Source organism: Mesorhizobium sp. M0571 (genome assembly GCF_040320985.1).
GTDB lineage: Bacteria > Pseudomonadota > Alphaproteobacteria > Rhizobiales > Rhizobiaceae > Mesorhizobium.
Genome location: NZ_JAMYQT010000011.1, coordinates 56,804 through 114,474 on the forward strand (window position 1 = coordinate 56,804; position 57,671 = coordinate 114,474).

The 57,671-nt window shown below is 61.3% G+C and carries 50 protein-coding genes (2 of these 50 running past the window's edge); 25 read left to right on the forward strand and 25 right to left on the reverse strand.

The features are described from left to right. The 3 genes from NKI85_RS15160 to rhaM form a co-directional block, all read left to right on the forward strand. On the forward strand, window positions 1–1,385 hold the 3' portion of the coding sequence (locus tag NKI85_RS15160; RefSeq protein WP_352524887.1) for an FAD-dependent oxidoreductase. Its footprint begins 307 nt before the window's first position; the window shows 1,385 of its 1,692 coding nt (coding positions 308–1,692); the start codon falls outside the window, past its left edge; it ends in the stop codon at window positions 1,383–1,385. Beyond that, window positions 1,382–1,693 carry a UBP-type zinc finger domain-containing protein gene (locus NKI85_RS15165; protein ID WP_352524886.1) on the forward strand — a complete coding sequence of 104 codons (312 nt, stop codon included), beginning with the start codon at window positions 1,382–1,384 and terminating at the stop codon, window positions 1,691–1,693. Before NKI85_RS15160 ends, NKI85_RS15165 begins: the two co-directional genes overlap by 4 nt. Window positions 1,694–1,948: 255 nt before the next feature. Then, window positions 1,949–2,266, forward strand: coding sequence for an L-rhamnose mutarotase (rhaM, locus tag NKI85_RS15170; RefSeq protein ID WP_352524885.1), 318 nt, complete (start codon window positions 1,949–1,951; stop codon window positions 2,264–2,266). A gap of 33 nt (window positions 2,267–2,299) precedes the next feature. Here the strand turns inward: rhaM and NKI85_RS15175 are convergent, their stop codons facing one another. From NKI85_RS15175 to NKI85_RS15185, 3 genes are all read right to left on the reverse strand, one after another. After that, the gene (locus NKI85_RS15175) at window positions 2,300–3,469 is read right to left on the reverse strand and encodes a GNAT family N-acetyltransferase (protein ID WP_352776917.1); all 1,170 of its coding nucleotides are present in this window, start codon (window positions 3,467–3,469) and stop codon (window positions 2,300–2,302) included. Then, complete coding sequence (locus NKI85_RS15180; protein ID WP_352524883.1) at window positions 3,466–4,461, reverse strand: sterol desaturase family protein; 996 nt, start codon at window positions 4,459–4,461, stop codon at window positions 3,466–3,468. The genes NKI85_RS15175 and NKI85_RS15180 overlap by 4 nt, the downstream gene beginning before the upstream one ends. A 237-nt stretch (window positions 4,462–4,698) precedes the next feature. Beyond that, window positions 4,699–6,627, reverse strand: a complete 1,929-nt coding sequence (locus NKI85_RS15185) for a heparinase II/III family protein (protein WP_352776918.1) — start codon at window positions 6,625–6,627, stop codon at window positions 4,699–4,701. Between the two features lie 116 nt (window positions 6,628–6,743). Here NKI85_RS15185 and NKI85_RS15190 point away from each other — a divergent pair, with 116 nt between their 5' ends. Both NKI85_RS15190 and asnB read left to right on the forward strand, forming a co-directional pair. After that, entirely contained in the window at window positions 6,744–7,985 is a 1,242-nt protein-coding gene (locus NKI85_RS15190) for a glycoside hydrolase family 5 protein (RefSeq protein ID WP_352524881.1), read from the forward strand. Window positions 7,986–8,159: 174 nt separating this feature from the next. Beyond that, window positions 8,160–10,085, forward strand: a complete 1,926-nt coding sequence (gene asnB, locus NKI85_RS15195) for an asparagine synthase (glutamine-hydrolyzing) (protein ID WP_352776919.1) — start codon at window positions 8,160–8,162, stop codon at window positions 10,083–10,085. Here asnB and NKI85_RS15200 read toward each other — a convergent pair. Continuing rightward, complete coding sequence (locus tag NKI85_RS15200) at window positions 10,059–11,177, reverse strand: glycosyltransferase family 4 protein (protein ID WP_352524879.1); 1,119 nt, start codon at window positions 11,175–11,177, stop codon at window positions 10,059–10,061. The two genes, asnB and NKI85_RS15200, sit on opposite strands and share 27 nt — an antisense overlap. A gap of 169 nt (window positions 11,178–11,346) precedes the next feature. Here NKI85_RS15200 and NKI85_RS15205 point away from each other — a divergent pair, with 169 nt between their 5' ends. Together NKI85_RS15205 and NKI85_RS15210 are read left to right on the forward strand one after the other, a co-directional pair. Continuing rightward, window positions 11,347–12,786, forward strand: coding sequence for a lipopolysaccharide biosynthesis protein (locus NKI85_RS15205; RefSeq protein ID WP_352524878.1), 1,440 nt, complete (start codon window positions 11,347–11,349; stop codon window positions 12,784–12,786). Window positions 12,787–13,177: 391 nt separating this feature from the next. Beyond that, the gene (locus tag NKI85_RS15210; RefSeq protein WP_352776939.1) at window positions 13,178–13,873 is read left to right on the forward strand and encodes an isocitrate lyase/PEP mutase family protein; all 696 of its coding nucleotides are present in this window, start codon (window positions 13,178–13,180) and stop codon (window positions 13,871–13,873) included. Between the two features lie 71 nt (window positions 13,874–13,944). Here the strand turns inward: NKI85_RS15210 and NKI85_RS15215 are convergent, their stop codons facing one another. From NKI85_RS15215 to wecB, 3 genes are read right to left on the reverse strand one after another with little or no spacing between them, the layout of a single operon-like run. Next, entirely contained in the window at window positions 13,945–14,748 is an 804-nt protein-coding gene (locus NKI85_RS15215) for a WecB/TagA/CpsF family glycosyltransferase (RefSeq protein ID WP_352524875.1), read from the reverse strand. Next, window positions 14,745–16,076 (reverse strand): UDP-N-acetyl-D-mannosamine dehydrogenase, encoded by a 1,332-nt coding sequence (wecC, locus tag NKI85_RS15220; RefSeq protein ID WP_352524873.1) that lies wholly within the window; start codon window positions 16,074–16,076, stop codon window positions 14,745–14,747. The genes NKI85_RS15215 and wecC overlap by 4 nt, the downstream gene beginning before the upstream one ends. Continuing rightward, window positions 16,069–17,223 (reverse strand): non-hydrolyzing UDP-N-acetylglucosamine 2-epimerase, encoded by a 1,155-nt coding sequence (gene wecB, locus NKI85_RS15225; RefSeq protein ID WP_352524871.1) that lies wholly within the window; start codon window positions 17,221–17,223, stop codon window positions 16,069–16,071. The genes wecC and wecB overlap by 8 nt, the downstream gene beginning before the upstream one ends. Window positions 17,224–17,424: 201 nt before the next feature. Between wecB and NKI85_RS15230 the strand changes: the two genes are divergently transcribed. Next, complete coding sequence (locus NKI85_RS15230) at window positions 17,425–18,867, forward strand: glucosamine inositolphosphorylceramide transferase family protein (RefSeq protein ID WP_352524869.1); 1,443 nt, start codon at window positions 17,425–17,427, stop codon at window positions 18,865–18,867. Between the two features lie 18 nt (window positions 18,868–18,885). On the opposite strand, the gene NKI85_RS15235 is transcribed toward NKI85_RS15230, so the two are convergent. Further along, entirely contained in the window at window positions 18,886–20,199 is a 1,314-nt protein-coding gene (locus tag NKI85_RS15235) for a VpsF family polysaccharide biosynthesis protein (RefSeq protein ID WP_352524867.1), read from the reverse strand. A gap of 167 nt (window positions 20,200–20,366) precedes the next feature. Between NKI85_RS15235 and NKI85_RS15240 the strand changes: the two genes are divergently transcribed. Both NKI85_RS15240 and NKI85_RS15245 read left to right on the forward strand, forming a co-directional pair. Further along, complete coding sequence (locus NKI85_RS15240) at window positions 20,367–21,926, forward strand: GumC family protein (RefSeq protein ID WP_352524865.1); 1,560 nt, start codon at window positions 20,367–20,369, stop codon at window positions 21,924–21,926. An 8-nt stretch (window positions 21,927–21,934) separates the two neighbouring features. Then, a complete protein-coding gene (locus NKI85_RS15245) occupies window positions 21,935–23,041 on the forward strand; it encodes a glycosyltransferase (protein ID WP_352776920.1) in 1,107 nt (368 codons plus the stop codon). 133 nt (window positions 23,042–23,174) lie between these two features. Here the strand turns inward: NKI85_RS15245 and NKI85_RS15250 are convergent, their stop codons facing one another. Further along, window positions 23,175–23,282, reverse strand: a complete 108-nt coding sequence (locus tag NKI85_RS15250; RefSeq protein ID WP_352776940.1) for a CocE/NonD family hydrolase C-terminal non-catalytic domain-containing protein — start codon at window positions 23,280–23,282, stop codon at window positions 23,175–23,177. A gap of 188 nt (window positions 23,283–23,470) precedes the next feature. Here NKI85_RS15250 and NKI85_RS15255 point away from each other — a divergent pair, with 188 nt between their 5' ends. The 7 genes from NKI85_RS15255 to minE all read left to right on the forward strand — a co-directional run bounded on the left by NKI85_RS15255 (window position 23,471) and on the right by minE (window position 30,199). Further along, complete coding sequence (locus NKI85_RS15255) at window positions 23,471–24,469, forward strand: LacI family DNA-binding transcriptional regulator (protein WP_352524965.1); 999 nt, start codon at window positions 23,471–23,473, stop codon at window positions 24,467–24,469. Beyond that, window positions 24,466–25,983 carry a sugar ABC transporter ATP-binding protein gene (locus NKI85_RS15260; protein ID WP_352524863.1) on the forward strand — a complete coding sequence of 506 codons (1,518 nt, stop codon included), beginning with the start codon at window positions 24,466–24,468 and terminating at the stop codon, window positions 25,981–25,983. Before NKI85_RS15255 ends, NKI85_RS15260 begins: the two co-directional genes overlap by 4 nt. Continuing rightward, a complete protein-coding gene (locus tag NKI85_RS15265; RefSeq protein ID WP_352524862.1) occupies window positions 25,983–27,035 on the forward strand; it encodes an ABC transporter permease in 1,053 nt (350 codons plus the stop codon). Before NKI85_RS15260 ends, NKI85_RS15265 begins: the two co-directional genes overlap by 1 nt. Window positions 27,036–27,142: 107 nt before the next feature. After that, on the forward strand, window positions 27,143–28,144 hold the full coding sequence (locus NKI85_RS15270; RefSeq protein ID WP_352524861.1) for a substrate-binding domain-containing protein: 1,002 nt from the start codon (window positions 27,143–27,145) through the stop codon (window positions 28,142–28,144). 229 nt (window positions 28,145–28,373) lie between these two features. Next, window positions 28,374–29,093: a septum site-determining protein MinC gene (gene minC, locus NKI85_RS15275; protein ID WP_352524860.1), complete on the forward strand. Its 720-nt coding sequence runs from the start codon at window positions 28,374–28,376 to the stop codon at window positions 29,091–29,093. A gap of 21 nt (window positions 29,094–29,114) precedes the next feature. After that, window positions 29,115–29,930, forward strand: a complete 816-nt coding sequence (gene minD / locus NKI85_RS15280) for a septum site-determining protein MinD (RefSeq protein ID WP_352472499.1) — start codon at window positions 29,115–29,117, stop codon at window positions 29,928–29,930. Next, window positions 29,927–30,199: a cell division topological specificity factor MinE gene (gene minE, locus NKI85_RS15285; protein WP_352524859.1), complete on the forward strand. Its 273-nt coding sequence runs from the start codon at window positions 29,927–29,929 to the stop codon at window positions 30,197–30,199. Before minD ends, minE begins: the two co-directional genes overlap by 4 nt. Before the next feature lie 211 nt (window positions 30,200–30,410). Here the strand turns inward: minE and NKI85_RS15290 are convergent, their stop codons facing one another. From NKI85_RS15290 to NKI85_RS15315, 6 genes are all read right to left on the reverse strand, one after another. After that, on the reverse strand, window positions 30,411–31,730 hold the full coding sequence (locus NKI85_RS15290; protein WP_352524857.1) for an ABC transporter substrate-binding protein: 1,320 nt from the start codon (window positions 31,728–31,730) through the stop codon (window positions 30,411–30,413). Between the two features lie 89 nt (window positions 31,731–31,819). Beyond that, window positions 31,820–32,668 (reverse strand): carbohydrate ABC transporter permease, encoded by an 849-nt coding sequence (locus NKI85_RS15295; RefSeq protein ID WP_352524856.1) that lies wholly within the window; start codon window positions 32,666–32,668, stop codon window positions 31,820–31,822. Next, window positions 32,665–33,582, reverse strand: coding sequence for a carbohydrate ABC transporter permease (locus NKI85_RS15300; RefSeq protein ID WP_352524963.1), 918 nt, complete (start codon window positions 33,580–33,582; stop codon window positions 32,665–32,667). Before NKI85_RS15300 ends, NKI85_RS15295 begins: the two co-directional genes overlap by 4 nt. A 19-nt stretch (window positions 33,583–33,601) precedes the next feature. Continuing rightward, the gene (locus tag NKI85_RS15305) at window positions 33,602–34,693 is read right to left on the reverse strand and encodes an ABC transporter ATP-binding protein (protein WP_352524855.1); all 1,092 of its coding nucleotides are present in this window, start codon (window positions 34,691–34,693) and stop codon (window positions 33,602–33,604) included. Window positions 34,694–34,743: 50 nt separating this feature from the next. Beyond that, the gene (gene arfA, locus NKI85_RS15310) at window positions 34,744–36,255 is read right to left on the reverse strand and encodes an arabinosylfuranosidase ArfA (protein WP_352524854.1); all 1,512 of its coding nucleotides are present in this window, start codon (window positions 36,253–36,255) and stop codon (window positions 34,744–34,746) included. Window positions 36,256–36,439: 184 nt separating this feature from the next. Then, complete coding sequence (locus tag NKI85_RS15315; protein ID WP_352524852.1) at window positions 36,440–37,366, reverse strand: ArsR/SmtB family transcription factor; 927 nt, start codon at window positions 37,364–37,366, stop codon at window positions 36,440–36,442. Between the two features lie 250 nt (window positions 37,367–37,616). Here NKI85_RS15315 and NKI85_RS15320 point away from each other — a divergent pair, with 250 nt between their 5' ends. Genes NKI85_RS15320 through NKI85_RS15335 form a run of 4 tightly spaced genes read left to right on the forward strand, consistent with a single transcriptional unit; the run spans window position 37,617 to window position 41,646 of the window. Continuing rightward, window positions 37,617–38,495, forward strand: coding sequence for an ABC transporter permease (locus tag NKI85_RS15320; protein ID WP_352524850.1), 879 nt, complete (start codon window positions 37,617–37,619; stop codon window positions 38,493–38,495). After that, window positions 38,492–39,313, forward strand: a complete 822-nt coding sequence (locus NKI85_RS15325) for an ABC transporter permease (protein ID WP_352524848.1) — start codon at window positions 38,492–38,494, stop codon at window positions 39,311–39,313. The genes NKI85_RS15320 and NKI85_RS15325 overlap by 4 nt, the downstream gene beginning before the upstream one ends. Before the next feature lie 22 nt (window positions 39,314–39,335). Beyond that, window positions 39,336–40,478: an extracellular solute-binding protein gene (locus NKI85_RS15330; RefSeq protein WP_352524847.1), complete on the forward strand. Its 1,143-nt coding sequence runs from the start codon at window positions 39,336–39,338 to the stop codon at window positions 40,476–40,478. Next, window positions 40,471–41,646, forward strand: a complete 1,176-nt coding sequence (locus tag NKI85_RS15335; RefSeq protein ID WP_352524845.1) for an ABC transporter ATP-binding protein — start codon at window positions 40,471–40,473, stop codon at window positions 41,644–41,646. The genes NKI85_RS15330 and NKI85_RS15335 overlap by 8 nt, the downstream gene beginning before the upstream one ends. A 25-nt stretch (window positions 41,647–41,671) precedes the next feature. Here the strand turns inward: NKI85_RS15335 and NKI85_RS15340 are convergent, their stop codons facing one another. The 10 genes from NKI85_RS15340 to NKI85_RS15385 form a co-directional block, all read right to left on the reverse strand. Further along, complete coding sequence (locus NKI85_RS15340) at window positions 41,672–42,649, reverse strand: branched-chain amino acid ABC transporter permease (protein ID WP_352776921.1); 978 nt, start codon at window positions 42,647–42,649, stop codon at window positions 41,672–41,674. A gap of 1 nt (window position 42,650) precedes the next feature. Beyond that, window positions 42,651–43,538 carry a branched-chain amino acid ABC transporter permease gene (locus NKI85_RS15345; protein ID WP_352524842.1) on the reverse strand — a complete coding sequence of 296 codons (888 nt, stop codon included), beginning with the start codon at window positions 43,536–43,538 and terminating at the stop codon, window positions 42,651–42,653. Window positions 43,539–43,545: 7 nt separating this feature from the next. Continuing rightward, window positions 43,546–44,256, reverse strand: coding sequence for an ABC transporter ATP-binding protein (locus tag NKI85_RS15350; protein ID WP_352524840.1), 711 nt, complete (start codon window positions 44,254–44,256; stop codon window positions 43,546–43,548). Beyond that, window positions 44,249–45,022, reverse strand: a complete 774-nt coding sequence (locus NKI85_RS15355; protein ID WP_352524838.1) for an ABC transporter ATP-binding protein — start codon at window positions 45,020–45,022, stop codon at window positions 44,249–44,251. Before NKI85_RS15355 ends, NKI85_RS15350 begins: the two co-directional genes overlap by 8 nt. An 11-nt stretch (window positions 45,023–45,033) precedes the next feature. Next, window positions 45,034–46,242, reverse strand: coding sequence for an ABC transporter substrate-binding protein (locus tag NKI85_RS15360; RefSeq protein ID WP_352524836.1), 1,209 nt, complete (start codon window positions 46,240–46,242; stop codon window positions 45,034–45,036). Between the two features lie 345 nt (window positions 46,243–46,587). Next, window positions 46,588–47,580, reverse strand: coding sequence for an ABC transporter ATP-binding protein (locus NKI85_RS15365; protein WP_352524834.1), 993 nt, complete (start codon window positions 47,578–47,580; stop codon window positions 46,588–46,590). Further along, window positions 47,577–48,599 carry an ABC transporter ATP-binding protein gene (locus NKI85_RS15370; protein WP_352524832.1) on the reverse strand — a complete coding sequence of 341 codons (1,023 nt, stop codon included), beginning with the start codon at window positions 48,597–48,599 and terminating at the stop codon, window positions 47,577–47,579. The genes NKI85_RS15365 and NKI85_RS15370 overlap by 4 nt, the downstream gene beginning before the upstream one ends. After that, the gene (locus NKI85_RS15375) at window positions 48,589–49,563 is read right to left on the reverse strand and encodes an ABC transporter permease (protein WP_352524830.1); all 975 of its coding nucleotides are present in this window, start codon (window positions 49,561–49,563) and stop codon (window positions 48,589–48,591) included. The genes NKI85_RS15370 and NKI85_RS15375 overlap by 11 nt, the downstream gene beginning before the upstream one ends. Continuing rightward, entirely contained in the window at window positions 49,563–50,591 is a 1,029-nt protein-coding gene (locus tag NKI85_RS15380) for an ABC transporter permease (RefSeq protein ID WP_352524828.1), read from the reverse strand. Before NKI85_RS15380 ends, NKI85_RS15375 begins: the two co-directional genes overlap by 1 nt. A gap of 108 nt (window positions 50,592–50,699) precedes the next feature. Then, a complete protein-coding gene (locus NKI85_RS15385; protein WP_352776922.1) occupies window positions 50,700–52,373 on the reverse strand; it encodes an ABC transporter substrate-binding protein in 1,674 nt (557 codons plus the stop codon). 304 nt (window positions 52,374–52,677) lie between these two features. On the opposite strand from NKI85_RS15385, the gene NKI85_RS15390 reads away from it, so the two are divergent. From NKI85_RS15390 to NKI85_RS15405, 4 genes are all read left to right on the forward strand, one after another. Then, entirely contained in the window at window positions 52,678–53,403 is a 726-nt protein-coding gene (locus NKI85_RS15390; RefSeq protein ID WP_352524824.1) for a LuxR family transcriptional regulator, read from the forward strand. Between the two features lie 171 nt (window positions 53,404–53,574). Continuing rightward, entirely contained in the window at window positions 53,575–54,474 is a 900-nt protein-coding gene (locus NKI85_RS15395; RefSeq protein WP_352524822.1) for a proline iminopeptidase-family hydrolase, read from the forward strand. 286 nt (window positions 54,475–54,760) lie between these two features. Continuing rightward, on the forward strand, window positions 54,761–55,009 hold the full coding sequence (locus NKI85_RS15400) for a hypothetical protein (RefSeq protein WP_352524820.1): 249 nt from the start codon (window positions 54,761–54,763) through the stop codon (window positions 55,007–55,009). A gap of 277 nt (window positions 55,010–55,286) precedes the next feature. Further along, on the forward strand, window positions 55,287–57,671 hold the 5' portion of the coding sequence (locus NKI85_RS15405) for an AMP-binding protein (RefSeq protein ID WP_352524818.1). 354 nt of this gene lie beyond the right edge of the window; 2,385 of the gene's 2,739 nt are visible here — the first part of the coding sequence; it begins with the start codon at window positions 55,287–55,289; its stop codon lies beyond the right edge, outside the window.

Genomic DNA, 57,671 nt, shown 5'->3' on the forward strand with positions numbered 1-57,671 from the left:
AGCCGGTCGAGGCGCTCGTCATCCCCTCGCAAAGGCTGCGCGACCTGATGGTGCAGGAGGCAAACCTCGGCGAGCGCATCATGCGGGCGCTGATCCTGCGCCGTGTCGGCCTGCTCGAGAGTGGCACAGCCGGACCGATCATTATCGGACCGGTCGACAGCGGCGACGTATTGCGGCTGCAAGGTTTTCTGGCCCGCAGCGGTCAGCCGCACCGGGTTCTCGATTCCGCTACCGATCCCTGCGCCAGGACCCTGATCGAACGCTTCCATGTCGATATCCACCATTTGCCGATCGTGCTCTGTCCGAACGGCAAGCTGCTGCTCAATCCCGGAGAGAACGAGCTTGCCCGCTGCATCGGGCTGGTACGGCCCATCGACGCCGACAAGCTGTACGACGTGGCCATTGTCGGCGCCGGACCGGCCGGCCTCGCAGCTGCCGTCTATGCGGCTTCCGAAGGGCTGTCGACGATCGTGCTCGATTGCCGTGCCTTTGGCGGACAGGCGGGTGCCTCCTCGCGCATCGAGAACTATCTCGGTTTCCCCACCGGCATTTCGGGGATGGCGCTGATGGCGCGCGCTTACAATCAGGCGCAGAAATTCGGCGTCGAGATGGTGATACCGGACGAGGCGAAGCTGCTGGGCAGTGCAAGCGACACGTCCGGCGCCCATTACACGCTCGCCGTCGGCGACGGGGAGACCGTGCGGGCGCGGTCGGTGGTGATAGCCAGCGGAGCGCGCTATCGCCGCCTCGATATGGCCAACCTTGCGCAATTCGAGGGAACGTCCGTGCATTATTGGGCTTCGCCGATCGAAGCGCGGCTTTGCGCCGGGCAAGAGGTAGCCTTGGTCGGCGCCGGCAATTCGGCTGGGCAGGCCGCTGTCTATCTGGCGGCGCATGTGAGGAAGGTATGGCTACTGGCGCGCGGCGGGAGCCTCGATGCGAGCATGTCGCGTTATCTAGTGGAGCGCGTCAGGGCACAGCCGAACATCGAGGTGCTGGCTGAGACGCAAATCACGGGGCTGGACGGCGACGACGGCAATCTTGGCAATGTGCGCTGGCGCAACCGCGACACGGAGACAACACGTCCGGTCCGCCACCTCTTCCTGTTCATCGGCGCCGATCCGAACACCAACTGGCTGGCGCAATGCGGCTTGGCGTTGGACGCGAAGGGCTTCGTTCGCACCGGGCCGGAAATTGGCCAGGAACGTGGTGCGCTGGAGACGAACCGCAGCGGCGTGTTCGCCATCGGCGACGTGCGCTCCGGCTCGATCAAGCGCGTCGCCGCTGCCGTCGGCGAAGGCGCCCAGGTGGTTGCGGCGCTGCATGCATATCTCGCGCAAAACGGCAGTCTCGCCGTGGCACCTCAACTGGTCAGGAGCGTATGATGGCAGAGGAATGCAAGCATGCCGGAGACATTCGCGACGTCACACCGAGCGCGCTCGGCTGCGAGGAATGCCTGAAGAGCGGTACGCAGTGGGTGCATTTGCGGCTTTGCCGCACATGCGGTCATGTCGGCTGCTGCGACGACTCGCCCAACCGTCATGCCACCAAGCATTTTCGGGCAACCGGCCATCCTGTCATCGAAGGCTACGATCCGCCGGAAGGCTGGGGATGGTGCTACATCGACGAGATCTTCCTCGACCTTGGCGACCGCACCACGCCGCAGAACGGTCCGATACCGCGCTTTCTTTGAGCCTGGCGCGGCCGGGGTCAGTTGCGCAGGCCGGTCCGTAGGTACCAGCCTTTTCGGCGGACGCGACTCGGTACGGGGAACTCTGCTGGCGGTGATGATCCTGGGCACAATAACGGCCTGACCTTGCTCAACGTATCGAGCTTCTGGCAGGACGTAACCAAGGGTGCGGTGCTGCTGCTCGCCGTTGGCCTTGACCAACTGCGCATTCGTTCGCAACGCTGAAACCGACCAAGCCTTCGTTCAAGGAGCGTTACCATGCCCGAGCGCATCGCCTTCCGCATGAACCTCAATCCCGGTCAGGCAGCCGAATACAAGAAGCGGCACGACGAGATCTGGCCGGAGCTCACACAGGCGCTGCGCGATGCTGGCGTATCCGACTATTCGATCTGGCTCGACGAGGAAACAAACCATCTGTTCGGCACGCTTGTTCGCACCGAAGATCACACCATGGATCGGCTGCCGCAGACTGAAGTCAACCGGCGCTGGTGGGATTTCATGGCCGATCTGATGGAGTACGACGCCAACAACGAGCCCGTTGTGGTGCCGCTGCGTAATGTCTTCCACATGGACTAGCCGGCTTGCCGCTCCAAGAACCGAATAAGTCCGCTAATCCAGGGCTGCTTCGGCTTGAGCGGGCGTACCGTGACCCTCAGGCGGTGCCAATGAGCGCTCGCGCATATGCCTGACCGTCTGACGGATACGATCGGCAAGAGATGCAATCGCGCCCTGTGCCGTGCGCGTCCCGATGACGGAGTCCAGGGTAACCGCCTGCGTTGAGAATTTGTGTTTGAACGACTCTGCGCCACAGAGGAAATCGACCATGCTCAAGCCGTGATCGATCGACCACTGTACGTAATCCATCAACAGGATCACACCCGGCGACGCCCGGCTGAAATCCGGATCGAAGGTGGTCACGAAAGCCATCATCACGCCGCGCTGGACGAAGTTGATCGACACCGCGACCATCACGCCATTGCATTCCAGGATGAAGATATGCAGCACGCCGGCGCGCGCCAGCGCATCGACGAGCGCGGCGAGTACCGGCACGCCCTCCTCGAAGAGATCGGACTCACGCATGCGCTCCGTCAGCCATTTGCGCTTCAGGGTCGCGAGGCGCTCCAGTACCGGTTGCAGCGGCTCGTCGGGCGCAAGCAGGCGAAATTTCACCTCTCCGGTTTCTTCCAGCGTTTTGATGCCGCGCCGATAGTTCTGGCGCGTCTTTTTCGACTGGTCCGCAAACCATACCGCTCCGCTTTCCCATTGTCCGGCAACGCGATAGCTGACTTCCGTTCGGTGAAAGGGACGAAGCCTGATGCCGCTGGAAGCTCCCGGCGTGAAAATTTTGCGGGCCGCCGCATCCGGCGAAAGACGACTGATCAAGGCAAGATCGAAGCCACCGGCATCGCAAAGTTGGGTCCATAGCTCCTGCAACGCCGACAACGAGCATTCCGGGGCAACGAGAATGTCCCCATAGTCGGTATAGCTGCCGGCCGCCCATTCGAGAAACCGCAGCCCCCTGCGTCTACCGATCGCCAGCGGAACGACGGCAACGAGTTTCTCGCCCTTCCAGATCAGGCCGATCCGCAACGCGCGCTGGTCACGGCGTTGTACGGTATTCCACCACGCCGAAATCCAGGCATGGCTTTGAAAGATGAGCCCATCGGTGCGATGCCAAAGCTCCGTCCAAGCGGCTTCGACCGTGGCCAGGCGATCCGCCGAACGGACGATTTCCAGGCGCTCCGCGCCCACAGCGTCGATGGAAACAACGGTGTTCATGAAGGGGAACTGTCCTGTGGCTGGGCGACCCCATTGGGCCGCCTGTGAAACAGTCGCATGACATGCCTTGCCATTTTCTTGAGCGGCATGATGTAGAGCCCAAACAGCGATTGATAATCGCGTACATCGCGGTCTATCAGACCAAATTTCAGGTCTTCATCCAGCTCCGGGACAAATTGCGTTCCGAACAGACGATCCCAGAACGAAAAAAGCAGGCCGAAATTCTTGTCATAGTGACGAGGGTCGATGCTGTGATGCACCTGGTGCCAGTGCGGACACAGGATGATGTTGTTCAACGGGCCGAACGAGATCTTGAGATGTGTGTGGCGGACAAAGTCCATCATCAGGATGTTGCGGATGACGTAGACGTTGATGCCGAAGATAGCGACCTCTACCGGATCGAGTGCGATCAGGCTCCAGATGCCGAAGCAGATGCCCGGGATGACGCCGTCCCACATACGGTTCATCAGATCGTCCAGCGGATGAACCCGGTCCTTGGTGATCCCGACCATCACCTCGGCCGAATGATGCACCTTGTGCAATTCCCACAAGAACGGGAAGCGGTGCTGGGCGACGTGGTAGAGGTAGTATGAAATATCGTAAGCGACCAGCATGGTTGCGGTGAAGATGACAATCGTCACCGGTCCGGCCGGGCCGCCGAGAAGCGGCGCGTGGATATTAAAGATCCAGCCGATTGCCTCGCGTGTGCCATAGCCGACCGCGACAACGAAGGTGACGCCGGCAGGAATGAGCAGGAAAGGCATTATCGCCCGTTTCGTGATCCAGAACAGGGCGTCGGCTCGCGCCGACGGGTGCAGGATGACTTCCGGCGGGAAGGCAAAGTCGAAAAAGTCCCTGAGCGATTTCTGTTCGGCAGTTCGCCAGTAGGCGATCACAGCGCTGCCCAGTGCGGTGAGGAAAAGCAGGCCGAGCGTGGTCAGATTGACGTTCGAAAGCTTTTCCACAATCGCTCTGACAAATTCGGAAAACATCGTTGCAGCGGCTCCTGAGTCGGAAGAAGGCAGTCCGGGGTCGTAAGAAGGCAATCGGCGAATTGCAAAGCATGAAATTCTCGCCAAACCCGCTGCGTCGCCTGCAACCAGTGGCTGTTGCGGGCGCAGCAGGCAAAGCAGGCTGGATGGCGCGAGACTAGCAGATCAACGGTAACGAAACCGCTAAATGTCCAAACGTAATTAATGTCGAATGCGGCCGGAACTCGCTCGGCAACTCTACGTTGGCGCCGGTCTTTGCCGTTGCGGCGGGTGAATTGGGTCAAGATGGATATCGATTCCGGCCTCGCCCACTTGACCATGCCAGGCGAGGCGTTCGGCTTGCTGCCTGGTGCCAAAACGCAGTGAAACCCAACCGCCCTGCCCCGGCATGTCACCGCCGGCGCGGATGTCGAGCGCAGCATCAGGAAAGCGGATGGCCAACAGCGGCTCGTCGCCGCGCAACACCGTAACCGTGTTTTCGTGCCGGTCGGCATGGAGGCCGGCCGCCAGTTGGAAGACGATCTCGGACTCTCGCCTGTCGCCGAGCAGTTGGTCGGTGATGAGGATGCCATCGGCCTGGTGCGCCAAAGTGCGCTGATGCACAACGCCGAAGCGGCTTTTATAGCCGTCATGCCGGGCGCTCAGCCTCCAGTGCGTTCCCGGCTCGCTCTCCACCAGCGCCGCGACGGCCTTGTGCGACCAGTTGAAATTCCCAGCGATAGTGCTTTGGCTCTTACCCTCGACATTCAGCGTGTTGTGCGCCGGCGTGGAGCGGAACCAGTCACGCCAGACGCCTCCCGAACCGTAGAGCCAGGTGCCAGGATCGACCAGCACCGGCTCGCCGTCGATGCACAGGGTGAGCGACAGCGCGTCGGCATGGCCGTGCGCCGCTATCGAGAGATAGCCGAGCGGTCCATGGTCGAACGTCAGTTCGACGCTGCGGCCATTCATTGCTCCGCGCCAGACGGAGAGCCCGCCTTGCGCGAATGTCTGCAAGCCATGCACCGCTGGCGCCGGGCCCGACGGCGCACCAAAGAAAAGCGAGCGAAAATCGTCAGGTTCCGGCGCATTGCCCGGCATTCCCAGCAAGCCATGGATGGCGGCCGCGACGGACCGGATGTAGTCCGGCTCGTCCCCCAGCTTCAGCGCGCGGCCCTCATCGTCGTCGCCGAAGCGGGCAGCTTTCTTAGGCAGCCAGCCCACGAAATTCGCGAAGGCCCCCAGACGCGCTTCGACAGCCGAGGGAAACGGCGTTCCTGCCTGGCGTGCCGCGGCGGCGCACAGCAAGATGAGTTCGGCGGTGAAGGCTGCATAGGTCGGCGTTTGCTCGGCACCGGCGCCATCGGCAAGTATCTGCTTGTGTGCCTCATTCAGGAGGGCGCTACGGGCAATTTCGGATTCGGCCCCAAGCGCCAGGCCAACCAGATATTCGCCGGCCAATTCTGCGACGAGATGGTTGTTGGCGGAGGAATATCGCGATGGAAACCGCGGCAGCCAATAGGCGCTTGCCGCGAGTATTTCACCAGCTTTCCGCAGTGTCGCCGGGTCAAGCCGGTCGCCGACGAGGTCCAGGGTGACGATCAGGCTGATGGCTCGCAGCGCTACTTCGATGCCGGAAGCCCAGCCAATGCCTCGGAACGGCGGATTCGCGGAATGCCAACTGCCGATCGCCGCCTCGATGGAAATCCGGGACCGATTGTCCTCGCTGAGGAGCAGGTGCGCGGCCAGTACCGGCAATTGCTGCAGCCGGTTGATCTCCCAGACATATTTTATATCGCCAAGGTCGCCGCCATGGCGAAAATCGATGTCGAAAGTATGAGCCTCGGGGCCAGGCCAAAGCCTGCCGGTCACTGGATCGAGACGCCAAAGCTCGGCAGGAAACAAAAGATCGGGCTCGCGCTTTGGCCATGTCCGCCCGAGTGCCGAAAACCGGCCCAGAAGCGTCTCTTGCGCGGCCGCCGCTATGGCTTCACGTTGAGCGTCGGTCGCGGCCAGCGCAGCATCGCGAAATCCAGGCAGCACCGGATGCAACTGCGGCGATGGATAGCGCTCCCACCCGTCATCGCGACGGCGCGATGCGATCCTTCGACGTTGCTCGCCCAGCCGGTGCAACACCTCGGCCGGTCCCATGCTGCGCAATCGGTTGATGTACCAGCCGATTCTCATGCAGGCTCCGTCCGGGTTTCGGTCCTTGTATACCATGCCGCCGAAAAGCTGCGCGCCGGCAATCTTTTTTCCCGTTCGTTGCGGTTAATATCTCCGGCGACCATGCGGAGAGAGCGATGAGAAAAGCGATGTGTGTTGTTGCCTGGGTGCTCGCCTTGGTTATGGCGGCCGAGGCAGCGCCGATCTCTCTCAAGCGCGGCGTTGGCGTGCATGAGTGGCTGAACTGGTCGCCGGTGGAGAAAGACGGAACCTACGTTTGGCCGCCCTATCGCAGCGAGCAGGAATGGCTTGCGGGAAGCAGGCCGCTCACCGATTGGCCGGCCGGGGAGGTGTTTGCCCACATCCGATCGATGGGCCTCGACTTCGTCCGGCTGAGCGTCGATCCCGGTCCTCTGCTTGCCAGCGAGGGCGCCAAGCGGCAGCAGGCGCTGGACATACTTGCCGCCGCCGTCGAGCGGATCACGTCGACCGGCCTCAAGGTGGTTTTCGATCTGCATGGCGTCACCCAGGTTCCGGCCTACAGCATGGAGATTATCTATGGCGGCGCCGATAGCGACGGCGTTGCCCGCTATCGTGAAATGGTTGTGGCGGTCGCCGCCATGCTGGTCAAGATCGGCACCGACAAGGTCGTCCTCGAACCTTACAACGAGCCGGCATACTATCCTTGCGATGCGAGCGGCAGCGATGACTGGCAGCGCATCATGGCAGGCACGATCCGCGACATTCGAGCGGTCAGCAACGACCTCACCATCGTTGCAACCGGCGCCTGTGGCGGCAGCATTGCCGGACTGGTCAATCTCGGCCCCGGCTTCGATGATCCAAAAATTTATTACAGCTTCCATATGTACGAGCCGCACAGTTTCACCCACCAGCGGCCCGATGACCCAAACAGCTTTGCTTCGGGACTTCCCTGGCCGGCTGACAGCAGTACACCCGAAGTGGTGACCGAAACCCTTAAGGCGCGGATGGAAGCTGCCGGCTTGAGCAGGGTCGAGCAGGTGATGAACATGGCCACCGCGCGCGATGCAATCGCGAGTTATTTCGAGCAGAACTGGGGCCAGAGCCAACTCGAGGCGAGCTTTCGTCAGGCCGTCGACTGGGCTGAAGGCCATGGCATTCCAAGCCGGCGGCTCTTCATGGGCGAATTCGGCGTTATCCTCATGTCCGCGGACGGCCGCATCGGCGCCTTCGAGGCCGACCGTTCGCGCTATCTCAAGGCGGTGCGCCGAGAGGCCGAACGCTTCGCGATCCCATGGTCTGTCTGGGAGTTCTCCAATCGCTATGGGATGAGCCTCATCCGGGCCGATGGCCCCGGCGTACCCGACCCGGAGATGCTGCAGGCATTGGGCCTGCCATAATTGCCGTCACTCCTCTTCGCCGGTGAGCAGCCGGCGGCAACGTCAACCCCTGACCGCCAGGCTTGATCGAGAACGGCCCGTGGCAGCTTTCCTCGCGGTTGGGTTGTGTTGGCCACGAAGTGTTTAATACATTTAGCGTAATGGAGCGAGGAATACGCGCGCTCAGGGGGAACAATGTGTGGAATTGCCGGATGGATCGGGCGAAGGGCCGAGAATCCACAAGAGCGGGCCGCCAGAATGTCAAACGCATTGCGGCACCGCGGTCCCGATGCCGAAGGCACCGAGATATTGGACTTGAATACCGGCGAGGAACAATTGGCATTGGTCCATCGCCGCCTGGCGATTATTGACTTAGCGCCCGAGTCAAATCAGCCGATGCATATTGAGGACGGTCGTCTCAGAATAATTTTCAACGGCGAGATATATAACTATATCGAGCTGCGCCAGGAACTGATCGGTCTTGGCCATCATTTTCGAACACGCTCCGATACCGAGGTGCTGCTCAGAGCTTACGATCAGTGGCACTTGTCGGTGTTCGACCGGCTGAGCGGCATGTTCGCCTTTGCACTCTGGGATGCTCAGAGGCAGGAATTGATCCTCGGCCGGGATCCCTTCGGCAAAAAGCCCCTTTACCTCATGCAAAGCGAAAAATTGCTGTCCTTTGCCTCAGAGATCAACGCGTTGTTGTCATCGCAGCCAAATGCGCAGCAACTCGATCTGGACGCTGTGCACGACTACCTGCGCTGGCGTTACGTGCCTGGACCGCGCACGCTTTTTAAACAGATCCGCAAACTCAACCCCGGAAGCTATGCCGTTTGGTCGCAAGGGACTGTGAGGGAAACGCGCTATTATACGCCTCCGGATCAAACGGACCTGACCGAGGACATCGACGACGAAACCGCCAAGCGACGATTTCTGGAACTGCTCGACCATTCCGTCGAGATCAGAATGCGCAGCGATGCACCTTTCGGCGCCTTTCTCTCCGGAGGCCTCGACTCGTCAGCAATCGTCGCCCTGATGACCAAGCACAGCGACAAACCCATTCGTACATTTTCGGTCGGTTTCAGCGAACCGGCCTATAGTGAACTTCCATTCGCCCGACGCGTCGCCGATCATTTCAAGACTGATCATTGCGAACTGGTCATTGAAGCGGACGACCTGATTGACCACCTGCCGAAGTTGATTCGCCATCTGGGGGCGCCTGTTTCACAAAGTTCGGACATTCCAATTTACCTGATGTCGGAGCGAGCCTCGCAGGACGTCAAGATGGTGCTCACAGGGGAAGGGGCAGACGAGGTTCTCGGCGGGTATCCCAAACATCGCGCAGAGTCACTGGCTGGAATCTACCGGTCCCTCGTTCCAGCCTTGCTCCACAACAACCTCTTCGCCCCTTTGATACGCGCCATGCCTGGCGCGTCGGCCAAGTTCGATACATTTGCCCGAAGCGCGGGTGAAAGGGACTTTGCCACCCGGATGATCTCCTGGTTTGGTGCCATGACAGCGCGGGAACACGGTCGCCTCATCGGTGCGCCGGCCAATTGCCGCAATGAACGTAACAACTTCCCGTTTTCCTCAAACGCGACGGCGTCCCATCTTCGCCGCGCGCTGTTTTTCGATCAGACATCGTGGTTGCCTGACAATCTCCTGGAACGAGGCGACCGGATGATGATGGCCGGTTCAATCGAAGGAAGAATGCCGTTCCTCGATCGCGATCTGGTTGCGTTCGTCAGCAAATTGCCCGATCGCTACAAGGTGGGTTGGCGTAAGGGTAAGCTGATCTTGCGCAAGAGCATGGCCAACATGCTTCCTGAGGAAATTCTCAACCGCCGCAAGATCGGGTTCAAGGTGCCGATCGCCGAATGGTTTCGGGGGTCGATGAGGAACTACGTGCATGACCATCTTTGCTCGCCTCACTCCGTCATTCGCAGCTATTTGAGCCCGAAACAGCTTGATCAAATCGTCTCGGAACACACCACGCGTGCCGCAGACCACGAAAAGCTGATATGGGCGCTGTTGAATTTGGAGATATTCCACCGCGAATTCAGGCTTGAAGCGCCGCCGCCATCATCGGCGTCAGCGCTTGACCGGTTGATGGCTTGACGCGGCCGACCTCCAGACATCGCAGATTGCGCCGACAAACGGGGCGAGCTCAAGCCGTTCCCGATGCACGGCTATGGCACCAGCACCAAGCCTTGCCCTCAATGCCGGGTCCTCCACGAGGCGGCTCAGTGCCTCGGTCAATGCGGTAACCTCGCCTGGCGGCACCAGCAGCCCGGATTGCCCGTCGGTGATGATGTCTTCGACCGCACCCACCGGGGTTGCCACCACCGCCAGACCGGCTGCCATGCCTTCGATCACCGACATCGGCAGGTTTTCGGCGAAGGAGGGAAGAACCAGAATATCGGCCGAAGAGATCAGCGATGCGACATCGTCAGGTCCCACCCAACCGGGAAGGGCGATCCGGTCTGCAATCCCCAGCACGGCCGATTTTGCCCCTGCCGCCGCCACTTCGCCATCGCCGGCAATCGTAGCGCGCCAGTTATTGATAGCGTTCATGCGGTGCAGCGCGTCCAACAATTGCGGTACGCCCTTGCGGTCGCCGATACGACCCAGGAACAGGATATGCACATGGTCGCCGCCGCCGATATGCGCCAGCGACGGGACTTCGGTCGCATTGGGCACAATCACGATATTGCCGGCAGCGCCCGGCGCCCGGCTGGCGACGAAATCGCGCCAAAGCCTGCCCAAAACGATCACCCGATCTGCATGCTCGAACAGAGCTTTGATACGGCGGCTTATGAACCCGCGATCGTCTTTCCAGAATGTCTGATACTGCGCCCCGTGCAAATGCAGGACATAGGGTATCGACAGCAGCCGTGCGCAGGCGGCGATCACCATCTTGCGGTAGGTGCTGCCGGAAACTGAGATGTTGATATGAATGACATCGGCGCGTCCAGCCAGACGCGCTTTAAGCATCCGTAAGCAAAAGCCGAGCATATAGAAGATCGAAAGTCCGACATGCCCCGGGCCACGACTGGCAAGGAAGCGCACATCGATGTCGGTGATTTCTTGCCGTTCGAACTCCTGCTTCAGCGCCCCCATGATGCGGTCGATGCCGCCCTGCCCCGAAACGCCCGACGGCGTCGCGACCAGGACATGTATTTTTCGATCGGATATGAGGCGCTGCAACATGATGGTACTCTAAATAACACAGACCGGGTAACTGCAAAGCAAACGTTCGCGATAAGGTTTACGGCAAATCTTTTAGTTCAAACTGAATCTGTTCACCCTTCGCTGTCATAGCGCTGGATTTTCCGCCAGTCGGCGGCTAGTCGAAGGTGAATTTTCCAGGGACACGCCTTTGCTGCTCCGTTCCACGCTCATTTATGCTCCGGCGATCCTGCTGACGCGAATTTCGGCGCTGCTCCTGCTGGTCGTGGTGACGCGTCTGATCGACCAGACCGAGTATGGCCTGCTCACGCTGGTGGTGACCGTCGGCGAAATGACCGACATTGCCGTCACCAACTGGCTGCGCATCGCCTTGCTCAGGCTTGGCGGCAAGGGCGAGGTCAGCCGCGGCAGCCTGATGCTGGCCGGGCAGGTGTTGCTTGCCACCACGGCACTGGCGCTGGTCATATCGGTAGGCGCGTCGGCGGTGGTCGTGCCGGAACGCTGGGTCGAGTTCGCGATCGCGGTCTGCGGCTATTTGGTCGCGGGATCCATCAGCCGCTTCGCGTTGACGGTGCTGCAGATGCAGCAGCGTCATTCGGTCTATTCGATGCTCGAAGCCTTGCGCGCCCTGCTGCAACTCGCGCTGCCGATCGGCGCCATCCTTATCTTCCAGGATACCTTTCTGACGGTATCGCTCGGCTCGAGCCTCGGCGCCTTAATTGCCGGCATCGTGGCGGGAATCATGGCATCCCGGCGGGTCGTTGCCGGTCCGCCGCGCTTCACCCACAGGGACTTCTTCGCGCTCGGTGTGCCGCTGATCATCATGGCGCTGGTAGGCTTCGGGCTCAACAGCGCGGAGCGTGTGTTCCTCAAGATCTATTACGATGCCAGCGCTGTGGCGATCTTCGCCGCCGCCTATGCACTGGCCCGCCAACCGATCGACATGGTCGCCAACGCCATCAACATGGGCGCCTTTCCCGAGGTGGTCAGCCGGTTTGACGAGGACGGGCCCGCGGCATCGGGTCGGCTGCTGTCACAGCTGATGGCATTGATGATGCGGCTTTGCCTGCCGATTGCAGCGATGCTGGTCGCGCTCAGCAGCGATATCACTGAGCTCATGCTGCCCTCGCAATATCACGGCCGCTTCGGCCTGCTGTTTCCGATCATTGCCTTCAGCGTGCTTTGTGCCAATCTCACGAGCTTCGTCTATGGCGTCGTGGTGCACGCACACAAGCGGCCGTGGCTGCTGATCATCGCCAATCTCTTCGGCTCGGTGGCGACAATCGCATTGTCCCTGCTGTTGATCCCTCCGATGGCGGAGATCGGCGCCGCTTTGGCGCTGGCGGGCGGATCGGTGGTGGGCTCCATAACCTGCATCATCATCAGCGAGCGGCTCACGCCGGTGCCGGTGCCGTGGCGCGACATCGGCGTTTCGGTGGTCATCTCGCTCAGCGCGGGGGTGGCCGCCAAGCTTGCCAGCATGGTGGTCGGCGACGTGCCGGCAATCTTCTCGCTTGTCGCTGGCGGCACCGCCGGCGCTGCGGTTTTCTTCGGGCTGACCTCATTGTTCCACCCTGTGGCAGCAATGCAATTCGTCGCCCAGCTGCGGGCGCGGCTACGGATCGCATAATTCGCAAGCGATCTGTAAGCAGGCCTTTCCTAGGCTTGCAAATACATGCCGCAGCTTGCGGAAATGGGCTCTTTGCGCATCGGACAGTCGTTCTCCGCGTGTTCGGGCCATAAGAGGGAGGCGCACGAGCGGTCTGCCAGCTGTCGCGCACCAGCGCAAAAGACCCGACGAATCCGCAGATCGCAGTTGGGTCAGGGACGGACGATTGAAAAGCTGCATCAACAAGGATTAGTTAGGTCCAGCTTTGTCGTCCAAATCTGAGGGGCAGCGTGATCTCCCGATCCAAGAAGGTTGAACAATTTCGCGCTCTTCATAAATCCGGCTGCTTCCTGATCCCCAACCCCTGGGACGTAGCCGGCGCGCGAATGATGGCTAGTCTGGTTTTAGGGCGCTGGCGACCACATCTTCGGGCTACGCCTTTTCGAAGGGCAAGAAGGACGGGGCAAAGGAAGTCGGCCGCGACGAAAGCTTGGCATACGCTGCCGAGATCGCAGCCTCGACGATCATGCCAGTCACTGCCGATTTGGAAGATTGTTATGAAGACACACCAGAAGGCGTGGCTGAAACCGTCCGGCTTGCCGCCGAAGCGGGATTGGCTGGACTTTCGATCGAAGATCGACAACCAAACCCCGGCCAGCCAATACGCGATTTTGATACGGCAGTGGCACGTGTAGCGGCGGCGGTTGAAGCTGCTCGAAAATACGACGTCGTACTCACCGCCCGCGCCGATGGGATGGGTAAAGGCGTATATGGTCTCGACGAGGCAATTCGCCGCCTGAAGGCCTTCGAAGCTCTTGGCGCTGAGGTGCTGTATGCGCCGGGCGTCCCGGACCTGGCGTCCCTCGAGCAGATTTGCAGCTCTGTCAGTGCACCAGTGAATCATGTCCTTGGCCAAGGTGTTTCCGGCCTCACATTCGAGCAGATGGCCGAGGCCGGTGTACGGCGGATAAGCGTGGGCGGCTCACTTGCGCGCGCGGCTGGCGGAGCACTAATGAAAATATGCCAGGAGATCGCAACGGGGAAATATACGGCGTTGGAAAGCGCTCCGGCGTGGAACAGCCTTCGCGATCCTAAGCCTGTGGTCTAAGTTCGAAAGGGGGTCGAAGCCAGCGTTCCGGGCATTAGGCGCCGCGCACCTGGAACACGCCGTAGGCGAATCTATAAACCGGCGTTTCGGCGCCAGCGACGCTCCCAGAACTCCCGGCAGAGCAGCCCTGCATAGGCAGTGTTGGTGTCGTAGTAGCGGCGCCACAAGCGTCGCGGCTCCTGGACGACACGGAACAGCCACTCCAGGCCGGCCGCTTGTATCAGCCTCGGCGCACGGGCAACCTTGCCGCCATAGACGTCGAAACTGCCGCCCACGCCCATCACGAAGCTTGGGGCGAGTTCGTCGCGGTAGCGCTTGAGAAATCGCTCCTTGCGCGGTGTCGGCATGGCCACCAACAGGCAGTCGGCGCCCGAGGCGTTGATCGCCGCGACGATCCCGGCCTCGTCCTCCGGCTTGAAATAGCCGTTGCGCATCCCCGCTATGACCAGGCTCGGATGGTCCTTGGCAAGTCTCGTTCTAACCGCTTCGAGAACGTGCTGTTCGGCCCCCAGTAGATAGGGCCTGAACCCACGCTTCGCGCAGAGGCTCAGCAGATTGATCATGATGTCGACGCCCGCCACCCTCTCGGGCAGCGCGACGCCGCACAGACGTGCGCCCCAAAGCACGCCGATGCCGTCGACGTTGACCACGTCCGCCCCTGCAACGTCCTCGCGCAGTTCGGCATTCTGGCGCATGGTCACCAGCTTGGCGACATTCACGACCACATGATGCAGCGGCCGCCGCAGGGTCATCGCCTCGTCGGCGATGGCCAGCGTCTCGGCCATGGTCAGCGCATGGATCGGTGCGCCAAGGAACTCCCGGCGCCGTGATGCCAACAGGGAATGCTGCGCCCAAGCCGCGTCGTGCACGTTCATGCAGCCTGCTCCCTTGCAAGCGCCACTTGAGCGACCTCTGGTTTCTTGCCTTCGATACGGGCGTCGGGCTTGCGTGCCTTGCGCCAGGTCCACAGACCCCTTGTATCGACAAGCTTCTTGTCCTTGAGCGCTTCGGGGTCGACCAGATTGAACTGCCGATGGTCGACCAGGAGGACGACGATATCGCACTTGTCGATGGCCGAAAGTGCGTCGGTGAACACGATGCCTCTGCCCTCGAGCTCATGCGGCAGCGCATTTGTGTTGGGTTCAGCCGCAATGATCTTCACATTGGGGATATCGGACAGAAGCTTCACCACCTCGACGGCCGGGCTCTCGCGCAAATCGTCGATATTGGCTTTGAAGCTGAGGCCAAGACAGGCGATCGTCTGCTTGCGGGAGGGATCGAGCAAGGCCTCGATATCCCTGACCACCGACATCGGCCGCTCGGAATTGATCCGGCGTGCCGAAGCCATCAGCCGTGTGCTGTTGGGTGCGGCGTCGATGATAAAATATGGATCGACCGCAATGCAGTGACCGCCAACGCCCGGGCTCGGCTGGAGGATGTTCACGCGGGGGTGACGGTTGGCGAGATCGATCACCTCCCAGACATTGAGCGACAGATCCTGGCACACCGCTGCAAGCTCGTTGGCGAAGGCGATGTTGACGTCGCGGAACGCGTTCTCGGTCAGTTTCACCAGCTCAGCACTTTCGGCCGTCGTCATGAACAGGTCGCCGGTGACGAAGGTTGAATAGAGTACCGCGGTCCGTTCCGACGATTTGCGGGACAATCCGCCGATCGAACGATCATTGTTGATCAGCTCGGTCAGCACCTTTCCCGGCAGCACGCGCTCGGGCGAATAGGCAACCAGCACATCGGCGTCTTCGCCATGCAGGACAGGAAATTTGAGATCGGGCCGCAACTCGGCAAGCAGCCCGTTCATAATGCGTGTCGTGCCGACCGGCGATGTCGATTCCAACACCACAAGGTCTCCTCGCTTCAGCACCGCGGCGATGCTTCGTGCCGCCGCGAGCACGTAGGTCACGTCCGGCTTATGGTCGTGGGTCATCGGGGTCGGCACGGCGATGATATAGGCGTCCGCCGGCTGCGGCGTGCTGTAGGCCTTGAGCTTGCCGTTCGCCACGACCTTCTGGATCAAGCCATCGAGGTCCGGTTCGACGATGTGGATTTCGCCGCGGTTGACCTTCTCGACCACCGCTCCGTTGACATCGACGCCAATGACGTCGAGCCCGCGGCTGGCGAAAATCGCACAGGTCGGCAGGCCGATATAGCCCATGCCGATTACGGAAACGGTTTTGATTTCAGCCATGATGCAGCAGTTCCTCAACAATCCGGTTACTGGCCCGGCCATCGCCATATGGGTTGTGTCGTTCCGCCATGCCGCGATAGGCGGCCGGATCGTCGAGCAGACGATTGGCGTTGAACAGGATTTTCTCGACATCGGTGCCGACGAGACGGGCGGTGCCGGCCACGATCCCCTCGGGTCGCTCGGTATTTTCGCGCATCACCAGCACCGGCTTGCCGAGCGAAGGCGCTTCTTCCTGCACGCCGCCGCTATCGGTAAGCACCAGATAGCTCTGCTTCTGCAGGTACAGAAACGGCAGATAGTCCTGCGGCTCGACCAGATAGATATTCGGCACGCCTTCCAGCTCTGCGTTGACCACCGAGCGCACATTGGGGTTTGGATGGACAGGGTAGACGATCTGCACGTCTCCGCGCGCCGCCAATCCCTTCAATGCCGTACAGATGCGCTGGATGCCGCCGTCGAAATTCTCGCGGCGATGGCCGGTGACGAGGATCATTTTCTTGGAAGGGTCGAGGAAGGGGAAGCGGGCGGCGAGCTTCGCGTTCATCAGCCTGTCGGCATCGATCGCGCCTGAAAAATGCAACAGCGTGTCGATCACCGTGTTACCGGTCACGAAGATGGTGCTTTCGGCTTTTCCTTCGGCGATGAGGTTGTCGCGCGCCTGAACGGTCGGCGCAAAATGCCAGGTGGCGATGTCGCCGGCAATCTTGCGGTTCAGTTCTTCAGGAAACGGCGAGTTGATGTTGTGGCTGCGCAATCCTGCCTCGACATGAGCGACCGGAATGCGCTTGTAGAACGCAGCCAGAGCCGCGGCCATCGCGGTGGTGGTGTCGCCCTGTACCATGACGATATCGGGCTTCGCCTTGTCCAGCACCTCGGCCATGCCCAGGAGCACGCGCGAGGTCACGTCGAACAGCGACTGGCCGGGTTGCATGATGTCGAGGTCGTGATGCACCGGCAGGCCGGTCAGCTCGACAACCTGGTCGACCATCTCGCGATGCTGGGCGGTGATGCATATTTCGGTGATAAAACCTGGATGAGCAAGAGCGGCACGCGCCACCGGAAAGCATTTGAGCGCCTCCGGCCTCGTGCCGAACACGATCAGCAGTTTCTGCCTCGACGGCAGTTTTGGACGTGAAAGGACGTTCATCGCTGATCCTGGTCGCCTGCAGCCCTCGGGACATGCCGACTATTGCCCGCAAGAGCCATAATAGCGCCGGAAAACGCCTTCGTGATCTCAATTCTTAATATATGATTAACAACCAAGGCCGTGTTCTCCCGGGTTAACTCTTGTGAAAGGTTGGGCTGACAAGTAGTCTATAGTGATAGTCTTGAAAAAGAATATATTGGATTGACTAATATTTTAATCATCGGCCACGCCGACGCATCCCGGCGCTGGGAAAACGAGCTTCTGGCGCGGTTGAGTGCGGCTGGACACGCGGTTTCGAGTTGCCGCGCGCCGGCGCCTGCACCCAATGCACGCGGGATGGATAATGTGCTGGCGCTCGAGGGCCGGCGCTTCGGTCCCTCAATGGCAAGCCGTTCCGAGCCGTTGCCGTCCGGCGATACCGGCCCCACCGACCTTATAATCGATCTCACCGCTACCGCCGCACGACGGGACACGCCGGTCCTGACGCTCGAATTTTGTGGCCACAGCAGCTTTGCCGCGGGCATGACCGAGATGCTGGCGAGCGGGCAATCGCCCGAACTCACCACCCGCCTCGACGGCGTTGCGGTCGCCAGGGCGCGGCCGATGGTCAGCGATCGGCTCTGGCTGTCCCGCAGCAGCAACGACCTGCTCGCCGGGGCGATCTCCCTGGTTGCCCAATGTGTCGCCCGCTTTTCCGCGGGCAAACTTGTGCCGATCGCCGAGAGCCCGGCGCCGACCCTGAAGAAAGGCGGCTTTATCAGGCACTATCTGCCTTTTTTCGGCAGGGGGCTGGTCGACCGCGCCGTGCAAAAACTGCGACGCGGCCGGCGCCCCTTCTATTGGCAGGTTGCCTACCGGCTGATCGACGGGCCAGGCGTCGCCGAGACCGGACAACTCGACGGTAAGCCGTTCACCGTGCTTGCCGATGACGGGCAGCGATTCTACGCCGATCCATTCGTTCTCGATCGCGACGGCCGCCATTTTCTGTTTGTCGAGGAATTTCCCTACGCCACGGGCCGCGGGGTGATTTCCGTCGCCGAACTTGGCACCGACGGCACTTTCGGCGTACCGAGGGTGGTGCTGGAGGAAGCGCATCACCTGTCATATCCGCAGGTGTTCGCTCGCTCTGGCGAGATTTTCATGATCGCGGAAAGTGCTGCGGCGCGCGAAGTGGTACTCTACCGTGCCATGCAGTTTCCGGATCGCTGGGTACGCGACACGGTGCTGATGACGGACAGGGATTTCAACGACGCCACGCTGCTCGAATCCGACGGTCGCTTTTGGCTGTTGGGGACGGAGCGGTTCGGTCACGGCAGCGCGTCGGACACGATGGCCGTCTATTCTGCCCCGGCGCTTCGCGGGCCCTGGGTCGCGCATGCGCTCAATCCGGTCGCCGTCGACCACTCGGCCACTCGGCCGGGCGGCGCTTTCATCCGCCAGGGGGACGCTTTGCTGCTGCCGGTGCAAAACGGGTCTAGAGCCTATGGCGGCGGCCTGGGGTTGATGCGGCTGGATCGGCTTGACGACTTCGATGTCCTGTTTGCACCGCCCCGCCCAATCGATCCGGGGCCGGCATGGGCGCGGGCGGGCATTCACACGCTCAATCGCGCAGGCAATGTCGAGGTTGTGGATAGCGCCGGCTGACGCGTCTGGAGCCTGCGCTTATCCAAGCCGATCCAGTTTCGGCTCGGATGCGACAGCGGTCGAGGATGTGCTCTTCGGCTGGTTTCTATACGGCACGTTTCTATAGGCAAGCAGCAACACCACGATAGTCGTGATATCCGGCGCTTTTGACGAGAGCGCGTTGTTCGACAGCGCAGCAAGCAGGAATGTCATGGTGCCGATCCATGCCGGCAGCGGCGCCGCGCGCAGCAGCCGAAAAATGAACCAGAATACCAGCACTATAAAGAGCACGGCTATCGGCAAGCCGAAGAGCATGATGATGACCACCGGCGCGCTCTCGATGAAGGGCAGATGCAGCTTCTCGTTGACGATCGCCAGGAGGTCGTCGACGTTCATGCCAAACAGGATGTCTTTCCAGCTAACAAGTCCGAATATCTGGTAGATCGTCACCCGCGCCATGAAATTCTCGTCAAAGATCGTGTTGCCGAATCGATTCAGCAGCCCGCCCGAAAACAGTATGGCCACCAGCACTGCGCCGCCCACCAGGGCGAACAGCAGCACGACGGACTTGGCCTGCCGCTGGTGCTTGAGAGTCAGGCGCGGCCAAGGCACGAACAGCAGCAGAATGAGGGTTTCTCCGGCAGCGAGCATCAGGGCGGCGCGGGCACCTGACGCAGCACAACCGACGAGCAACACGAGAATCGATGCCACCCGCACCCATATGCGCCAGCGCGTCAGCGGCACGAATCCGATGGCTGTGGCGCAGAGCGCGCCTAGTGCCAGTGGGTGCGCCGATAGGCCGATTGGCCTGAACTGCAGTTCGTTGAGACCGTAAGGCATAAATCGATGTTGAGTCACCGCCTCGATCGTGCCGAGCACAGCGCTAAGGATGACCATTCCAAGCACGACGTCGCCCAACGCCCGCCGCACTTCCGCGTTCAAGGCCAGCATCAACAGGCCTGCGGCGCCCGCCACCAGATAAGTATCGATGATGAACCCGGAGGAGCCCGCACGGCCGGTGACGAACAGATAGGGCACCAGCGCGAACATCAGCACCGAATAGCGGATCAACGCTTTGAATATTCCAATTTCGTCGCCCTGCAGCAGAAACGGTCGGCTGAAAAGAACGACGGCAAGCACCAGGAAGATCGCGTAGGTGCCGAAATGCAGCTTCTCGTAGAACGAGCCCCCCTGGGCCGTATAGTTTACGACCATGTTCATCACCTGCGGTGACACCGTAAAGCGAAGCAGGAGCGCGAAGGCCGCGCATAGGAAAAACAGCAGCGACAGCGCGTTCTGACGGCGCGCTCGACTGGACAACAATCGTTCCGATGCGGCAGCGGGATAGCTCATGGCCCATCCAGGTGAAGGTATTCAAACGGCATTCCGGGCAACGAGATCCCTTCAACGTCCGCCGGACGGACAGCGTGAGCGGTAAAATGGGGCAACTTGGAAAATAAGATGTTAACGATGTTTCTGTAGAGCAGGCCAAGCGTAATGATTTAACTAGGGTTGTCACCATGTCTGCCGGTTCCGGCACACCCCCCATCTCCGCGACGGCTTCCAACAACAGTGCATTCGAGCGAATCGCCAACGCGCGGCGCAGGGCAATGTTGCAACAGCATGGCCCAGCCGCGGCGCACAACTCCGCACCTGTGACGCCGCAACCACCCGAGCCCGTCGCGACGGTGACCCTGGACAAGATCGGCGATTTCCTCGAGCTCGATTTTCGACGCCTGTTCGTCTGGCTGCGGGCCGGCCTCGCTCTGGCGTGCATGCTGGCGGTAATCGGCGGCATTGTCGGCGGCGCCTATGCATTGCTGAGCAAGCAGCGTTACACCGTCACGACGGAGGTACTCATCAACCCTTCCAATTTGCAGGTTGTGGAAAACGACCTCTACTCGCAACCGGGCCAGGTCGATAGCCAGCTGCTCAGCACGCGCAGCAAGCAGCGCATCTTGACCTCGGGCAACGTGCTTTCCCGTGTGGTGGACGAACTGAATCTGACTCACGATCCAGAGTTTTTCGATCCAGACCGGAGCACACCCCCGTCTGGCGCTGTGGCGAGTGGCAGCAAGCCCGACCCGAGGCTTGTCGCCTTGAAGAACCTAGCGGACCGGGTAGACGCCACCGCGGACCCAACCTCGTTTGTCACAACCCTCTCGGTATCTGCGGAAACCACCGCCAAGGCGATCCTGATCTCGCAGGCCATAGTCAAAACCTTCCAGGAAGAACTCGCCAAGGCCGAAGCTGCCGGTGCCAGCCGTGCCGCGGCTGCCCTCGACAGCCGCCTTGGCCAACTCAAGAGCGACGTGCAGGCTGCCGAAGAGAAGGTCGAGAGCTACAGGCGCAGCCACAACCTGTCCTCCAGCAATGGCCAGCTCGTCAGTTCGCAGACGATGACGCAGCTCAACGGCGAAATCGTCGATGCGCAATCGCGCGTCATCGCTGCGCAGTCAAGTTACGACGCCTTGATTGCATCCGGCATCAATGGGGCCAATCCCGACCCCACGGTTTCGGAAGCGCTCGCGGCGCTGCGCGACAGGTCAAACAGCCTGCGGCAGCAGATCGATTCACAGTCCATGACCTTCGGTCCGCGCCACCCGACGATTGTCAGGCTCAGGACGGAACTCGAGACCGTCAACTCGCAACTCCGGGCGGAGTTCTCGCGCACCGTCGGCACGGCAAAGGCCAACCTTGACAAGGCCAAGGCTTCATTGGCTTCTCTCAACGTCAGGATGAACGATCTGAAGGGCAACGTTTTCACCGACAGCGAGTCCGAAGTCGCCCTGCGTGAGCTTGAACGCGATGCCGCCTCGAAGAGAGCGGTCTATGAGAGCTTCCTGTCGCGTGCGCGCCAAATCAGCGAGCGCGAGCAGATCGACACCACAAACGTACAGGTGATTTCGACCGCGGTGCCGCCACCAGGGCGCTCATGGCCCCCGCGCACTCCCCTGGTGGCAGGCGTGGGAGCGTTCGCAGGCTTTGCCCTGGGCATGCTGCTGGCCATTGGCATGGGCATCGTCCGCGACATGCGCCGGCCGCCGAACCGATCAGGTCTTGCCGCCAGCCGAGCCTGAAGCGGGGCATGGCGAAGCGCATCGTTTTCCACATTGCCAGCCTGAGGGGCGGCGGCGCCGAGCGTGTATTCGTCCTGATGGCAAATGAACTGGCGTCGCGTGGCCACGAGGTCACGCTTTTTACCTGGAACGCGGAAGGGCCTAACGCCGCGCTGCGCTCCGCTGCCGTGCATCTGGTCGACTTCGGCCTTCCCTTGCGCGGCGAGGGTTACGCCAAGTCGGCGACGCTGAAAGGCATCGTGCGAAGCGCAAATTTGTTCCGCCGCCTTGATCCCGATGCGGTCTATAGCGCCCCGGAATTCGCCAATCTGGTGATGGCGCTGGCGCTTATGTTGGCCAGAAGCCGAGCAAAATTCTTTCCAAGCTTCCACGCCGCTGCCTCGCTGCCTGCCAGCGGCCTCGGCGCGAGGATGGCGATCTGGCTTTCCGCGCTGGTTGCAGCGCGCGCGACCAAAGCCATCGCCGTTTCGGTGGGTGTCGGCCGTGACATTGTCACCCGCGGCTTTCCCAAGTCCAAGGTCGTGGTCATCAACAACCCGCTGCCGCCGGCTGAAGCACCGCAGGGGAATTCCTATGCCTGGCAGGCAAAATTGGCAGCGATGGGCGATGGCCCGGTCATCGCCACCGCCGGGCGCCTGGTGCCGGTCAAGGATCACCGGACTTTGCTGCGGGCCTTCGCTGCCGTGCGCGCCGGCCGCCCTGCCCGGCTTGTCATCTTCGGCGAAGGCCCGCTGGCTGCCGAATTGTACGCCTATGCCGAAGAGACCGGCATAGGCGCGGACGTGCTCTTTGCCGGCTACGTCAACGATCCTGCAGCCTGTTATGCCGCAGCCGATCTGTTCGTCCTTACATCCACCAGCGAAGGCTTTGGCAATGTGTTGGTCGAGGCGATGGCTGCCGGTGTCCCCGTAATCTCCACCGATGCGCCGCATGGACCGCGCGAGATTCTCGGTGACGGCCGTTTCGGTGCGCTGGTCCCGGTTGGAGACGCCGCAGCCCTGGCGAAGGCGATGACCGAAATGCTGGACCACCCCACCCCTGCTGCCGTCCTGAAAAGCAGGGCGGCGGATTTCACAGTCGACAAGATCGGCGATCGGTACAAAGCCTTGCTCTAATTGTCGCGCACGGCCAGCAGATCGCGGTGGCATGTGATCGGAGTGGTCGCGCTTTCATTTATGCGAATCTCTCGACGATCAGCCGCAACGGCCGTGCTCTTTCAAGAAAAGCCTTTTGCGCACCCGCTGTCGGTTACCGTCCAGGTCGGCGCGCTGGTATTCGGATGACACCGACCTTCGGAAAATTGCTCGAGGAGATGTCCAGGCGCAGCCGATGGCCGGCACGGAAGTCCTGGCTGATTTCGGCGGCAAGCGAGTCATCTCAAGACAGAAAACCGGTTGCGCAAACGTTTCGATGGCACTAGCTTTGGGAAAGTCACAACGGCCGCCCCAGGCGGATTCAAAGATTGTGAGACTGGGAAACGCAAGATTTCGAGGAGGAGCGTGCGTGCGCTTGCCCGTCACCACGTCGAGGACGACAGCTCCGCGATGACGACGATCGTTGAGGTCGCTCGCAGGGCAGGCGTGTCGGTGTCGACCGTTTCGCACGTCGTCAATCGAACCCGCTATGTCTCCCCGGCCACCGCCCGATCGGTGAGTGAGGCGATCGCTGCTCTCGGCTATCTGCCCAACAATGTCGCGCGCTCGCTGAAGCGAGCCTCGACGAGCAGCGTCGGCCTGGCGATTTCGGCGATTTCAAATCCCTATTTCAGCGACATCATCTGCGCCGTCGAGACCGAGTGTGCGCGCCTTGGGCTCATGGTGTTCCTGTCGGATACGCAGGATGATCCGGACAAGGAGCTGGCTGTCGTCCAGGCACTGCACCAGCGGCGCGTCGACGGGATCATCCTGGCGCCCTCTGCCGCGCCGCAAGCCGTATTGCGATATCTCTCGGAACGGTCCCTGCCCTGCGTCTTGATCGACCGACTGCCCGACGATCGCTTTGATCAGGTCGGTGTCGAGAATTTCAAGGCCATCCGCGCGCTGATCGATCACGTCGTGTCCTTCGGGCATCGCCACATCGGTTTCGTTGCCGGACAGCGGGGATTTGCCACCACGTTGGAGCGCATCGATGGATTTCGCGCCGCACTGGCGGCCAACGGCCTGGAGTTTGTGCCAGACTACGTCGTGACGGGAAACGCGACCACCGCCAGTGCGAGCGCCGCCGCCCATGCCCTGCTGTCGCTGCCGCTGCCGCCGACTGCCCTGGTGACCGGCAACAATCTGTCGACGATCGGCGTGATGCGCGCTGTCCGTGAGCGAGGGCTCGCTGTCCCCAAGGACATATCGCTGGTCGGCTTCGACGATTTCGAATGGGCCGACTACTTCGAGCCGCGACTGACGCTGGTCGAACAACCCTGCGACGATTTGGGCAGGCAGGCAGCCGCGTTGCTGATTGAGCGGATTGGACTTCCGGATGGCCAGCGACGCACGGTTCGCCTTGAGCCGACGCTGCGCCTGCGCGCATCCTGCGGGAGACCGGCATGACTTCGCCACTCCTGACCATGAATGGCGTCGTCAAACGCTTCGGTGGTGTTCATGCTTTGCGCGGCGTCGATTTCGAACTGCGGGCGGGCGAGATCCATGCGCTGCTGGGCGAGAACGGCGCCGGCAAGTCGACACTGATGAACATCCTATCCGGTGTGCACGCCCCTGACGAAGGAACGGTCACGATCGATGGCGCACCAGTGCATTTTGCCAATCCGCGCGAAGCCCAGGCCGCCGGCATCGCCACGATCTTCCAGGAACTCGATCTCGTGCCTGGCCTCGATGTTGCGGCCAATCTTTTCCTCGGCCGCGAGTTGGTCAACCCCGGCGGTTTTCTCGATGTTGCAAGCATGCGCGAAGAAGCCCGCACCCGGCTGACCGCCATCGAGTTGGACATCGATGTCGAACGGCCCGTCGGCGAACTGTCGATCGGGCATCGTCAGGTCGTGGCAATCGTCAAGGCTCTGTCCTATGCATCGCGTGTCCTGATCATGGACGAGCCGACGGCGGCCCTGACGGTCAGCGAGGTGGACAGGCTCTTCACCATCATGCGCAAGCTCAGCGCCACCGGCGTGGGCATCGTCTACATCTCGCATCGGCTTGAGGAGGTTCCCAAAGTCGCGGACCGGGTAACGGTGATGCGCGACGGCCGGGTGGCCGGGACGACAGCCCCAGACGCACCGCAGGCCGAACTGGTCAGCCTTCTCGTCGGCCGGCCCCTGGAGGAACTTTACCCGAAACGCACACGCGCGGCAGGTCGCCGGCTCCTTCATCTCAAGGACGCCCGTTTCCATCCCGTTCGAGCGAGCGCCGGCTGGCAGGTTCCCCAAAAGGTTTCGCTCGATGTACATGAGGGCGAAATTGTCGGGCTGGCGGGCGTCATGGGTGCCGGCCGTACCGAGTTGCTCAGCGCGCTCTACGGCACCGGCCTGGCCGGCCGTTGGGCCGGCACCGTCGAGGTCGACGATCGCCCCGTGCGCCTCGAGTCCATCAGAGCTGCGCGCAGGGCCGGCGTCGCCTTCGTCACCGACGACAGGCGAGGAAGCGGGCTGATGCTGCGCACAGCCGTCGGCCGCAACCTGATCATGTCAGTGCTGCGACGGATCTCGCCGCGTGGCTTCATGTCGATGGCACGCGAAGCAGCCGCGGTGGCGCGCTCGTTCGGCCAATTCGACATACGACCGCGCAATGCCGCCATCCCGGTCGGCGCGCTGTCGGGTGGCAACCAGCAGAAAGTGGTGCTTGCCAAGGAGATCCTCGGCAATCCGCGGCTGCTATTGCTGGATGAACCGACCCGTGGCGTCGACGTCGGCGCCAAGGCGGAAATCTATGCCAGGCTTCGCGATCTGGCATCGCAAGGCCTCGGCATACTCGTCGCCTCGAGCGAAATGCCTGAGCTGATTGGCCTGTGCGATCGCATTGTGGTTCTTCGGGAGGGGTGCAACGTGGCGGAATTCAAAAGCGGCGTCGATGAACACACGGTGCTTGCCGCCGCAACCGGAAAGGCCTCCTGATGTTCGACACCAGCACGGCAGATACCGACCTGCCGAGCGGCAAGACAGCTCAGAAGCGGCGCGATCCGCTTGCACTCATCGTTCGGTTCCAGAGCCTGATCGGCTTGGTGGTCGTTGTGATCGGCGGCATCATCTTCTCGCCGCGCCGGCACGGACAGATACTGTTCATCGCCCCGGACAACATCGCCAACATCGTACGCGCCGTGTCCGAGACCGGCATCATCGCGATCGGCATGACTTTCGTCATCATCACTGCGGGCATCGACCTCTCGGTTGGCGCTTTGCTTGGCCTGGCCAGTGTCGTTACGGCCACGATGATGATCAATGGCGGCGTTGGCCTCGTGCCGACGATCCTTGCCGTGCTTCTTGCCGGTGTGGTCTTCGGTGCCGTTCAGGGCTCGATCTCGACGCGCTTCCGCCTCGAGCCCTTCATCGTGACCCTCGCGGGCCTTCAGGCCGCGCGCGGTCTGGCCTTGGTCGTCTCGGGCAACGAATACATCAACATCTCCTATGGCGACGGACCCGGGCTTGCCCCGGCTGTGTTTGCCATTCTGGGCGAGCGCCTGTTCAACAATGTGGTGCCGGTGGCGACCATCGTCTTCATCGCTTTTGCGGCGATCGCCACCGTGGTTCTCAACACCACCCGCTTTGGCCGCTATGTCTTTGCCGTCGGCGGCAATGAGCGGGCGGCGCGCCTCTCGGGCGTTCCCGTGTCCGCCGTCAAGATCACCGTCTATGCGATCACCGGCTTTGCGGCCGCTCTCGCCGGCATCGTCCATGCAGGGCAGTTCAACTTCGGCAGTGCCAATGATGGCGCCGGTTACGAACTTACCGCCATCGCCGCGGTCGTCATCGGCGGCACCAGCCTGTTCGGCGGAGCCGGATCGATGATCGGCACGGTCGCCGGCACGATCATGCTCGGCGCGCTCGCCAACGTCCTGCAGCTCAACAACATCACGCCCGCCCTGCAATTGCTCGCGACAGCCGCGATCATCATCCTGGCGGCAGTTCTTCAGTCCCTCGTCCGTCGCCGCGAAGGTCTGGTCCGTTAAGTGGGCGACATTGGAAGACTCCGGACGCCCAACTTACCCTGCGTCGGGAGAGTGAAGCTCAGCAAACCAACAGTCGAGCCAAGGGCATCGACAGGAAGGAAACAACCATGGTTATCAGGAGCACACGCAATAGCAGACAAAGGGCCTGGCAAACGTGTCTGCTTGCCGGGACCTTTCTCGCAGCCGCTGGAGGGGCTCAAGCTGCGGACCCGTTGGTCAAGGCATGCTCCAAGACCGGCGAATTCGTGGTCGGCTTTTCTCAGGCCAACAATGCCGAGCCGTATCGCCAGCACGTCAATGACGAACTCACCGCCGCCGCCAAGGCAGTGCCCCAGTTCACCTTGCAGATCGCCGATGGCGCCGGCAGCGTGAACACCCAGACCTCGCAGGTCGACAATTTCATCACCCAGAAGGTCGACCTGCTGCTGATATCGCCCTTCGAAGCATCGCCGCTGACGCCGGCGGTGAAGCGGGCCATGGAGGCCGGCATCCCCGTCATCGAGCTCGACCGCAAGACGGTCGGCGATCCGGGCAAGGACTACACGGCCTTTATTGGCGGCGACAATTACAAGATCGCCTTCGAAGCCGGCAAATACACCGCCACGAAACTGCTTCCTGACGGCGGTGAAGTTGCCGTTCTGGAAGGGCTGCCCAGTTCGACCCCTGCCGTGGAACGGCTCAACGGCTTCAAGGACGGCGTCAAGAAGAACGACAAGATCAAGGTCGTCGCCGAGCAGGCAGCGGACTGGCTGCCGGACAAGGCACAGACGGCGTTTGCCGCCATGCTGCAGGCCAATCCCGATATCAAAATGGTCTACGCGAGCAACGACATGATGGCCGCCGGAGCGCGGCTTGCCGCCAAGGGCGCCGGCAAGGAAGGGCAGATCAAGATCATCGGCACCGACGGCCTGCCAGGTCCTGCCGGCGGCATCCGGGCCGTTGCTGAAGGCGAATGGGCTGCAACCTTCACTTATCCGACGGGCGCCAAGGAGGCGATCGATATGGCAAAGTCGGTTCTTCTCGATTGCGCCACATCCGTCGAGCCGACGGTCACCGTGGCAACGACGGCGATCACGCCGGAAAACGCCAAGCAGATGATGGGTAAATAAAAATTGCGTGGCAATTGCGGTGCGGAGATCGAATTGGCACCTCCGCACCGTGTTAGCGCGTCGTTTTCGCTCATCGGCCGGCCTTCGGCAACGGCGAGGGTATCCAGGGCCCAATCAGATCGACCGTCGCTGCTCCGAAACAGCAAGAATGGAAGCCTCGGGAAGCCGCCATTAACTTTTCGTTAACCATGCCGGGCTAGCCTTAACCAATCAGTAAGGACTCGCCTCTGTGACCTGCGTCGCTCCCATCCAAAACAAGTCCATACGCTTTCGAGCACGCTCGTTTGTAGCCTTCACCCTCACCCCTGAGGCCCCGTTGGGGGAATGGCTGCAAAGCCTGGATCACTGGACCGAAAACTCTCCCGGCTTTTTTGCCGGCCGCCCGGTCGTGCTCGACCTGAATATGCTGAAGCCGGAGGTGGGCGAGATCGAAGATCTGGTCTCACAGCTCGCGGCGCGCGGGATCCGTGTCTACGCGATCGAAGCCGATGGCAACATTGCTCTTGATGCCGATCTGCCGCCGCTCCTCGTTGGCGCCAAGGAAGCCACCGCTGACGCGATTTACGTGCAGCCGGACCCGAAGGTTGCCTCAGAGTTCAAGACCGAAGAGCCGGAGGCGCCGAACTCGCTGATGATCAAGGCGCCGATCCGCTCCGGCCAGTCGGTCTTTCACCCCGATGGCGATGTGGTCATTGTCGGCTCCGTCAGTTCCGGTTCCGAAATCATCGCCGGGGGGTCGATCCACGTCTACGGCACGCTGCGTGGACGTGCGTTCGCCGGCGCAACAGGAAATTCCGCGGCTCGTATCTTTTGCCGGAAAAACGAAGCCGAACTTCTGGCGGTGGACGGCTGGTACCGCACCGCCGAGGAGATGGACGCCTCCTCGCGAGGAAGGCCGGTCCAGGCTTTTCTCGAGGACGGCGCACTTTGCGTCGCACCGCTCAATTAACAAAACATTGGAGGCACAAATATGGGCAAGGTAGTGGTTGTCACATCCGGCAAAGGGGGTGTCGGCAAGACGACCTCGACGGCCGCTCTCGGCGCCGCGGTCGCGAAAACCGGCAAGCGGGTGGCCCTCGTCGATTTCGACGTTGGCCTGCGCAATCTCGATCTGATCATGGGCGCCGAGCGGCGCGTCGTTTTCGATATCGTCAACGTCATTCAGGGAACCGCCAAGCTTTCGCAGGCGCTGATCCGTGACAAGCGGCTCGACACGCTGTTCCTGCTGCCGGCTTCGCAAACGCGCGACAAGGATGCTCTCACCGAGGAAGGCGTCGCCGACGTAATCGACAAGCTGCGCTCGGTTTTCGACTACGTCTTCTGCGACAGTCCGGCCGGCATAGAGCGGGGCGCGCAACTTGCCATGCGCTTTGCCGACGAGGCGGTTATCGTGACCAATCCGGAAGTGAGTTCGGTCCGCGATTCCGATCGCATCATCGGCCTGCTCGACTCCAGGACGATGAAAGCCGAACAGGGTGAATCGATCGCCAAACACGTCCTCGTCACGCGCTACGATGCTGCGCGCGCTGCCCGCGGCGAGATGCTCAGTATCGATGACGTTCTCGAGATCCTGTCCACGCCCTTGCTGGGAATAATTCCCGAGAGCCAGGATGTGCTGCGCGCATCCAATGTGGGCGCGCCGGTTACGCTCAGCGAAAACACGAACCCCGCTGCACGCGCCTATATCGACGCAGCAAGAAGACTTGAGGGCGAGGACCTGCCGGTCATCTTGCCTTTCGAGCGGAGGGGCCTCCTCGACCGGCTGTTGGGAAGGAGGGCAGCATGAACCTGCTCGACATCTTCAAGCGCCGCGGCAGCGCGCCGGTGGCGCGCGAGCGCTTGCAACTGCTGTTGGCTTACGAGCGCCGCAACCGCAACCAGCCCGATCTCGTCTCCGTGTTGCGCGAGGAGATCATGGCTGTAATCGCCAGGCATGTTCAGGTCGACCAGGATTTCCTGCAGGTGAGCATGGATCACGGCGAAACGACGTCGAGGCTGGAGATCGACATCCAGATCCCCAACAAAGTCGCAATGCCCATGGCCGCCGCGTTCTAGCAGAACCTCACAGCCAAGCCTTGCATCGGCTGCTCATGTGGGCGCGATGGGCCTTATCTCGCGGTGCCACATTTGATCGCGTTTGATCCTGGCCCTCGCTGGAGACTCGCGCACGGTTTGGGTCAGAAGCCATGCCGTTTGCATTTGGTAGAGAAGCCCCGCGACTGGATCCAGCCGCGGGGCGCAAATTGAGTTCTCGACGGACCTGCCGTCAAATGTTGGCGAGCAATTCGTTGACGCGGCTTTCCATGTCGGCAAGGGCAGTGTCGACGTCCTTCTGGCCACTGATTGCGGCACTCATCTCTTCGCCGATAATGTCCTGGATCGCAAACTGGCGCTGTACGGCGGACGGCAGCGGCTTGCCGAGATCGGCGACCGCAGAGATCGTGTTGCGATGCGGCAGGGCCTTGAAGGCGTCCGAGGTGATGACGGCCTTATAGGCCGGCAGGTGACCGGTGCGCGACCACTCAAAGTCGTTGTCGGCGAAGAACTTCAGGAATTTGCCGATGGCCGCGGTCTGTTCAGGTGTGCGGTCTTTCTGCGACACGGCCCAGGTGTGGCCGTCGGCATATTGCGCATGGGCGCCGCCAAACAGCTGCGGATATGGATAGACCGCATAACCGCCCTTGTTGAGCGCCGTACCCTTGGTTTCGGACTGGGCGTTGTAGTCGCCGACCACCCAGGTGCCGTTAAGGTGGACGCCACCCTCGCCGGCAAGGAAGGCGTTGATCGAGCCGCCATAATCGAGGTCCTTGGTGGTGTAGCCCTTCTCGAAGATCGCCTTGTACATCTCGACGACCTTCTTGGCTTCCGGCGTATTCAACTTCACATGCTTCGGATCGGCAAAGAAATCGGAACCCTGCTGGAAAAGATAGGTGTAGAGATTGCGTGTGTAGAGTGCAGTCTCATTGGTCAGGTTCTGGACGAAGTAAGGCTTGCCGGTTTTCTGCTTGAACTGTTCGGCCTGGGCGAGCAGTTCCTCGGGCGACTTTGGAAAGATCGGCGTACCGTCGGCATTGACGAGGCCGGCTTGTTTGAACAGATCCATGTTGACGTGATAGAGCATCGTCCAGCTGTCGATCGGCAGGCCATAGATCTTGCCGTCTTTGGTGGCGCCATTGCGCGCCGCGTCGGTGAAGGCGTCGGGTGTCACGCCGACCGACTTCAAGAGATCGTCGAGCGGCATCAACAGGCCCTTCGACTGATAATCCGACAATACGGATTCATGGATCGTGACGATGTCCGGAGCGTCGCCTGAAGCGAACTGCGCGGTCAGCTGATCATAACCCGGCCATTCCACCGTGGTGACGTTGACGTGGACATCGGGATTGTCGGCGTTGAACTTGTTGATCAGCGAGGTGATGATGCCGCATTCGCCAACGGCCTTGGTGGGATCGGTGTTGGTGCCGAAATCGGCATCGCAGGCGCCGAAAAAGCGCTGCACACTCAGTTCCGTCGCCGCAAAGCTTGGACTTGCAAGCATCATTGCGCCCACAGAGACTGCGGCAAACAGTATTTTCTTCAGTTTCATATCAGTTCCTCCTACTGAGTTTCCGCCACTCCACCCTGGATTGGCCTTCGTACTTCAATCGCTGCGCATTCCCCGGCCGGTAATTTTCGTTATCTCACCGCAGCGCCGGAGACCGCCGTGACGATGTATTTCTGGAAAAACAGGTAGACGATCAGGATTGGTGCACCGGCGAACACCGCCTGCGCCATCAGGAAGCCGATGCCTTCGGACTGGGCGAAATTGGTCTGTGTCGAGGCCATGCCGACCGTCAGCGTGAACATGTCCTTCTTCGTTGCCGAAATCAGCGGCCAGAAGTAATCGTTCCACGCGCCGAGAAAGGTGAAGATGCCGAGCGTCGCCTGTGCGGGCAGCGTGAGCGGCAGAAGCACCTTCCAGAAAATCCTGAAGCGGCCGGCATTGTCCAGCATGGCGGCTTCGTCCAGCTCCTTCGGGATGGCCTTGAAATATTGGGTCATCAGGAAGACGCCGAACGGAGCCGAAAGGCCTGGCAGAATGAGCCCTTGATAGGTGTTGTGGAACTTCAGCATGCTGAATATCTGGTGGCGGGCGACAAGCACTGCCTGTTCCGGGACCGCCAGGCCGAACAGCACGATCACGAACAGCACGTCCCGGCCGGGGAAATTCAGCCGTGCAAAGCCGTAGCCGGCGAGCGACGACAGGATCAACGTGCCGAGCGTCAATCCGCCCGAGACGATGATGCTGTTGCGCACCCAGATGAACACCGACGAAGTGCCGACGGTGTTGATGTAGTTCTTCAGTGTATAGGGCGCGTGGAACACCGAATTCGGATCGGCCATCAGCTCTGCATTGTCCTTGAGCGACAGGCCGATGACCCACAGAACCGGCGCGATCATGACGATCGAAAGCAGGATGACGAGGGCCAGCAACAAATGGTCGCCAAATGCCCGTCCCTTGATGGAAACTGCTGGGGCGCTCATGCCTGGTCTCCCCTGCTGCGTGTGACCAGGTACTGGGCCATGGCCGCGATCAGGATGAGGATGAACAGGATTTCCGATGCCGCGGCACCCAAGCCGAGATCCCAGCGACGGAATGCGGTGTCGTAGATGTAGAGCACGAGCGGTTTGGTCAGGTTGTTCGGGCCGCCGCGCGTCATCAGCCAGGCCTGGCCGAACAGCTGGAATTGCAGCACGATCTGGATAATGATCACCAGGATGAAGGTCCGTTTGATCGACGGCAGCGTGATCGAGCGTAACGTCTGCCAGCGATTGGCATTGTCCAGGGCTGCCGCTTCGTAAATATCCTGCGGAATCTGCTGGAGCGCCGAGAGAAAGAGCATCATCGGCAGGCCGATGCACCACCAGATGGTGGCAATGGCGATGCCGACCATCGCAAGGTTGGGATCGGAAATGAAAGCCGGGGCAGTTGCGCCGAACCATCCGTAGATCGTCGATAACAGGCCGACATTCGGAATGAAAACGATGCGCCAGATCAGCGTGACGATGGTGACCGACAGCACCGAGGAGGAAAAGAACAGGGTCCGCAGCACCGCGGCAGTGCGCGTGCGGCGATTGAGGCAAAGCGCCAGAAAAAGGCCGATCAGCGCCAGCGTCGGCACCGTCAGCAGCACGAAGTAGAAGGTGTTCCAGATCGATTGAAGGAAGACCTTATCGTGATACAGCCTGACGTAATTGCCGAAACCGACAAAATTTCCGGACGAGAACGTGTCGGCCTTGTGGAAACTCAGCCACATCCCCCAGAGCAGCGGGAAGAGCAGCAGCGTCGTGAAGAAAAACAAGAATGGCGCAACGAAAATGAAGTTTCGCCATTGCGGCGCATAGATGTCGGCGGTCGGGGCTCTGACGCCGGCGGCGAGCGTCGCGGTCGGGGTCATCGCCAGCCGGTCAACCATGTCAGGCCTCCCTCGCGTGCCAGGCGCGGCCGGTCTCGTTGAACAGATGCGATTTCTGGCCGTCGAAGGCGAGCCCGATCCGGTCGCCGACGGCGACGCGGCTGTTACCGGCATCCGAGCCGACGATCTGCTGGCCATCGCCCAGCCGCGCGTAGATCAGGGTGCGTTCGCCGAGCCGCTCGAGCACATCGACCACGCCGTCGGCATTGCCCTGTCCGGCGGCAACGATGCGGACGTCTTCCGAACGGATGCCGAAGGTGTACTTGCCATCGGTCAATTGGCTGGAGGCGATCTCGGTCTGCACCGATATGCCGTCCGCAAACCTGGCCGTGACGTTCTCTCCGGATTTGTCGAGCGTCGCGTCGACAAAGTTCATTGCCGGCGCACCGACGAAACCGGCGACGAATTTGGTCGCCGGGCGCTCGTAGATCTCCATCGGAGTGCCGATCTGATCGATCTTGCGATTGTTCATGACGACGATGCGGTCGGCGAGCGTCATTGCCTCGACCTGATCGTGGGTGACGAAGATCATTGTCGACTGCAGGCGCTGGTGAAGCTGGGCAAGTTCGATGCGGGTGCGGGTGCGCAACGCCGCATCGAGATTGGAGAGCGGCTCGTCGAACAGGAAGGCCTTCGGCTCCTTGACGATCGCACGGCCGATGGCGACGCGCTGGCGCTGACCGCCGGAGAGCTGGCCCGGCTTGCGATCGAGCAAATGCGGCATTTCGAGGATGCGGGCGGCTTCGTTGATGCGCGCCTCGATGACCTTGCCTGGTACGCCGATATTCGCAAGTCCGAAGGCCATGTTGTCGCGCACCGTCATGTGCGGATAAAGCGCATAGGACTGGAACACCATGGCAATGCCGCGCTTGCCCGGCGGCAGATGATCGATGCGCTCATTGTTGATGGCAATCTCGCCGCTATCGACAGCTTCGAGACCGGCAATCATTCGAAGAAGCGTCGATTTTCCGCAACCGGACGGCCCCAGAAACACGATGAATTCGCGTGCCCTTATGGAGAGCGACAGATGATCCAGCACCGTCATGGCACCGAACTGCTTGCTCACATTCCTGATCTCGATATCGGCCGTCACGTTGACGCTCCTCCTCAGCGTTTGCGCTTTCTCGATGATCCGCCCCGAAGTCAGAGCCTCAGGCGTATGACTTGGTAGGAATAGGCCGGCAGCGACAGGCTCAGCTTGCCGCCGATGACCGAGGCGCCCTCACCCTTCCTGGGGCCGACTTTGCTTGGGTTTTCGGCCGAATTGACGGCTTTCAGATCGGCGTGTGCCATCACTTGGTGATCGACGATCTCCGCTGCGCCGAAGCCGGTGAAGTCGACCACTGTTTCGATTGCCTCGCTCGAATGGCGGTTGACGGCAAAGAAGGTGACGTGGCCGGTTTGCCTGTCGTGCACACCGGCGACATCGACATAGGCGACGTCGCCCGCAACGGTGGATTTGTAGGTCGGGCTTTCCACCTTGAGATCCAGCGCATTGCCGCGGCCGTAGGTAGAAGCAAACAGATAGGGGTAAAAAATCGTCTGGCGCCATGCCGGGCCATTCGGAACGGTCATGATCGGCGCAATGACGTTGACCAGTTGCGCCAGGCAGGCGATCTTGACGACATCGGAACGGCGGATGAAGGTGTTGAGGATCAGGCCGACCTGCAGCACATCCTCGAAATTGTAGATGTCTTCGAGCAACGGCGGAGCAAAGGGCCAACCGTCGCTGCCGCCGAGTATTTTCTTGTCCTGCTCCTTGGAATGGTACCAGACGTTCCATTCGTCGAATGAGATGTAGACCTGCTTGTTGGAGCGCTTCTTGGCCTTGATATAGTCGATGACGCCGGCGACCGAGACAATGTAGTCGTCGAGCTTTTCGCTCATGGCGAGATAGTTCGGAGCGTCGTTGGCTTCGTTGTCAAAATACATGTGCAGCGAGATGTGGTCGACTTCGTTGTAGGTATGGTCGAGAACGGTCGCTTCCCATTCAGGGTAGGTCGGCATCTTGGCATTCGAAGAGCCGCAGATCACGAGCTCGAGCGACTTGGAGAAGGCGCGCATGGCCTTGGCCGTCTCATGCGCCAGCCGGCCATACTCGTCCGCGGTCTTGTGGCCGATCTGCCAAGGACCGTCCATTTCGTTGCCGAGGCACCAGAGCTTGACGTCGAAGGGCTCCTTGCGGCCGTTGGCGATGCGCTTGTCGCTCCATTTACTGCCGCCGGGATGGTTGGCGTACTCCAGAAGGTTGCGTGCTTCGTCGAGGCCGCGCGAGCCGAGATTGACGGCAAGCATCATCTCGGTGTTGGCGGAGGTGCACCAATCGGCAAATTCATGCAGCCCGACTTCGTTGCTTTCCGACGTGTGCCAGGCGAGGTCGAGCCGCACCGGGCGCTCCTCCTTGGGGCCGATGCCGTCTTCCCAATTGTAGGCGGAGACGAAATTGCCGCCGGGATAGCGGACGATCGGAACATTTAGTTCCCTGACGAGATCGATGACGTCCTGACGCATGCCATTGGCATCCGCCGTCGGATGGCCTGGCTCGTAGATGCCGGTATAAACTGCCCGCCCGAGATGCTCGATGAAGGATCCGTAGAGCCTCGGATCGATTTCCGAGACAACATAGTGCGGATGTGCCGTAACGGCTGCCTTCATGCATTCCTCCCATCGATATCACAAATGATGATTTAAATCATCTTGCCCGATATCAAAGGTGAATTGGCAGCTGTTCGTCAAGCCAAAATTGCCAAAAGTAGGACAATTAGACGAAGGCTTTGGCTCAGTAAAAAGTCAGTCATTTGAAATTGCTGCACTATTTTTCAAACCCGGTTTGATGATATCAACCGGTTTTGATCCTGAGCAGGATATCCTGATCGTAATTTCCAAAGCCCTTGCCGAAAATGTTGATCCCGCCGGGGCGTTTGGCGTCGTCCTTAACGCCGATACGAATACGGATTGAATGATGGCTCTTCAGATCGAGTGCAACGAGGCCGGTTTCGGAAATCCTGACGCCGTCGACATAGGCGCCGTCAGTGGCAATTCGCCAGTTCTTCAGCTTGCCGTATTGCGAGCCCTTGAGCTTCCACCAGGAAGGCGTGAAGACGCCGCGCTTGTCGCCGAAATCTCCCGGTGACGTCCAGGTGCCGACATCGACTCCATTGATCGTCAGGGTGATGTCAGAGGGCCAATCGGCGCTGGTGCCCGGCACTTCCGAGGACAGCTCAATCGCCACTTCGAGTTCGGTGATCTCGGTATTGGCGAGCTTGGCATTGTTAGGGAACTGGTATTCGACAAAGCCGCGCGTGAACCACAGCAGCCCGGCCTTCATGCGGTCCGGATCGAGGAAGGTGTTCGGTACATCGAGCAGGCCGATGATGCCGTCCGGCGAACAAAGGCCGCAGGGCGCGGTAACCTCGAAGCCGGTGTAAAGCCCGATCGGCATCGACACTTCGATCGCGTCGTTCTTGACCGCACGATATTCGCTCTTGAACACGACGAGCACTTCTTCGGCCGTCGGATAACAGATTTTCTGACTGCCTTTCTTCGCTTTCTGGTTCTCGGTGCGGATCAGCCCCGCATCCTCTAGCACCTGGATATTGGTCGAGACGGTCGACTGCGGCAGCGACAGCACGGCGGCGATTTCGTTAACATTCATCGGCCCTTTCTCATGCAGCAGTTTCAGCATCGAGATACGCGTCGAGGAGGCAAGCCCCTTGAGCACGGCAATGCCTTCCTCAGGTTCGATCACCAGAAAATTGCGACTCATGAAATTGCCCGGCCCACGCAAATTTATATCCGAAATTATCCTGTATATCGGGATATCTGATTTAATCAACGTGCAGGCAGAACCCCGAGCATTTTGTTGAATCCAGCAGAGCGATGGTCGCGCGGTGGCCCTGCACAGAATTCGTGCAGGAGCCATATGCAGAGTGGACACCTGAACGCTGATCGCCCAATCTAGTCCGCAGCCGAGCCCGGTGATGGCGGCTCGCACACATAAACTGGTTGGACGGGTCGTGACCAAAGGGTGGAAATTATACGATCAGCGGCTGGCCTGGGTCCTTGTCGCGCCTGTGCTTTTGCTGCTTACCCTGCTTCTGCTGCTGCCGATCGCGATGATGACGGTCTATACATTTTTCACGTTCGTCACCGCGGGAGTGGAGTCGGCGGTGCTGACCTTCGACAACTGGAAGGAATTCCTCACCGACAGCTACTATCACGGTTTTCTTTGGAAGACCGTTCGCGTCGGCGCCATCACCGCAGTGATCTGCGCGATCCTTGGCTATTTCCCCGCCTATTTCATCTGGGCCACGACCTTCAAGCACAAATGGCTGCTGTTGCTGCTGCTCATCGTGCCGTTCTGGATCAGCTTCACCATCCGAACATTCTCGTGGATCCATATTCTCGGCGAACAAGGCCTGATCAACGTCGTGCTCATCAGGCTGGGGGTCATCAACGAGCCGTTGCCGATGCTCTACACCGAGGGCGCCGTCATCATGGGGCTGCTGCATTTTCTGCTGCCCTACATGATCCTGAACGTCTATGTCAGCCTGGAAAGCATCGACCGCACCCTGATCGCCGCCGCCCGCTCGATGGGCTGCACCAGCGCACAGGCATTTCGCGAAGTGACCCTGCCGCTGTCGATGCCGGGGCTGGGCGCCGGGCTGTTGCTCTGCTTCGTGCTGGCGGCCGGCTCCTATGTGACGCCGCAGCTGCTCGGAGGAAGCCGCGACGCGCTGTTCGGCAACCTGATCTACGATACCATCATGGGGCAGCTCAACTGGCCGATGGGCGCTACGCTTTCCATCGTCCTGTTCGTCCTGCTCGGCGCGGCCGCGGCCGGCTACAGCCGCTATATGGGCCTGTCGCAGATCATGAAGGGTCTCAGTGCATGAGAGCGGAACACCCCGATCGGGAAGGCAGATGGGCCTGGCGGCTGACCGGCGTGATCACGGTGTGCGTCTATGTCTTCATGTTCGCGCCGATCCTTGCGACGGTCGTGCTCTCCTTCAATGCCTCGATGTTCGGCGGCTTTCCCCTCACCGGCTTCAGCCTGCGCTGGTATGAAAAGCTGCTCACCAACGAGCCGGTCCTCGACGCCTTCCGGACATCGATGTGGATTGCCCTGGTGACGGCAGCGGTAACGACGCTGCTCGGCATCATGGCGGCATTGGCGCTGGTGCGCTTCGAGTTCCGTGGCAAGCAGGCGATCAACACGCTTGTCATCCTTCCCGCGCTGGTCCCCGAGACGATACTCGGCGTCGGCTTGCTGGTCATGATCAAAGCCATCGATCAGCCGCGCAGCATGACGCTTCTGGTGCTCGGCCACATTCTGCTCACGCTCCCCTACGTGGTGCTGATCGTCCAGGCGCGCATGGTCGGCATCAAACGCTCCTATGAGGAGGCAGCGCTATCGCTCGGGGCGCCGCGCGTATCGACATTCCGGGAGATCACGCTGCCGCTGCTCGTTCCCGCAGTGCTTGCCAGTGTGCTGCTCGCTTTCACCATCTCGTTCGACAACACCTCGGCCAGCCTGTTCTGGCGGCCGGCGGGCGTCGAGACCATGCCGACGCAAATTCTTTCTATGCTGAAGATCTCGATCAGCCCCGAGGTGAACGCGCTGGGCACTGTCATGATCCTTTTGACGGTCGGCATCCCCTTGGCTGGCGGGCTCATCCTGCAAAGCCTCAGCTGGTTCAAGGCAAGCAAGTGAAAATGAAAATGGGAGAACGGAAATGAAACTGACAACCACCAAACGACTGGAACGGCTCAACGAACGCTATGCCAATGGCGACATCAGCCGGCGATCATTCCTGACGCTGACGGCGGCCGCCGCCGCGGCCACCGGGCTTTCCATGCCTTGGATGGGACGCGCCCTGGCCGCTGTCTCGGAAGTGCGCTTCGACGGATGGGGCGGCGTGGTGCAGGAGGCGATCGACAAGTACGCCTTCCAGCCCTACACCGCCAAGTCCGGCGTCAAGGTCGTCCAGGGTACCTTTGGCGATGAGAACGAGATCATCACCAAGATCAAGACGTCGAAGCCGGGCGACTTCCAGATCGTCCATTCTTCGGGCGTCAACTACTACATCAAATACGTCAATGGCGGTTTCAATTCGGAGATCAACGAGGCGAACATCCCCAACATGGCCAATGTGCTGACTGCCATGATCGACCCGTTCCGCAAGATCACGCCGAAGCTGTCGGCAGTGCCATATGATTACGGCACCACCGGCATCGCCTACAACAACAAGGTCATCTCGCCGGAGGAAGCCAAGGAAAAAGGCGCCAACCTGCTCGCCGACAAGAAATATGCCGGCAAGATCGGCGGCTACGCCGATATGACGACACGCGTCTGGTATGCGGCGCTGCAGACGAAACAGGACCCCAACAACATCCAGGACATGGATGCGGTCTGGGCCAAGGTTCGCGAGACCCGCGACCTGGCCAAGAAGTTCTGGAGTTCCGGCGCGGAATTGATGGACCTCCTGTCGAGGAACGAGATCGTCGTCACCGACGCCTGGTCCGGACGCGTCGCCGCCCTGCAGCAGCAGGGCCAGCCAATCGGCTATCTCGATCCTGCCGGCTCATACGCATGGATGGAGGACATGCTGGTGCTTAAGGGATCGCCGATGGCCGAATGCGAGGAGCTGATCAACTTCATGCTGGATCCGGCCACGTCGATCGCCGTCGCCGAGGGCCAGAACTATCCGCCATCGCTTGACCCGACCAAGGTGAAGCTGACCGATAAGATCGCAGCGCTTCCGGCCTTCGACCCGACCGGATCGATGAAGTCGCTGACCTTCGCCGATCCGCTCTACTGGGCGAAGAACGAAGACGCCTGGACCAAGCAATGGGACAGGGTGTCGAAAGGTGCATGACGACAACAGCCACGACCAGCAGCCCCGGCCGGCTTCGGCCGGGGCTGATCGCGACCCGCTCGCCCAGGGCGAGAGCCAGCCGATAGGAAAGCCTGCGGTCGAGTTTCGCGACATCGATATTTTCTACGGCAAGTTCGCAGCGGTTCGCGATTTTTCGCTGGCGATCCGCAAGGGCAGTTTCGTCACCTTGCTTGGGCCGTCCGGCTGCGGCAAGACGACGATCCTGCGATCGATCGCGGGCCTGGTCGACATCTCCAGTGGCCAGATCTCGATCGGCGGAAAGCGGGTCGACGACATCCCGATCTACAAGCGCAACATCGGTCTGGTGTTTCAGAACTACGCGCTCTTTCCGCACAAGAACGTCTTCGACAACGTCGCATTCGGGCTGAAATACAGGAACGTGCCGAAAGCCGAGATCGTGCGCCGGGTCAAGAAGGCGCTGGATATGGTGCGGCTTCCCGGCAGTGAGACAAAACTGCCCTCACAGCTCTCGGGTGGCCAGCAGCAACGCATCGCACTGGCCCGCGCCATCGTTTTCGAGCCGGAAGTGCTGCTCATGGACGAGCCCTTGTCGGCGCTCGACGCCAATATGCGCGAGGACATGCGCGTCGAGATCAAGAAAATTCAGAAGGAGACGGGAATCACCGCCATCTTTGTGACGCACGACCAGGAAGAAGCCTTGTCGATGTCCGACCGCATCGTCGTGATGAATGCCGGACTGATCGAGCAGATCGGCTCCCCCGAGCAGGTCTACGACCAGCCGGCCACCGCATTCGTCGCGAATTTCCTTGGCAAGGCCAACATGCTGCCTGGCAGCGTGACGGCGATGGACGGCAAGATGGCGACGATTGCGCTCACCAGCGGCCATGTCGTAAAAGCGGCCGCGCCCAAGGCGCTCGCGACCGGCAGCGCGATCACCGTCGTCGTTCGCCCGCAGAAGCTTACCGTCGGTACCGTTGGCGCGGTCAACAGGCTCGCGGGACGGATAGTCTCGACCTCCTATCTCGGCGGCAATGCGGTCTACGAGATCGACATCGGCGCCGGCACGCAGGTGCGTGCCAACACGCTGATTGACGGCCGGCCGCTGCGCGAAGGCGAAGCGGTCGATGTCTGCTTCGAACCGCTGGCGTGCGTGCTTCTCGATGCGCAAGGCGTTCGCATTGCATAGCGAGGAGGCGCTAAGTCGTTCGACCTCAGTCTTTCGCGTCAGCCTTTGGCTCGAGAAACCGCGCATAAACCTCACCGACAATGCCGCGCCGGAAAACCAGCACGCAGACCATGAAGGTCAGACCGGTGGCGATGGTCACCGGAAAGTTGGAGGTGGCGAGCGTGTTTTCCAGGCCGACGACCAGACTGGCGCCGATGATCGGCCCAACCATGGTGCCAATGCCACCGAGGAGCGTCATCAGGATCACCTCGCCCGACATTTGCCAGGTGACGTCGGTGAGTGTGGCAAACTGGAAAACGATCGCCTTCAGCGCGCCGGCGAGCCCGGCCAATGTTGCCGACATGACGAAAGCCGCCAGCTTGTAATTGGCGACCGAATAGCCAAGCGAAATGGCGCGGTTCTCGTTTTCCCGGATGGAACGCAAGATCATGCCGAAAGGCGAGTTGACGATGCGCCAGACGGCGAACACGCCGATCAGGAAGACTGCCAGCACGAAATAATAGATGTTCATCGAGACATTCAGGTCGAGCATGCCAAGCAGCCTACCGCGCGGCACGCCCTGGATGCCGTCCTCACCTCCGGTGAAGGACGCCTGTACGCAGAAAAAGAAGAACATCTGCGACAGCGCTAGCGTGATCATGGCGAAATAGATGCCTTGCCGCCGGATGGCAAAGAAGCCCATGACCAGGCCGAGCAGGGCCGCGCCAAGGACGCCGAGCAGGATGCCCGCTTCCGGCGGCCAGCCCCAGACCTTGACCGCGTATGCGGTGAAGTAGGCCGCCCCGCCGAAGAATGTCGCATGGCCGAAGGACAACAGCCCAGTGTAGCCGAGCAGAAGATTGAACGCGCAGGCAAACAGCGCAAAGCACAGCATCTTCATCAGGAAGATCGGATAGACGAAGAAAGGCGCCACCAGCAGCGCTAGGATGCCGAGCCCCACCAGCGTCCATTCAAGCCATGCCGAACTTTTGGCGCGCCTCTCGCGAAGTGTGAGTTCGGCCATCTCAGGCATCCCTTCCGAATAGGCCGGCGGGCCGGACCAGAAGCACGATCGCCATGATGACAAAGACCACCAAATTGGAGGCTTCGGGATAGAAAACCTTGGTCAGGCCTTCGGCGAGGCCAAGCATGTAACCGGTGACGATCGCACCCAGGATCGACCCCATGCCGCCGACCACGACAACGGCGAAGACGACGATGATGAGATCCGACCCCATCAGCGGGCTCACCTGATATATCGGCGCGGCGAGAACCCCCGCAAGCCCCGCTAGAGCGGCACCGAGGCCGTAGGTAAGGGTCAGCAGCAACGGCACGTTGACGCCGAAAGCCTGGACCAGGCGAGGGTTCTCCGTTGCCGCCCGCAGATAGGAACCCAGCCTGGTCTTCTCGATCAACGCCCAGGTTCCGAAGCAGACGATCATCGAGGCGACGACCACCCAGCCGCGATAGTTGGGCAGGAACATGAAGCCGAGATTGGTGCCGCCGGAGAGCAGCGGCGGCACGGAATAAGGACTTCCTGATACGCCATAGTAGTAACGGAACACGCCTTCGAGCACGAGCGCGAGGCCGAAGGTGAAAAGCAGGCCATAGAGCGGGTCGATATCGTAAAGCCTCGACAGCGCAAGGCGCTCGACCACGATGCCGAAGCCGCCGACGATCAGCGGCGACAGGATCAGAGCCGGCCAGTAGCCGATGCCGAACCGGGTAAGAAGCAGGTAGCCGATGAAGGCGCCGAGCATATAGAGCGCGCCATGAGCGAAATTGATGACGCGAAGCAGGCCGAATATGACGGCCAGGCCCAGACTCAACATTGCATAGAACGAGCCGTTGATGAGGCCGACCAGCAACTGGCCGAGGAAAGCCTGAACGGGTATTCCGAAGATCATCGTCATGGCGCCATCATACACCCAGCACTTCATGCAGCAGCGTCATGCGGTCCGGCAGTTCGCCGACCGGGAAGCCCGCCACGACCTTGCCGTGCTCCATCAGGTAGAAACGATCGGTGACGCGGCTGGCAAAGCGGAAATTCTGCTCGACCAGCAGGATCGTCATGCCGCGCTTTTTCATTGTCGCCAGCAAATCGCCGATGCGCTGCACGATGACGGGAGCCAGGCCCTCGGTCGGCTCATCGAGAAGCAGCATTTTCACGCCGGTTCTCAGCATGCGCGCGATCGCCAGCATCTGCTGCTCGCCGCCCGACAGCCTGGTGCCGGGGCTGTTGCGTCGCTCCTTCAGATTGGGGAAGAGATCGAATATTTCCTCCACGCTCATGCCGCCCTCGGCGACGATCGGCGGCAGGACCAAATTCTCGTCTACGGTCAGTGTGGCGAAGATGCCGCGTTCCTCGGGCACCAGGCCAATGCCTTGATGCGCGGTCCGGTGCAGCGGCAGGCGCATCAGATCCTTGCCGTCGAAAGCGATCTGGCCGGTCCGCTGGCGGATCAACCCGACAATGGCGCGCAATGTCGTGGTCTTGCCGACGCCGTTGCGGCCCAGCAACGTCACCGTTTCACCTGGAAAGACCTCCAGATCGACGCCGTGAAGCGCGTGGCTCTCGCCATACCAGGCGTTGAGGCCGCGGACTGCAAGAAGAGGCGCGGCGTCACTCATCGGCGGTGCCCATATAGGCGATCCTCACCCGTTCGTCGCGACTGACCGTGGCGTAGTCGCCGGCGGCAAGGATCTCGCCGCGCTGCATGACGGTTATCCAGTCGCAAAGATCGGCCACCACCGTCAGATTGTGCTCGACCATCAGCACGGCGCGATCCTTGGCCACCGAGCGGATGATGTCGGAAACCGTGCGCACATCCTCATGCCCCATGCCGGCCATCGGCTCGTCCAGCAGCAGCACTTTCGGGTCGAGCGCCAGCGTCGTGGCGATCTCGAGCACGCGTTTCCTGCCATAGGAGAGATCGGCGGCGGGCCTGTTCTTCGCATCGTCGAGGCCGACCGACCGCAAAAGCTCCTCGGCGCGCGGCGTCAATCGATCGAGCGCGGCCAGCGAGCGCCAGAACTGAACGCTGAGCCCGCCCGGCCGCTGCAGCGCGACGCGCACATTGTCGAGCACGCTGAGATGCGGAAACACCGCCGAGATCTGGAACGAGCGCACCAGGCCCATCCGCGCGACCTTAGCCGGCGACGTGCGGGTGATGTCGTGGCCGAGCAGTTCGATCCTGCCGCTCGTCGGCGGCAGGAACTTGGTGAGCAGGTTGAAGACGGTGGTCTTGCCGGCGCCGTTTGGCCCGATCAGCGCGTGGATATTGCCGTGGTAGAGGTCGAGATCGACATTCCTGACCGCAACGAAGCCGGCGAAGTCGCGCCGCAGGCCGCGGGCGGAAAGCACCACCCGCGGCCCATTCGGTTCGGGCGGCGCCATCGGCCCGCCAATCACTCGCTGGCCGTGGGACAGCCGCTTTCCTTGGGGCTCAGGAACGCCTCGCTGCCGGGAATTGTGGCAAGGGGTTTGTAGTAGTCCCACTCCTTGGTGCTCTCGCTCGGCGACTTGACCTGATAAAGATACATGTCGTGGACCATGTTGCCGTCGGACTGTACTTTGCCGTTCGCCGTAAAGACGTCGTTCACCGGCATCGAATGCAATTCCTTGGCGACGGCTTCAGTCGCGTCGGTGCCGGCCTTGTCGATCGCCTTCAGATACTGCGTCACCGCTGAATAGGTTGCGGCCTGGATCATGTTCGGCATACGTTTGGTGCGTTTGAAGAAGCGCTGGGCGAACTCGCGGCTCTTGTCGTCGCGATCCCAGTAGAAGCCTTCGGTCAGCACCACGCCTTGCGCCGCCTCGAGGCCGAGCCCATGCACCTCGGCCAGCGTGAATAGAAGCGCTGCAAGGCGCTGACCACCCTGCACGATACCGAATTCGGCCGCTTGCTTGATGGAGTTGGAGGTGTCGAGGCCGGCATTCGCCAGCCCGATGACCTTGGCGCCCGACGATTGCGCCTGCAGCAGGAAGGATGAATAGTCGGTCGAGCCGAGCGGATAGCGCACCTCGCCAACCGCCTTGCCGCCATGACCCTCGACGAACTTGGCGGTCTGCTCCTTGAGCGAATAGCCGAATGCATAATCGACGGTGACGAAGAACCAGCTGTCGCCGCCTTGCTGAACGAGAGCGCCACCGGTTCCTACCGCCTGCGAATGCGTGTCATAGGCCCAGTGGAAGCCGTAGGGCGAGCACTGTTTGCCGGTGAGCTCGGTGGTCGCGGCGCCGGTAACGATGTCGATTTTCTTTTTTTCCTTGGAAATCCCCTGGACGGCGAGCGCCACCGACGAGGTGGTCAGTTCCATGATGGAATCGACCTGTTCGGTGTCATACCACTGCCGCGCAATGTTGGAGGCGATGTCCGGCTTGTTCTGGTGGTCGGCGCTGACGACCTCGATCGGCGCTCCTTGCACCTTGCCGCCGAAATCCTCGACCGCCATCTTGGCGGCCTCGACCGACCACTTGCCGCCGAAATCGGCATAGACGCCCGACTGGTCGTTGAGAATGCCGATCTTGACCTTGCCGTCGGAAATCTCGGCGGCTGAGGCAGGCATCGCAGTCGCTGCAAGAAGCGCGGCCGAGACCAGGTATGATATCTTCATTGGTGACTTCCTCCCTTATGGTCGACAACAGCAACATGTCGGCGGCTGCCTGCTGCGGCACGAAGAGTGGCCTCCCGCAACTCATCCTTTCCGCGCAAAATCACGCAGCGCTGTGCGGCCGCCTATGCCCGTCCCTCAAATCGTAGCATCGCTCGGCAACGCGAGAACAGTTACTTTAGTATTAGGTTCGCGGTGCCAGGCCGCGCACCGTCGAAGCGCAACATAGGGCCGGATCGTGCGGGGTCCAGATGGCGCCTGGTCGCGCCGAAGCAGACGCGCGCCGTCATGAAATTCCGGACTGAACGGTCGTGATCAGACGTTGTAGCTGAACGGGAACTTCTGTTCTCAACCGCCGGCGGGATGATGGCATGCAACCAGGCGGCCTTCGCCAATGCTTTGGAGAAGCGGACGCTCGCTGCGGCAGGTCGGGGTGGCGGCCGGGCAACGGGTGTGGAACCGGCATCCAGAAGGTGGGTTCATCGGGCTGGGCAGGTCCCCCTTGAGCACCAGCCGCCCGCGCCGCGCCCGGTCGATGCTGGGTATCGGCACGGCGGAACGCAGCGCCGCGGTGTAATGGTGTCTGGGCGCCGCAAAGACCTCGTCGGTCGGCCCGCTCTCCACGATCGATCCCAGATACATGACTGCCACGCGCGTCGAAATCTGACGCACCACGGAAAGGTCGTGGGCGATGAACACATAGGTCAGGTTGAACTCCTCGCGGAGATCGGCGAGCAGATTGACGATCTGCGCCTGGATCGACACGTCGAGTGCCGAGACCGGCTCGTCGGCCACGATCAGCCGTGGCCGGAGCGCCAGCGCGCGGGCGATGCCGATACGCTGGCGCTGGCCGCCGGAGAATTCGTGCGGATAGCGCGATGCGTGCTGGGGCGACAAGTCGACCCGGCGCAGAAGCTCGGCCACCCGATCCGCCATTTCCGATGCCGAGAGGCGTTCATGGATACGGAATGGATCGGCCAGCAGATCGCCGACCCGCCGGCGCGGATTGAGCGAAGCGCTGGGATCCTGAAAGACCATCTGCATCTGCCGCCGCAACGGACGGAGCTGACGCTGGGAAGCATCGGTGATGTCGCGGCCCTCGAATTCCAGCGACCCCGAGCTGATTTCGGTCAGACGCACCAGACACCGGCCGAGCGTGGACTTGCCGCAACCGGACTCTCCGACGATGCCGAGGGTTTCCCCCGGCCAGATGTCGAGCGACACCGTATCGACCGCATGCACCGTCCGGCGCTGCGCCGGGAAGATCGAGCGGCCGACGCTATAACGTTTCGACAGATCGCCGGCGCGAAGCAGCGGCTGCTCGCGTGGCATGGCATTCATCGTTGCATCTCCACGCCGCCAGGCCTCTGGACGGCGAACTGTCTGCGCGTGGCCTCCGGCAACAAGCAGGCGGCGCGATGGCTCTCCCCTCGCATGATCGGCAGCTGGACCAGACAGGCGTCGTGGCGAAAGGCGCAACGGGGGCCGAAGGCGCAGCCTTTCGGCAGATTGGAGAGCGAGGGCGGAATTCCTGGGATGGCGGCGAGCCGGGCCGGACGTGGTCCCTCCATTGGCGGGATCGAGCCGAACAAGCCCCATGTGTAGGGATGCAGCGGCGCCCGGAACACGCTGCTCTTGCCGCCCTCCTCGACAAACCGTCCGCCATACATCACCAGCACCCGGTCCGCGACTTCGGCGACGACGCCAAGATCATGCGTGACCAGGATCACCGCGGAGCCGAACTGGTCGCGCAGCCGTCCGATCAGTTCGAGGATCTGCGCCTGCACGGTAACGTCGAGGGCTGTGGTCGGTTCATCCGCGACGAGCAGCACCGGGTTGCACGAGAGCGCCATGGCAATCACCGCACGCTGGCGCATGCCGCCGGAAAGCTGATGCGGGTAGCCGTCGACGACCCGATCCGGATTTGCGATGCCGACCGCATCCAGCAATTGCACGGCCCTCGCCCGCGCCGCTTTCGCCGACACTTTTTCATGCGCGCGCACCTGCTCGCCGATCTGGTTGCCGACCGTATGCACCGGGGTGAGCGCTGACATCGGATCCTGGAAGATCATCGCGATCTGGCGGCCGCGAATGGCATCGAGCGCGCGCCGCTTGAGCCCTATCAGCTCCTGTCCCATGAAACGGATGGAACCGGAGACGATAGCGTTGGGGCTGTCGATCAGCCCCATGATGGCGAGCAAGGTCTGGCTTTTGCCAGAACCGGATTCGCCGACCACCCCGACGATTTCGCGCTGCTCGACGGCAAACGAGACACCTCCCACTGCCCGCACCAGGCCCTCGTCGCTGCGGAAGGAGACAGTGAGATCCTTGACCACCAGAAGAGGAGCATCAGCCGACATTGCGCGCCCTCGGGTCGATGATGACGAAGACGACGTCGACGACGAAGTTTGCCATCACCACGAAGAAGGCGGCGTAGATCACCGTGGCCAGGATCATCGGCAGATCGAGGGTCTGCAGTGCCTCATAGGTCAGTTTTCCGACGCCCTGCAATCCGAAGACCACTTCGGTCAACAGCGCGCCGCCACCGACCAGGGCACCGAAATCGAGGCCGAACATGGTAACGAACGCGACCAGCGAGGTTCTGAGGCCATGATGCAGCAACACCCGGCGCTCGCCGATCCCCTTGGCCCGAGCGGTGCGGATGAAATCCTCCTGCATCATCTCGATCAGGCTTGCCCGCAGCACCCGGCCGTAGAGGCCGACATAGAGGGTTGCCAGCGTGAACCACGGAATGACGAGCGCCTTGAACCAGCCCCAGGGGTTCTCGGTCAGGGGGATGTAGCCGAGCGGAGGAACCCAGGAAAACAGCCAGCTGTCGTGCCAGCGGCTTTGCGTCAGCAGGTTGGCGACCTCACCCAGCCAGAAAACCGGAATGGACACGCCGACCAAGCTCAGGATCATCAGCGCCCGGTCGACGAATGTACCGCGCGTTGCGCCTGCGATCACCCCGACAATCAGTCCGCCCAGCACCCACAGCACTGCCGCGCCGCTGACCAGCGACAGCGTCACGGGGATGGCGCTTATCACGGTGGGAATGACGCGTTGCCCGCGATTGACGAAGGAGGTGAGATCCCGGCTGACAAAAAGCCGGTTCATCATCAGCCCATATTGCACCGGCAATGGCCGGTCGAGACCGAAATCGTGGCGGACTTGGATCAACGTCTCTTGCGAAGCATTGCGGCCGGCAATGCGCGCCGACGGATCGGCGCCGGGCGTCGCAAAGAAGATCAGGAAAGCGACGACACTGATGCCGAACATGACCAGCACCATCTGGCCGAGCCGGAAGCCGAGCGCGGCAACCACTAGACGCCCCTCGGCGAGGATTTCGGATCAAGCGCGTCGCGCACCCCGTCCCCCAGAATGTTGAGGGCCAGCACCGTGATGACAATGGCAAGCCCGGGCGCGAGTGCCACGACCGGCCGCGAATAGAGCAGGCCCTGGCCGTCCTGGATGATCGTGCCCCAGCTGGCATCCGGCGGCTGCACGCCGATCGACAGGAACGACAGCGAGGATTCTGTCATCATGTTGAGCGCCAGGATCAACGGCACGAAAACGATAATCCGGGTCACCACATTGGGCATGATGTCGCGCAAAAGGATGCGCCAGGGCGACGCGCCTAAACCGATCGCAGCGGTTACGAATTCGGCATGCATCAAGGTCAGGACATGGCCGCGGATCGGCCGCGCCACATAAGGCACATAGACGATGCCGATGATGAAGACCGGTAGCCAAAGGCTGCCGGAGCGGATTTCGAATGGACCGATCTGGATACTCTGCGCAATCAGCACGATCGACAGCGAAATCGCCAGCAGGAAAATCGGAAAGGCCCAGAGCACGTCGAGAATGCGCGACAGGCCGATGTCGACGATACCGCCGAAGAACCCGGAAACGACCCCGAGAAACGTCGCGAGGACGAGACACAGCACGGCTGCAGCACCCGAGATCAACAGCGAATCCCGTCCGCCGTAAAGCAGCCGCGCCGCGACGTCGCGGCCCTGGTTGTCGGCACCGAGCAGATAGGGGCCGATGCGCCAGGTCGGCCCGATCGGCGTCATGCCGAGGCCAAGGCCTTCGGTGGAGGGCTGCAGCACCGGCTGGGTCACCCCATCCACGACGATCTCGCCATTGAGATTGGTCACAAATGGATCGGTGCCGGAGACATATCGCGCATAAAGCGGCGCCGCCAGCGAGGCGATCACGATGACAACGAGCACGGCGAACGCAGATATTGCCGAACGATCGCCTTTCAGCTTACGCCATGCCGTGCGCCACGGGCCATCGGTGGCCCGGCGAACCGGGATGGCGGGCTGGTCCGCAATGACATTGACCATGAACAGGATTGCCTAGGAAAAATCTCGGCCTGGAAGATGCGCTGATCCGGCGCAAAAGGAAATGCGACGGAGAGCCGGCGGCGCTCCGTCGCATTGGGCTCCCCGGGGTTATTCCACCCAGGATTGGCTGACGATCCAGTAGAATTGCGGGCTGAAGGTGAAGTTCTTCAGCCTGGACGAGATGACATCGACCCGCTTCGGCGTGAACAGGACGGCGACCGGAGCCTTGTCCGTCACAGCCTTGTCGATGGCGGTCCAGAGTGTCGCGCCCTTGGCCGGGTCGACGATAGTGGCTGTTTCTGCCTCGGCCATCGATGCGTCGATCGACTTGTCACAGAAACCCGAAATGTTGACCGATGCGTCGGAACCCGGCGTGAACGAGGCACAGCTGAACAAGACCTGCAGAAAATTCGATGGCGCCGGGTAATCCTGGAACCATTGCGAGATCGAAATCTGCACCTTGTTGTTGGTGTTCTGGATGTAGGTGAACTGGATGTTCTGCGAGATCGGCTTGACCGACGTCTTGTAGCCGAGCTGGTTGAGCACATCCTGCAGATAGACGCCGATCGCCTTGGAGACGGTGGTGTCCTCCGTGATGATCGTCACCTCCTGACCTGCGGTTCCCGATTCAGCAACCAATTGCTTGGCCTTGTCCATATCCGGTGCGGACCACTTCTCGCCCGGATTGGCGGTAAACGGGCAATAAGCTGCAAATGACGGGAAGCCCGGCGGCAGGATCTGACAGGCCGGCTGCGCCAGATTGCTGCCGCCGAAGAGCTTGACGATCGCGGCGCGGTCGATGGCGAAGTTCACCGCCTGGCGAACGCGGATGTCGTTGAACGGCGCCAGATTGTTGTTCATCGGCGCATACCACATCGCCGTCAGCGGATGAACCGTGACCTGGCCGACATATTTGGTGCCGAGTTCGGCGAGACGGTCGGACGGCGGGGGATCGAACATCCAGTCCGCCTGCCCGTTCTCGACCGCCGTCACCGCCGCCTCGTCGGTAAGGCCGAATTCATAATCGATCTCATCCGGATATCCGGCCGGCTGCGCTTCCTTGCTCCATTCCTTGAAGTGGGGATTGCGCACGATCTTCATCAGCTTGTTGGGGTCGTAGCTTGCGATCATGTAGGGTCCGGTGCCCGGGATCGGATCGGTGCCGGCGTCCTTGAGCGGCGCGCTCGCCGGCAGGATCGACGCGTGCGGAACGGCCAGCTTCTGCAGGAACTCGGCATCCGGCTGGACCAGGTTGAAGGCAATGGTTCCGGCAGCATCGTCGACCGACAGGCCACCTTCGAGAGTACATGTAGCGGGCGCCTTCAAGCACGCATCCGCGCCGATGATGCCTTTGTAGAAGGTCCCGGCCGTCGGCCCGCTGATCTTGAAGATGCGCTGGAACGAAGCGACTACGTCCTTCGTGGTGACATCGGAGCCGTCGGCGAACTTGATGCCCTTGCGCAGCTTGAACACATAGGTCTTGCCGCCGTTCTCGACCTGCGGGAGGCTTTCCGCCAGATCCGCGACGACCTCGAAGCCGGTCTTGTCCCCGGCCTTCTTGTAGGTCACGAGGCCATCGTAGAGGACATAATTGATCTGGAAATACTGCAACGTGTAGTTGATGTGTGGATCGGCGGTGCCGGCCGCGGCATTGGCCAGCAATCGGAGTGTGCCGCCTGGCTTACCCTCCGCCGCCAAGGCGCCGCTCGCCGGCGACATCATCGTCATGCCGAACAGAGCCAGGCCGGGTATCAATGCTGCAAGTGCTTTTTGGGGTCGCATATTTGTGTTCCCTCAAGGAGACGTGTCGGCTTTTGCCGCGCTGAACCCGGTCGATCGACCATGGCGCGGCTGAAAAACAGTCCTGGGTCTGCGAACGGCGTCCGCTACTTCGCCCAATCGCAAAAGACTACGGCGAGCGAAGCCGAAGGGGAAAGCTATTAAGATAGATAGGGTCGGACAGGCTTGTCCCCGCCTATTTGTTGAGCACCCAACCGACCTGGCTATTTGACAAGCAATGGCCAACGGGTAAGCTTGCCGGATGCAAAGCCTTCCAGGCGATCTAGAGAGCCGGTTCCGAACGGGGATGAGCATCGACGCTGCCATGGCGGTGGCGACGGAGGTGCTGGAGCCCATCGGTTTCACCGCGTTCATCTACGACTATACGCCCGTGCCGGTCAGCCACAACGGCGAGCTTATCACGCCCTCGCTGATGGCTCTGCGCAACGTCCCGCGCGACATGCAGGATCTCTGGTGCAAGGGCGGATATTATCAGCTCGACCCGGTGCAGGAGGCCGCGCTCGCCGTATCGAGACCGTTCCTCTGGTCGCACAACGGTGTTCAGAGCACCGTTATGCAGCGCGTGCTTCAATCCAAGCATGATCCCGTCGTCAGCTATTTGCTCGACACCAGGATGACTTGCGGCGTCACCGTCCCCATTCGCCTTGCCGGCGGCGATCTCGCCACCTTCACCGCGATCCGTGCCGATCCGGAGGCCGGGTTCGAGACCGAAGCCAGACATTTCATCGCCGAGATCGGCGATCTCAGTCATCTGCTGCATGATTCCGTCTACGCCGGTTTCGATGCTGGAATCCGCACCTGCCAACATGTCCATCTGACGTCGCGCGAACGCCAGTGCCTGCGCCTAGCCGCTGCCGGACTGACGGCCAAGCAGGTCGCGCGCGAAATTGGCCGCGCGGTGCCAACCGCAACGCTGCACCTCAACGCCGCGACACGCAAGCTTGGCGCCCGCAACCGCTTCCATGCCATCGCGCTCGCCGCCCACTATCGGCTGCTCGAACCGGAGCATTGAGGCTCGCGATCCGAGGGCGACCGGCCTCGCCCGGGCAAACCTATAACGAGCAAACCTATAAATAATGCTAGCTGTAAATGCGCCGGGCCGCTTAGTACCGTCGGCCGCAAAACAAGGCTTGGGAGGGCCCGCACTTTGGCTCCTGCCGCGCCAGGATGCGGAGCTTAGACTGTGACGGCACATGCGACCACCGAAGGATTTAGCGACTACAAGGGTTATCGCACCTGGTACCGCATGACTGGGGACCTCGGTTCGAGCCAGCTGCCCCTGGTCGTCGCTCATGGCGGACCGGGCTGCACGCACGACTATGTGGATTCTTTCAAGGAGCTTGCCGACACCGGACGAGCCGTCATCCATTACGATCAGATCGGCAATGGCAAATCGACCCATCTGCCGGACAAGGGCGGCGACTTCTGGACCGTCGATTTCTTCCTGGGCGAGCTCGATGCGCTGCTCACCCACCTAGGCATTGCCGACCGCTACGCTCTGCTCGGCCAGTCCTGGGGAGGCATACTCTCGGCCGAGCACGCCGTGCGGCGCCCTGAGGGACTCAAGGCGTTGATCCTGGCCAATTCGCTGGCCTCAATGGCGCTGTGGGTGGAAGGGGCTCAGCAATTGCGCGCCGGGCTGCCTGCTGATGTGCAAAGTGCGCTCGACCGGCACGAAGCGGCGGGAACCACCGATCATCCGGAATATGTTGCGGCGACCAAAGCCTTCTACGACCGCCATGTCTGCCGCGTCGTTCCGATGCCGCCAGAGGTCGCCCGGACATTTGCGGCAATCGAGGAAGATCCGACCGTCTATCACACCATGAACGGCCCCAATGAGTTCCACGTCATCGGCACGATGCGGAACTGGACCATCGTCGACCGCCTGCATCAGATCGAGGCGCCGACCCTGGTTTTCCGAGGCTTCTACGACGAAGCGACCGAGGCCTGCGTCCAGCCCTTTCTCGATCGTATTCCGCACGTCGAAGGCCTGGTTTTCCCGAATTCAAGCCACATGCCGCACGTGGAGGAAAAGCACGACTGCCTCGCCGCCGTCGGGCGCTTCGTGGCCAAACACGATTGACCTTCCAGCAACACGCCTGGTCCGCTCAAACGCATCGTCGACGCCGCGCAGACGTCATGAAGACAGGTTCAGAAAACCTCGAACGGCCCTGCTGCCCCTTGCGCCGCCGACGCCCATTGTGATGGCTCTGCATTGGACGGCTCGCCGAGACTTAGTCGCTGAGAAACCTGACGGATACGGAGTGCGAGGGGACCCGATGCTGTCGACCCCCGAGTTTCGCTAAGCGCGTTGCAACCGAATTCATTAGCTGGCGTTAAAGTGCGGGTGGTTTAGCGGGAGGCTTTTCATGCAGACGTATCTCGTCGAGCGTATGGACGGCGACGATGTGATCTCGGTGCGCGTCGTCAACGCGCCGAGTCCGTTCAGAGCCGCAGCCATGGTGACGGATGGGCATGTTACCTTCCGAACATGGGAAAAGGATTGGATCCGCGTGACTGACGAAAATCGGGGACAGATCTATGCATATTGTTTTGTCCCCGGCAGCTACTCCGACACCGAACCATTGCCGGTATCGCCCGGGAAAACCGCAGAATAGGCAATGTGCCTGAATAGCGGCAATTTCCGTCTTCGATCCTACTTTGGCATGTGTGCAACAGGCGTTGCCAACTTGGCACGAACGCCAGTGCTCGCCGCGTCATGCGCGCCGCGCGCACCCAACGAGCCCGGCATGATTGGGTCGGCCGGCGGTTTGCGAAACAGACGAAGTGACTAACCAAGCGTCCTTGGGTGAAGATCGGGGCATCATCAGAATGATCGATGAAAAGATTGGGGCGGGGGGCGATAAGTGACCCTAATCATAGCGTGGGCGGCTCATGTCTTCGGCATATTTGGGATCAGAAGTCGCGGATCAGGATCTAGCAGTGGATTGTCAGACAACGACCTCCAATGAATGGTCAAGTGTCCCACAATACGCACTGGATCAGGATGGTCCCGTACTGCGCCCATTTCAAAGCTTGGGCGCCGATTTTACCAACATTGCCGTCTTCGATCACCTGAGAAATATCGTCCGCCAGTACCCCGACAAGCTTGCAATCAGCGACGGCGCCAATCGTCTGACTTATTCTCAGCTTCTCCGGTCTGTTGAGACGCTGTCCTGCCAGATCGCTGCCGCCATCCCAGACGGACAGCCGATAGGAATTCTTCAGGCCAACTCGGCCTGGTATCCCGTGGCGATGCTGGCAAGCATGACGGCTGGGCGGCCTTCGGTGCCACTCAACGCGCGAGATCCTAGCTCGCGGATCCTTGAAATCGTGGCGGGGGCGCGGCTCTCAGCCATCCTGGGCGAGGGCAATGTCCGACCCGCCGGTTTGCCTCACCAGGTCAGTTGGATCGATGTGTCGACCAGTGCGGCCTCGCAATCTGGACAAGTGCCTCAGTCTTGTTCCGTCTCGGTCGATGCGTCCGCCATCGTGCTTTATACCTCAGGGAGCACGGGCCGCCCCAAAGGCATCGTTAACAGCCAGCGCAGCCTGCTGTGCCGGGTCCAGCAATATGTCGATGCATGCCACATCAACTCGGATGATATTTTCCTGCCATTGACCGGACCCGCCACAATCGCCGGGTGTCGGGAGATTCTCGCAGCCCTTCTCACCGGCGCTACCTTGCATCTGGTCGAAGTCGAAGCGGTCGGCTTGCGCGCCGTTCAACGCCTGGTGCGATCCGAAGGCGTGACAATTACCTATCTGGTGCCGGCGCTGCTTCGCGCGCTCATGGCAGACGGACCTGCTGAAGCGTTCCATTCACTTAGAGTCGCCCGGATCGGTGGCGAGAAGGTGCCCTGGACCGACATCGCCCTGCTGCGCAAGGCCGTCTCCGATACGTGCCTCATCCAGATCGGTTACTCGTCAACCGAGACCACCGGCTCGCAATGGTTCTTGCCGCGAGACTGGCCGGAGCATGGAGATTCGGTTCCAGTTGGTTGGCTGCTCCCGGGAATCACCTTCGCAATCGTCGACGAAGCGGGCCGCTGCGTTCAATCGGGCCGCAGCGGAGAGCTTCTGATTAGGAGCCCGTATGTCTTGCTTGGCCATTGGGAGGACGGGGCCGTTGTGCCGGCGGCGTCAGACCCGGATGATCCAGGCCTTCGGATTTTCGCGACAGGTGACCTTGTCCGACTTGATGATCAAGGCCTGCTGCACGTCGTCGGTCGCAAGGGGCGCCAGATAAAGATCAACGGCCGACGCGTCGAGCCAGCCGAACTCGAACGGGTGCTGCGTTGCGCGCCCGCTGTTGCGGATGCCGTGGCAATCGTGACTGCAGCCAATGAGCTAGTCGCCTTTGCCGTTCCTCGGCGCTCGGCCGAAGCGACCTTATCGGACGAGCTTCGCCAGCTTGTCAGGACCAATCTGCCGCCGCCGCTGCGTCCCTTGCGGTTGCACACGATCGCCGAGATTCCGCGTCTGCCGAGCGGCAAAGTCGACATCACGACCCTTGCAGAGATGGATCTTTCAGCCAGAGAGACAGCAGCGACGGCGCGTCCGCTCGAGCCGCGAGGCAAGCTGACGGCGCAGCAGATCGTCCAGCGGGCATGGACCAGCATCCTCAATACGCGCGTGGCGGCAGGACGCTGGGATGACGCTGGAGGAGATTCGCTGAAGCTGCTGCACTGCGTCATGGAGATCGAAAGCGCCATTGGGCAGGAGCTCGGTCTTGAGGCCTTCACCGTCGGGATGAGCGTGGACGAAATGGTCAAGGCGGTCGTGTCTGCACAGGCAGGCGACCAAAGCGCGCGCGCCCAGAAGCACGACCCTCCAATTCTTTTTCTGTTCCCGGGGTCCGTCGGCTATGGCCCAAGCCTTGCTGCCTTTGCAGCAGCGATGGGCAAGATCACCCGCGTTGCCCCGATCAGGTATCCGGCCCTGGCTATGATACTGCGCGGGCAAAACAGCCTCGCCGACATGGCCGATGCCGCCGTCGAGCAGATCCGCCGCGCTCAACCCTCGGGTCATATACGACTTCTCGGCCATTCGCTCGGCGGCGCTGTCGCTTTCGAAGTTGCGGCGCGGCTGCTGGCCGCGGGGCGAACCGTAAAGTTCCTCGGCATTCTCGACACCAGTCTCGTCGGCGAGCGAAGCGCCCGCTGGGAGACGTTTACGCGCACCTTCAATCGAATCCGAACCAACCGCGTATCCGCTTACCGGATGGCTTGCCGGGCCCTCGCGAAAGTCGCCGTGGCAATGAGGCGCGAGGCGCAACTG

Bases quoted from the DNA above. Each gene is read 5' to 3' on its own strand.
- NKI85_RS15165 (WP_352524886.1), top strand. From the start codon at position 1,382: ATGATGGCAGAGGAATGCAAGCATGCCGGAGACATTCGCGACGTCACA.
- rhaM (WP_352524885.1), top strand. From the start codon at position 1,949: ATGCCCGAGCGCATCGCCTTCCGCATGAACCTCAATCCCGGTCAGGCA.
- NKI85_RS15175 (WP_352776917.1), bottom strand. From the start codon at position 3,469: ATGAACACCGTTGTTTCCATCGACGCTGTGGGCGCGGAGCGCCTGGAA.
- NKI85_RS15180 (WP_352524883.1), bottom strand. From the start codon at position 4,461: ATGTTTTCCGAATTTGTCAGAGCGATTGTGGAAAAGCTTTCGAACGTC.
- NKI85_RS15185 (WP_352776918.1), bottom strand. From the start codon at position 6,627: ATGAGAATCGGCTGGTACATCAACCGATTGCGCAGCATGGGACCGGCC.
- NKI85_RS15190 (WP_352524881.1), top strand. From the start codon at position 6,744: ATGAGAAAAGCGATGTGTGTTGTTGCCTGGGTGCTCGCCTTGGTTATG.
- asnB (WP_352776919.1), top strand. From the start codon at position 8,160: ATGTGTGGAATTGCCGGATGGATCGGGCGAAGGGCCGAGAATCCACAA.
- NKI85_RS15200 (WP_352524879.1), bottom strand. From the start codon at position 11,177: ATGTTGCAGCGCCTCATATCCGATCGAAAAATACATGTCCTGGTCGCG.
- NKI85_RS15215 (WP_352524875.1), bottom strand. From the start codon at position 14,748: ATGAACGTGCACGACGCGGCTTGGGCGCAGCATTCCCTGTTGGCATCA.
- wecC (WP_352524873.1), bottom strand. From the start codon at position 16,076: ATGGCTGAAATCAAAACCGTTTCCGTAATCGGCATGGGCTATATCGGC.
- wecB (WP_352524871.1), bottom strand. From the start codon at position 17,223: ATGAACGTCCTTTCACGTCCAAAACTGCCGTCGAGGCAGAAACTGCTG.
- NKI85_RS15235 (WP_352524867.1), bottom strand. From the start codon at position 20,199: ATGAGCTATCCCGCTGCCGCATCGGAACGATTGTTGTCCAGTCGAGCG.
- NKI85_RS15240 (WP_352524865.1), top strand. From the start codon at position 20,367: ATGTCTGCCGGTTCCGGCACACCCCCCATCTCCGCGACGGCTTCCAAC.
- NKI85_RS15245 (WP_352776920.1), top strand. From the start codon at position 21,935: ATGGCGAAGCGCATCGTTTTCCACATTGCCAGCCTGAGGGGCGGCGGC.
- NKI85_RS15255 (WP_352524965.1), top strand. From the start codon at position 23,471: ATGACGACGATCGTTGAGGTCGCTCGCAGGGCAGGCGTGTCGGTGTCG.
- NKI85_RS15260 (WP_352524863.1), top strand. From the start codon at position 24,466: ATGACTTCGCCACTCCTGACCATGAATGGCGTCGTCAAACGCTTCGGT.
- NKI85_RS15265 (WP_352524862.1), top strand. From the start codon at position 25,983: ATGTTCGACACCAGCACGGCAGATACCGACCTGCCGAGCGGCAAGACA.
- NKI85_RS15270 (WP_352524861.1), top strand. From the start codon at position 27,143: ATGGTTATCAGGAGCACACGCAATAGCAGACAAAGGGCCTGGCAAACG.
- minD (WP_352472499.1), top strand. From the start codon at position 29,115: ATGGGCAAGGTAGTGGTTGTCACATCCGGCAAAGGGGGTGTCGGCAAG.
- minE (WP_352524859.1), top strand. From the start codon at position 29,927: ATGAACCTGCTCGACATCTTCAAGCGCCGCGGCAGCGCGCCGGTGGCG.
- NKI85_RS15290 (WP_352524857.1), bottom strand. From the start codon at position 31,730: ATGAAACTGAAGAAAATACTGTTTGCCGCAGTCTCTGTGGGCGCAATG.
- NKI85_RS15295 (WP_352524856.1), bottom strand. From the start codon at position 32,668: ATGAGCGCCCCAGCAGTTTCCATCAAGGGACGGGCATTTGGCGACCAT.
- NKI85_RS15300 (WP_352524963.1), bottom strand. From the start codon at position 33,582: ATGACCCCGACCGCGACGCTCGCCGCCGGCGTCAGAGCCCCGACCGCC.
- arfA (WP_352524854.1), bottom strand. From the start codon at position 36,255: ATGAAGGCAGCCGTTACGGCACATCCGCACTATGTTGTCTCGGAAATC.
- NKI85_RS15315 (WP_352524852.1), bottom strand. From the start codon at position 37,366: ATGAGTCGCAATTTTCTGGTGATCGAACCTGAGGAAGGCATTGCCGTG.
- NKI85_RS15325 (WP_352524848.1), top strand. From the start codon at position 38,492: ATGAGAGCGGAACACCCCGATCGGGAAGGCAGATGGGCCTGGCGGCTG.
- NKI85_RS15330 (WP_352524847.1), top strand. From the start codon at position 39,336: ATGAAACTGACAACCACCAAACGACTGGAACGGCTCAACGAACGCTAT.
- NKI85_RS15340 (WP_352776921.1), bottom strand. From the start codon at position 42,649: ATGGCCGAACTCACACTTCGCGAGAGGCGCGCCAAAAGTTCGGCATGG.
- NKI85_RS15345 (WP_352524842.1), bottom strand. From the start codon at position 43,538: ATGACGATGATCTTCGGAATACCCGTTCAGGCTTTCCTCGGCCAGTTG.
- NKI85_RS15350 (WP_352524840.1), bottom strand. From the start codon at position 44,256: ATGAGTGACGCCGCGCCTCTTCTTGCAGTCCGCGGCCTCAACGCCTGG.
- NKI85_RS15355 (WP_352524838.1), bottom strand. From the start codon at position 45,022: ATGGCGCCGCCCGAACCGAATGGGCCGCGGGTGGTGCTTTCCGCCCGC.
- NKI85_RS15360 (WP_352524836.1), bottom strand. From the start codon at position 46,242: ATGAAGATATCATACCTGGTCTCGGCCGCGCTTCTTGCAGCGACTGCG.
- NKI85_RS15365 (WP_352524834.1), bottom strand. From the start codon at position 47,580: ATGAATGCCATGCCACGCGAGCAGCCGCTGCTTCGCGCCGGCGATCTG.
- NKI85_RS15370 (WP_352524832.1), bottom strand. From the start codon at position 48,599: ATGTCGGCTGATGCTCCTCTTCTGGTGGTCAAGGATCTCACTGTCTCC.
- NKI85_RS15380 (WP_352524828.1), bottom strand. From the start codon at position 50,591: ATGGTCAATGTCATTGCGGACCAGCCCGCCATCCCGGTTCGCCGGGCC.
- NKI85_RS15385 (WP_352776922.1), bottom strand. From the start codon at position 52,373: ATGCGACCCCAAAAAGCACTTGCAGCATTGATACCCGGCCTGGCTCTG.
- NKI85_RS15390 (WP_352524824.1), top strand. From the start codon at position 52,678: ATGAGCATCGACGCTGCCATGGCGGTGGCGACGGAGGTGCTGGAGCCC.
- NKI85_RS15400 (WP_352524820.1), top strand. From the start codon at position 54,761: ATGCAGACGTATCTCGTCGAGCGTATGGACGGCGACGATGTGATCTCG.